Source organism: Methanomassiliicoccus sp., assembly GCA_012719175.1.
Lineage (GTDB): Archaea > Thermoplasmatota > Thermoplasmata > Methanomassiliicoccales > Methanomassiliicoccaceae > UBA6.
In genome coordinates this window covers 115,344-171,798 of record JAAYAX010000014.1, presented here as the reverse complement: position 1 = coordinate 171,798, position 56,455 = coordinate 115,344, and the positions used below count along the sequence as shown (strand labels likewise).

The window sequence follows — 56,455 nt, the reverse complement described above, 5'->3', positions numbered from 1 at the left end:
ATGAAACCCCTGCCTGTGCTGTCAATAGCCTTAGTGACGGCCTTCCTGTTGTCCGGTCTCGCGGTCTCCTATTCGAGCCAGCCGGTCCGACCCAGCGAGCTTGCCCACTTCACAACGGACGCAGAGATGCGGTATTTCATCACCACTCACGTCGAAGAGCAGGGTTCGGGGCGGCAAGAAGCCATGATTGGGGTGGACACGGCAGCATCTAGCTCCTATTCACGGACGAACGTGCAGGTCGATGGTGTCGATGAGAGCGACCTGGTCAAGACCGACGGGAGGACACTGTTCGTGGCAGAACAGAACAAGGTGCATCTGATGGCCACCCAGCCTTCCTTATCGAACATCTCCAAGGTCGAGATCGGAAGCGGCGCCAATGTTAGCGTTCAGGGCCTCTACCTCTACGAGGATCGCCTGGTGGTCATATATTCCGTATATGAGTACTCGACCGCCCCTTCAGGCAGCTCATCTCCGGGAGTGGATATCCTCTCATCACATCAGTTTTACACCTACTATTCCTCTCGAACATGTATCCAGATCTACGATGTGAGCGATCCCTCCAACCCCACCAAGGTGTTATCAGGTGGCATCACCGGTCTCCAGATATCCTCCAGGATGGTGGGCAGCGTCGTATATCTTCTTACTGAGCAGAGCGTGTGGTCTGGAGATAGCATTGCCGTACCGCAGGTCCTGAACGATAGCGGCGCTGAGGTCGTGGCATCGACCTCCGTCTGTTATGATCCTGCTTGCCCATCTGTGTCCTCTTTTGTGAATGTTCTGGCCTTAGACGTTGGCGACGGGAGCAGGGCTAACCTCACGGCCCTGGCAAGTCCCTCCTCGATGTGCTACATGTCCCTCACCTCCCTGTACCTCACCATGCCAAGGTGGGAGGGTTCTTCCTCCAGCCTGTTCACTGCTGCACAGGGCTCGCTCACCACCACGGTCTATCGGATCGCGGTCGACGGGACCCGGATGACCCTCGCCGCCCAGGGGTCCGTTGAGGGAGGGCCTCTCAACCAGTTCGCCCTGGACGAGAGGGACGGGAGGCTGCGCATGGCCACCACCACCTCTGACGGGGAGACCGACAATCAGGTCCACATCCTGGATATGGACCTCAAGGAGATAGGCTCCCTCGAAGGTATCGCTCCGGGAGAGAGCATCTATTCCTCCCGCTACCTAGGCGACCGACTTTATCTGGTGACATTCAAGCAGGTCGACCCGCTATTCGTTATCGACCTGGCAGATGACGACCCTATGGTGCTTGGTGAGCTGAAGGTACCGGGGGCTTCGACCTACCTGCAGATGGTGGAATTCGGCCTATTAGGCATAGGCTTCGAGAACGGTTCGGCGAAAGTCTCCCTGTACAACGTAAGCGACCCCGGGCACTTGGTGGAGGTGGATACCTATCTGGTCGAGGGCTGCTCCTACTCAGCTGCGCAATACGACCACCGGGCGGTGCTCTACGATCCCGTCAGAAAGTTCCTGGTCATCCCCGTGACCTTCTACACCAGCACCGGAGGGGTAGAGTACTGGACCTACCAGCGGCCTTGGTCTGTAGGATTGGTCCTGGAGATCGGCGAGAGCGGGATAGATCAAGTGGGGGCGATAACCCACAAAGATGCTACGGTCACCCGCTCCCTGTACATAAACGATGTCCTTTACACGATCTCCGATACCACGGTCAAGGCCAACTCTCTCCCGTCCCTTACCTCTCTAAGTTCTCTATCTTATAGCGAGGGGCAGGATTACTATGTCGGGTACGCCACGAGGATGGCATGAGGCACCAGGGTTCAAGGCCCCGGAAGTCCATTCCCTCCAGGGTAATGCGATGAAGGTGGAGCTAGACCGGCGCTCCCTGTTCGCCCTAGCCTCCGATACTCGGCTGGAGATATTGAAAGCGCTGGAGACCAACCGCAGGACCGTTTCCCAACTAGCTGATCTGCTGGGCATAGACAAGGCCGCGGTCCATCGCCACCTCAAGAAGCTCGAGGAGGGTGGCTTCGTCTCACGGACCGAGGACCACGGCTTCATATACTATGCCTTGACCTGGAAGTCCCGCGATATACTCAATCCTAATGACCGCACGAAGATAGTGATCCTGATATCTTCGAGCTTGGTGTGCTTGTTGGCGATGATCGTCGTTATTTATCTTGCGGCCTTCTCAGGTCCTTCCACCCAATGGAGCGAGGCCTATCAGGACTCCTCATACGACCCCTCAAGCGGGGAGGGCATGAGGGCCCCGCCGATGGTATCTCTGGATGCGGTCACCATGGCAGCCATTGCCCTTCTGGCCCTCGCGGCGACGGCCTTGGTAGGAGGCGCGGTTTCCGTCTGGAGGCGTCCCTTCCAGCGCGGAGGTGAAGGGAACGACGAGGACATGGTTAGAGGAGTAGGGCGGCAAGAGGATGTGTGAACCAGGGCGAGATAATGCCCACGGTTCTCTGGATTTTTGTCTTAAAAATCCCTGGACCGCTTCATCATGATCACGCTCCAGCTGAGAAGTTTCCGTGATAAATGGGGGATAACACCTAGGTAAGCAGAATGATGGGTCCCGGTGTACTTTCATGCGGAGGAATCATAAGGGCGCTACGGTGCATACCACTTGAATAGGGTCTCGAGTCGGGCCCTGTCACTCAGGTGCTATCATGTTCTGGGAAGGACGAGATTACGAGCTAAGAGATGTGGGCGGTAACAAGGTGGCCATGCTCTTCCCGGTGGGGACCCCTCGTTCTGTGGTAGAGAATGAGAGGGACACCATCCTGCTGATGAGGCAATATGGAATGGAAACGCCCTTCGTTCACGATATTGAGGAGATCGACGGAAGGCTGGGGCTGGTGCTCGATACGGTGTTGGGTCCGACGTACACTAAGTGGATAATCGACAACCCCACCTGGCACCACAGACTTGCGCTCTTCTTCGCCTACACGCAGCACGAGATCTATATGCACAAGATCCATGAGCTCCCCTCTATCAAGGACCAACTAAACGAGCTGATATCCGACCGGGAGGATCTGGACGATGGCGGGAAGGAGAACTTGCGGAAAAGGCTGGCGCGGATGCCAGGTGGAGATTGGACCTGTCATATGGCGTACATGCCGTACAACATCCTGGTGTCCATCGACGGCCCCATAATATTCAGGTGGGGAGGAGCGGTGCGCGGGGACTATCTGGCGGATGTAGCCATGACCTCACTGCTCTTCGAGAGCTGGAACCCTCCGGCAGAGGAGAATACGGAGGTGGATAAGTTCAGGGAGAAGTTCCACACCGAGTACGTGGCGGAGATGGTCAAGATAACCGGCCGCATGGACGAGGAACTGGATGCGTGGCGGGACCTTCTCAGGGATATCATGAGAGGGCCAGGGAACAGACCTCCGGAGCGGACCGTTCTTCCCAGTGGATCGCTATAAGGCGCCATGGGAGCAAAATGTTCTGGAGGCGCCCCTTCCAGCACCTTGCTCTGACCCACCATCTATCCATGATCGAGGTGGATCTCCAAACGTCTAAATACCCATTTTAAGATTAGCGGCCGATCACCCTCGATGCATACGTCCGCTATACATCAAAATCCGATCGTTGCGATGGGTTCCGCGGTCCCCCCAGGGACCTCCTTTAAAGGTGTTCTGATATGAACCAGATGACCATGGACCTGCTGACCAAGATCTGTGACAAGTGCGGTGGAAGATGCTGCTATTACGCAAAACCGCCCTTGACCGAGGAACGGATCTCCATCCTTTTGGAGAACGGTATGACGTTCGATGACATCCTGTTCCGTGAGCATCGCATGCTGGACTGCAAGTCCACAGGCTTCTGTATCGGTTACAAGGATGGACGCTGCCGTATCCAGCAGGTAAAACCGGAGACATGTGTGGCCGGCCCCTTCACCTTCGACATATGCAACGGGAAACTGGAGATATATCTCAAGAAGGAGCGCATCTGCGATCTGGTAGCGTTCCTCAAGAGCAACCGTGCGGTCTACGACGAGCAGCTCGAACTGGCCGTTCAGAACATCCTGCAGCTTATCAGATCCCTGCCCCCAGAGGAGCTGGAGAGCGTGTGCAGGGTGGAAGGGCCGGAGACCGTAAAGGTCGCGGAATACCCTCTTGACGAGGTGTTATCCAACGACCGTCGGAACGGAACATGAGTACTCGGTGAACACCACCGATCTGCGCCCCCTTCCCATTGTCGACAACATCATCCAGGGTATGCACGGCGAGGTCGTCAAAGAGTTCAGCTTCGAGGCTATGAACATCAGCAAGGAGCTGCAGAGGCATGTCATTGAATTCGTTCCCTCCGCCCCTCAAACAAGTATAGCAGCTTGGAGAATGCGCTCTACGATGGAATGATGCGTTTTAATAATGCCATGGGGCACAGCAACTGCCTTCTGGGTCTGGGCACGCGCTCCCCGTTGACATTAGACCAGACGGCGGTGTGGGGTCCTGAGGACAAGGTGATATACGATGCATACGACAGCGTCTTCGGCCTGAGGCAGCACGGCTGGTTGAACATTCAGGCCTTGCAGGTCAATGTCCATTACAGGAGCAAGGAGAGGATGGTCCGTATGTTCGACAGTCTCCGCGCACTCATCCCGTTCCTGGTCGCGGTCACCGCATCCTCTCTGTCCGTGGAGGGCCGTTTCACTGGCACCATGGACAACCGCCAGCTGTTCTACAGGGAGAACCAATCCTGGGTTCCTTAGGTATGTAACGGCCTAGTCCCTGAGCGCCTGGAAAACTGGAAGGACCACGAGGACATCCTTGAGTCAGTATACAAGGACCTACGGGCGGTGGTGGGAGAGGAACTATGCCACGAGGGGGTAGACTCTCGAGGGGTCATCATACATCGTCACCGTGAATGCCTGGAGCTCAAGGTGGTGGACGAGCAGGAGTGCCTGCGCTCGGACATGGCGCTGACGGCCTTCGTCCTCACCCATCTGCGTGCTGACCTAAGTTTGGAGAAGGACCATTACGTGCTATATGAGATGACCGAAGAGGCGATCCATCGCGGTACTGAGTCCTGCCGGGCGGAGCTTCGGCATCTCCTCGCCAAGTCCGAGGCTAGTGCCACCGCCGAGGAGCTGCACCACTTGCCTCTGATCGAGGGGCGAATGGAGGGTGGAAGCGTGGCGGAGCTTATGTGCCGTATGGTGAAACAAGGCAGTAGCATCAAGGAGGTGGCCGTGGAAATGTCACGCCGCCTTTACGACAACGTTCCCTTATGATCTTCACTGGGCCCCTTCTCCCCCTTTGAGCAAATGGAGCTACTGGGCTCCAGGCGGATGTTCACGTTCTCGATCTCCTCGTGCTGGGATCTGATGTGGCCTTCAAGGACGTGGGCTAGCTCGTGTGCCCTGGCCACGCTCATCTGGGGATCGAACTGGCAGCACAGGAACACCCTAAGGCCGTTCTTGGTGGCATGCACATGCAGGTCCCTGCAGGCCACCACTTCTGGGAATTGGGAAGCAAGCTTGCTAAGGGTCTTCTCCACGATCTCCTGCTTAATATCCGAGACCTCTCCTTGGCAGGCCGGGCATCCCACGGGCTCGATGTGGGAGGCCACCAGATGTATGCCCGGATCGAGAGCCCTGATCTTGTCCTCGAGCTTCTTGGCCAGTTCATCGGCCTCCATGACCGTGAGATCGCCGTCGAGCTCTATGTGCAGCTCCACCACGCGCCCGGAGTGACCTTCGGTGAAGGCGATGTTGTGCACGCTCTTTATCTCGGCCATGGTGGATGCTTCTGCCCTTATGCGATCCTCCAAGGTGGCATCCTCCAGGCAGATGGGCTCAGCGTGCAGGATGACGTCCGAGTCAGGTATCACCGTCCGGATCCGCTCCTCGGCCATGTCAGTAAGGCGGTGCCCCTGTTCCAGGGTGATGAACTGGTCGATGCGTACCGTGGCCTCCACAAAAGTTCGGGGCCCTGATTCCCGGACCCGGACCCGCTCCACCCTGTGTATGCCGTGGACGGCCATGATCTCCTGGGTGACCATTTCCGAGATGCCTATGGGCGCCCCGTCCAGTAAGGTGCGCACGGATTTTTTGAACAAGCGGTAGCCAATGAAGACGGTGACCGCAGCAACACCCAGCGCAGCATAGGAGTCGAAGTCGTGCAAACCGCCCATGCTCAGCAGGATACCGATGATGACGACCACCGAGGAGATGAGATCGGTCGAGAAGTGTATGCCGTCCGCCTCCAGGGCCTGGCTCTTGTACTTTTTCGCCGTTCTCAGGAGGGCTCGGGACCGCGTGAAGTCCACGACCACCGACAGCAGCATGACGGCCAGAGCCGACCAGCCCAGGTGTAGGACGGGAGCACCGAACGCCAGCCTGTTAATGGCCTCGTAGACGATCCAGGCAGCGGTGATGAACAGGAGGACCACCTCCCCCAAGCTCGATAAGGACTCCACCTTCTCATGGCCGTACATGTAGTCCTCGTCCGGAGGACGCGCTGCGGCCTTCACCGCGAACAAGGTCATCCCCGCGGCGATAAGATCGATGCCAGAATGGAGGGCCTCAGATAATATGCCCAGGCTATTAGTATAAACGCCCACTGTGAGCTTGGTCGTCGTTAGGAGCACTGCAGCGATAACGGAAAATAATGCCACGCGCTCCTTGACGTTCATTTTTATCTCCACAGGGCACGATTTGGAAGCGATAAAAGGCTTTTCATCGTTCGCATAGAAATGGGCATGGGATGGAAAAGTATTCCAGAATAATCAAGGAAATTGTTTTTGACGCGGGGGCTGGGATGCGATAGTCCCAGGGGCTTAGGCCCCCAGCGCACCCGCGCCTTCTTTCGTGATGTATTACCAGACCTGGACCTTGGACGCACCCTTCCTGGTGAGCAGCATAACAGCCACACCGAACCATATCAGGAACGCAGCGGCGAGGGCAGGCAGATTGTTGGGCCAAGCCACGTTGACCAGCCACAGGGTACCTACCAGAACTAGCAGGCTTCCCCAGAACATGGTATACGCGGGATCGGTCCCCCATTTTATTCCGCCAGCGCTCGACCGGGAACCGCGCAGCTCTCCAAATGCCCCCATTGCCAGACCGTAGAATCCGACCTCAATGAGGGTGACCGGAATTATCAGCAAAAAGCTATCAGTCATATAGTAGGCGACGATGATAGCGAACCCTACCGCGATGGTAACAAACCCCACGGTTTGACCGCTAAGGCCTACGCTTGTTTTCCCATCCTGAGACATAATTATTGAATGTTGGTCCTTGCTTATAAAAGTTGTCAGATAAATGTCAGACATTGATTTAGCCAGGTCACGGACGGACCTGTGCTCCGCACCTCTTACAATACCTGGAATCATGGTCCTGGCTCAGTCCGCAGTTGCTGCATCGGAGGCTGGATTCGAGCCCGGCAGGGGGAGACTTTCCCTCCATATTATCCAGATAATTCCATAAAGATAAAATTAGCGTTGTAGCGTCCCGTTCATAGTCGAGATAGGATACTGCTCCCACGGCCACCGCCAAAGGCAGGTATATGATGGCCCCCAACAACCCCACTGCTGCTTCAGGGTCCCCCAGCGTTGCGGAGATGTCCGAGGTCACGATGGACCCATCTCCCTTGGGATTGACCCATATGTCCACGACCCTCCGCAGACCCAGCTTTTGGAAGTACTGCTCCCCATGCACTTGCTGCGGATTGACATCATAGATCTGGAACTGGGCTTGACGAAGGAAGGTGCGTACCCCGTTCAAGGCACTATCCGTGGTCAGGTGTGGATAGCTCCTTGTATCCCGCTTTGAGAACAAATGCTGCAGAGGCACAATATAGGATTGGCAGTCAAGAGTTATTTAATGATCCGAAGGATGGAAGGGGCGTTCTTTTCCGCCTAAACCAGGTAAGGAAGTTGTTGAGCGAGCGGTGGGGCTTGGAACAATCCAGATCGATATGGTTCCACGATGAATTCGGTCTGGTCCCTCATTTGTTTAAATATCACCTGCTGGTCAATAGTTCCAGGGATGGGATGAAATGGAAGAGCCATAAGGCCATTGCTCGGGTCATATCTCATGAGATGGGGCTCCCTTATGACCTGGAAAAAGCATTATGCGAAGGTTCCGTGGACCCGGACAGAAGACCTGACACCCTCCTCCGCATCAGTAGGGACGGGAGAGGCCATGTGATCCGCGCCCCACATCATCATCCGCATACCGGGACGGTGATGGGCCATGCCTGGATGGCCCGGAGGGCCTACCTCCAGGGTAACCACTACTGGGCAGTGAGATCACTGGGTAGAGCCCTCCACTACGTTCAGGACAAGAGTGTGCACACCGGCTTCATGTTCTGGGCCCACGACTCCCGGGAGGAGGCCATCGCCAAGATCGATCCCCCCTTGAAGGCAGTGGTCATGGGAATGGACATGGCCATAAGCAGCCCTGATTTCGTAAGGAAGTGCATAGTCAAGGTCCGGCCTCGGAGGAACGCAAGTGACGCCATGTACCAGGCCACACTGTACTCTTCAGCCATCTTTGCATCGGTCTTCACCTCACCTGGGACCACGGAAAAGTCCCTCAACGCCTACCGCAGGGCTTTGCGCCGTCGCAGGCTGAAGTGGGCATTCGCCGCGGGCATGCTCGCGTTCTCCGCTCTCGCCGCCTTTATGCTCGATTCTCCCATGGCGTTAGTGCCGGGGGCGGTCATGGCGGCTGCGATCTTAGCGATCGATCCTCATTATCGGCGGCTCAAGGGAGAGGCGGAGTGGTTCGGCTTACGATGAATAGTTCAATAGCTCAGCTGACGGATACCCACGCATGGACCTCTCACGGGTCCGGGATGTGAAGCAGGGAACGGCCGGGGAAGGCCCGGTCATCTACTGGATGAGCCGAGACCAGCGGTGCAGGGACAACCATGCTCTGGCTTTCGCCCAGGCAGAGGCCCTTCGGATGCATCGTCCACTGGCGGTGGCGTTCGCTCTGTCGCCTTCCTTCCTGGGAGCCACCCTCCGACAATACGGGTTCATGCTGCGCGGCTTGGAGGAGGTGGAGCAGGACCTCTCAGCCCTGGACATCCCGTTCCATCTCCTGACCGAGGGGCCCAGGTCGTTGATCTCTTTCCTCCGAGAACTACGTCCAGCCTTGGTGGTCGAGGACTTCGATCCCCTGAGGATCAAGAAGGAATGGAAGCATACTGTGCGGGCGTCGACCGCGTGCCCGCACCGGGAGGTCGATGCTCACAACATAGTTCCATGCTGGGTGGCCTCTCCCAAACAGGAGTGGGCGGCACGAACGCTGCGCCCTAAGCTGGCACGGCTCATCGGCATGTTTCTACCTGACCTTCCTCAGGTCATCCCTCATCCATATCCCGGTAAGGAGGCGCCAGCTTGGGATGTGAGCTCGATCTTAGGATCTCTGGACATCGATCGTGGGGTGAGAGAGACAGATGTGAGGCCCGGGCGTAAAGCGGGGGAGATGACGCTCCGAGCGTTCATCGACCATAGACTGGAGCACTATCCTGAGGATCGTAACGACCCCCTTCGGTATGGACAGTCCGGCCTCTCTCCTTATCTGCACTTCGGAAACATCTCCCCTCAGCGGGTAGCACTGGAGGTGCAAGGGTCCAGCTCCTCTACGGATGCCAAGGAGACCTTTCTGGAAGAGTTGGTAGTCAGGAGGGAGCTCAGCGATAACTTCTGCTTCTATAACCCGGAGTATGATCGTTACGAGGGCCTTCCCGAGTGGTCACGCCGCACTCTGGAGAAACATGCTATGGATCCCCGTGAGGACCTTTATTCCCTCCAGGAGCTGGAGGCAGGGGAGACCACGGACGACCTCTGGAATGCCATGCAGAATGAATTGGTAACCCAGGGTCGAATGCATGGATACCTCCGTATGTACTGGGCGAAGAAGGTGCTGGAGTGGTCGCCGACACCGAGGCAGGCGATCGAGCGGCTTATACTATTGAACGATAGGTATGAGCTGGACGGACGCGATCCCAACGGATACGTGGGAATACTATGGAGCGTGGGCGGGCTACACGACCGCCCATGGAAGGAGAGGAACATTTTCGGAACCGTCAGGTACATGTCCCGGGCCGGCCTAGGCCGTAAGTTCGATGCCGAGGCCTTTGCGCATAGGAACCTGAGGGCCGGTAACGAGTGATCAACAACAGATTAGGTGAAGCGTCACGGGGAACCTTGACACTTATGACGTACAGAAGATACTCCGAAGAGGGAAAAAGCTCACGTATGTCTACAAGTCACGGTCTTTCATATCAAAATTTCGTAGATAATGCTGCCATATCGTGAGGTCAACAAAGGGGATTTGCCAATACGACCCATTAGTATATGAATCGCCCACCACATTATGCTATGATACTATGTCCGCTCTCGTTAAGGATTATATGACCAGGAAAATCGAGGTGGTGGCGCCGGACGACTCCGTCCTCAGCGCCATAGAGCTAATGGTGGAACACGACCAGGGAAGCGTGATCGTCATCGACGAGAACGACAAGGTCATCGGGATCTTCACAGAGCGGGACGTCCTGAGACACTACTTGACGAATCAGTCCAAGTTCCTCCACCTGAAGGTATCTGAGGTGATGAGCTCTCCTGTCCACACCGTTCCTGAGAGCATGAAGGTATCCGATGCCCTTGGCATTATGAACAAGAAGAACGTGCGCAGATTGCCGGTGGTGGACGCGGATGGCAAGATGATCGGCTTTGTTTCTTGGAAGGAACTGTTCACCAAGGTGCCCAAGGAACTACTGTAGGCCAATGGCCCAAACCCTTTACCACAAACCCCACCTGTTCATTTAGCCTCTTTTTTTCCAGTTTGAAGCATCGATGGTGCACTGGACCCATGTTATCTTCGCTCATTCATGTGACGAAGTCTAAACGTTCTCCAAGATCATATCTAGATCAAAAAGATGGAAAATAAAAGAGGTTTTGACGTTCAATCTTCGAGGGTGGAAAGATCTCCAAGAGGTTGTCCGAGCTCCTTCGCCTTGAGCACCCGCCTCATGATCTTACCGGAACGGGTCTTGGGGAGGCTGTCCACGAACTCGATCTCCCGCGGGTATGCATAGTATGCGAGCCTCGTCTTGACGAACTTGCTGATGTCCTCCTTGAGCTGTTCCGAAGGCTTGTGCTCCGGCCTCAGAGTGATGAACGCCTTCACGATCTCGCCGCGCAGCTCGTCCGGCTTGCCGATGACACCGGCCTCGGCCACGGCCGGGTGCTCGATCAGAGCGGACTCCACCTCGAACGGCCCCAGCCTCTCGCCGGAGGTCTTGATGACATCGTCCGCACGGCCCAGGAACCAGAAGTACCCGTCCTCATCTCTGTAGGCCTGGTCACCGGCGATATACCATCCCGGGACCCGGAAGTACTCCTTGAACCTGGAGGTGTTCCTCCATATCCCCAGCATCATCGAGGGCCATCCTGGGCGTAATGCCAGGAACCCTTCCTTCTTGGTCGGGACCTCCACTCCGTTCTCGTCCACCACCGCGGCGGTGACCCCGGGGATAGGCCTGCCCATCGATCCCGGCTTTATGGTCATACAGGGGTAATTGCATATGAGCTGGGCGCCGGTCTCGGTCTGCCACCAGGTATCGTGGATGCGGCGTTCCATAACCCTCATGCCCCATCGCACAACCTCAGCGTTCAGAGGCTCGCCGACCGAGCAAACATGGCGAAGCTTGGAGAAGTTGAACTCCTTCACCAGATCGTCGCCTGCCTTCATGAGCATCCTCAGTGCAGTAGGGGCAGTATACCACACCGTGACCCCATATTTTTGCATGATGGTGTACCAGGCCCTCGCGTCGAACCGTCCTTCATAGGAGACAAGGGTCGTTCCCAGGTACCATGGTCCGAATATTCCATACGATGTCCCCGTGACCCATCCTGGGTCGGCCGTGCACCAGTATGTATCTTCCTCTCTCAGGTCAAGGACGTATCGGCATGTGAACCACTGCTGGATCATCGACTTATGGCCGAGCAGAACCCCCTTCGGCTTTCCCGTGGACCCGGAGGTATAGTGTATGATGTAGGGATCAGTAGGAGCCATGTTGACGGCCTGGTAGTCGGGATCGCCGGACTCGATGACATCATCGAACTTTATGGTCTTCTCACCCAGGCCCTCGTTGTCGCCCACGATGATGAACTTCTCCACATCCACCAGGTCGTCCAGTACTGGCTCCAGCCTCTTATACAGGTATGGGGAGGTTACGAAGTACTTGGCACTGCTGTCAAGGCCACGGTCCTTCACGGCCTCCGGACCCAGCGCGGAGAACAGGGGACCGGAGATGCCACCCATCTTGGTGATGCCTATCATGGCGATGTACAGCTCCGAGGTGCGGTCCAGATAAACGAAGATGCGGTCGCCTTTGACCGCCCCCAGCTTCTCCAGCCCAGATGCGAATCGGCCCGTCAGCTCCGATAGCTCCCCGAAGGTGAACTTCCGAACCTCATTGGCAGCGGTGATCGAGTACAGAGCGATCTTGTTCTTCCTCCAGTTCTGGGCGTGCCGGTCGATGGCCTCACGTGCCACATTATAGGCTCCTCCCTTAGACCAGTCGAACTCCTTATCGACCGAGGACCAAGTGAACTCCTTCAGGGCAGCCTCATAATCCTGGAGATTCCCAGCCTGCTTGGGTGGTATCGTTTCCTCCATGCTGTATTCTCCCTAACCTATGGTAATGGTATTATGAATCGATATAAATCATTATCTAATATTTACTTCGACAATCGTAGATGAATTACGCAATATGCGTATAATATTACGATAAATGATGCTGACTATGTCCATTTTGGGAGGTAATCAATTTATAAATTATTTCATATCAAAAAATATGTAGGCGGTCTCCACATCATCGACCTGCGATAACCTCAAGCAGGACCGTTCTCTGGTAACGGATGGCGATAGGGTTTTAAATCAGCTGTGAATTGAATGGGCTGATGGCAGCCAAGACCTTTGCCCAGCGGGTTCTCTCCAGGGCTAGCGGAGAGGCCGCGGAGACGGGAGACATTGTCAACGCCAAGGTCGACCTCGCGATGTCGCACGAGAACTCCGCTCTTGTCCTTAGATCATTCCGCGAGATGGGCGGGCAGAGGATATGGGACCCTCGCAAGGTGGTGATGCTATTTGATCATCGCATACCTGCGAACACCATCAAGACCGCTGAGGGTCACAAGGAGGTCCGAGGCTTTGCCCGCTCCAACTCCCTCCCCTTCTTTTACGATCTCGGGGAAGGCATCTGCCACCAGGTTCTGCCCGAGAAGGGCCATGTTTTGCCCAATATGCTCATCGTGGGTACCGATTCTCACACCACAACATATGGGGCTTTGGGAGCCTTCGCCACCGGCATCGGGGCAACGGAGATGGCCGCCGTATGGGCTACAGGGGAGATCTGGCTTAAGGTACCGGAGACCATGCGCATACATCTTCGGGGGAAGATGCCTCCCCATGTCAGCTCAAAGGACGTGATCCTTCACATAATAGGGGCTCTGGGCGCAGACGGGGCGGATTACAAGTGCGTGGAGTTCGTCGGCGACACCATCAGCCGCATGAGCATATCCTCGCGCATGGTCCTCAGTAACATGAGCATCGAGATGGGGGCCAAGGCCGGGGTGTGCCCGCCTGACCGAAAGACCTACGATTGGCTCTCCCAGCGAACCTTTCAGAACTGGGAGCCAACGTTCTGGGACCACAGCTCGGTGGCGGATGAAGAGGTGGAGATGGACGTGGAGGACCTTCAGCCCCAGGTAGCTTGCCCACACCAGGTTGACAACGTCGTCGAGGTGCGCAAGCTCGAGGGCATGAAGATAGACCAGGCGGTGCTGGGCTCCTGCACCAACGGACGACTGGAGGACCTAGCAGCGGCGGAGGCGGTATTGCGCGGGAAGAAGGCCTCAAGAGATGTCCGGCTGATAGTCGTTCCCGCATCCCGGGAGATATATATCGAAGCCTCCCAAAAGGGAATACTGGCCTCTCTGGCCCGGTCTGGGGCGATCATACTGAATCCGGGGTGCGGCCCCTGCCTTGGTGGACACCAGGGACTACTGGCATCAGGGGAGAGGTGCATCTCTACTACTAATCGCAACTTCCGAGGGAGGATGGGGTCCCCTGAGGCCGAGGTCTATCTTGCCTCACCGGAGACTGTGGCCATGAGCTCGCTCAAAGGAGAGATCACCGACCCCAGGAGGGCATAGTTATGATCAGCGGCAAGGTCTGGAAGTACGGCGACCATGTAAACACAGACCTCATCATACCCGGAAGGTACCTGGACAATTATGACCCTGGGCATCTGGCAACACATGCCATGGAGGACCTGGACCCACAGTTCGCCAAAGGGGTGCAGACTGGTGACATCATACTCGCCGGACGCAACTTCGGCTGCGGCTCCTCCCGCGAACAGGCCCCGATAGCCCTACGGTCGGCAGGGGTCAGCGCGGTCATAGCCGGGAGCGTGGCCCGCATCTTCTATCGCAATGCCATAAATGTGGGTCTGCCCATCATAATATGCCCGGAGGCCGGACGAATTCTGAACAACGGGGACATAGCGGAGTTCGACCTGGCAACTGGCCTACTGAGGAACCGGTCCAGGGGTGGAGAGGTGCATTTCACGCCGCTACCTCCGTTCCTCATGGATGTCCTGGGCTCGGGCGGCCTGGTCCCCTACATGAAGAGACGACTGGATCCACGCCAGCGGTGACCTGCCTGAGAGGACTTTCCGATCGGCCAAGTTCTTTCATCTATGACAGGCGATCTAACCACCCCTCCTCGATATGGCTGACCAAATGATGAGACAGGATAAGCCGATGATGGCGTTAAGGAAGCCAAGGACTAGGATGACATCGCTCCACCCTAAGGAGATGAGGGACATTCCAGCGCTCCCTAAAAGCACGCTCGAGCAGGAGATGAGGGAGGAAGCCGAGCCTGTGTCCTGGCGCTGCTGTTCCAGCATGAGGTTGGTGCCGGGCGCACGGATTAGGCTGCCGCAGAAGGTCGCTGGGAGCAGGGATATGGCGAAGGCCAAAGGTCCTGCGTTCCCGAAGAGGATCACCGCGAGACCTGCCATGCCTATGATGATATAGCCGCCTGTGATGATGGGCCTGATATCATAGCGTCGAGAGAGGAAGATGAAGGCCAACGGCGCTAGGATCAGGCCCATGGCGTTCAATGCAAAGTAATAGCTAAAGCCTTGCTCGTCCAGGCCGAAACCCGCCACGTAGATGTATGAGGAGGAGGCGACGAACGCCATGGACGATACGCTGGTGAGCGAGAACAGGGCCAGCATGGTCGTGAAGCGCCCGTTCTTCAACAGGACCCCTAACCTACCCAGTGCGCCGATGACCGTACCCGTGAATCGTGCATGTAAGGTCTCGGTCAAGAATAGCGCGCCGGCCAGGGCCACTGTCCCGATCCCGGCGAGGACCAGGAACACGCCCTGCCAAGTAGTTACCTCAAGGAGCATCGCGCCCAGCACCGGTGCGACCGCGGGCGCGATGAGCACCATGGACTGAACTGTAGCCAGCACCACTATTCGGCGTCTCCCATCGAAAATATCCTTAACCATGGCTGTAGCAACGGCGGTCACCGCCCCGCTCCCCATGGCCTGGAAGATTCTGAATATTATCAGCTCAGTGATGCTACCTGAGAAGGAGCACAGGAAGCTGGCCATTATGTAGATGGCAAGGCCGATCAGCAGGACTGGCCGCCGGCCATACTTATCGCTTAGAGGACCCCAGAACAGAAGTCCCAGACCATAGAAGATGAAGAAAATTATGAGGGTGAGGTTCAAAACGCCCTCTGTGACCTGGTACTGCTCCATCATGCTGGGCAGGGCCGGAAGATAAAGGTCGGTCGATAGGGGGATGAACGCGCTCAGTAGGGCGATGAACGCTATCAGGGTTCTTTCCCCAAAATGTTTCTGGGGGAACGAGGTAGTGGTCGGATCTATATTCGATCTCGTGATGAGCAACTCCGTGCATAGCTCTCGGTATTACTTTCGCACGAAGGTAAGGCCGGAACAATTTGGAGGATGAACTCATACATATTAGTTTCGAGAGCAAAAGTTCATGGATCCCGTGCTGCATCGAAGGGAAAAAGCACAACTCCCCCGCTCTCCATTTTCCGGTTTCCCCGCTAGTAAAGGTTAAGACTACCTTTTGTCATCGGCGTACCACTAAATCCCTTAGTCACACCCACAACGTTCGGTTTAGGTGATGTAAAAAAAATGGAATGAGGAGCATGGCAATACACGATCTGGACGTCGATTTTCTGATTAGCGAAAGGTTTATAAGCGGACTGTTATTATCATGCCACTCCCACGTGGTGCTATTATGAAGTACACTAGATTTGAGAAGGCGCGTATCATCGGTGCGAGGTCGCTTCAGGTGTCACTGGGCGCGCCGGTCCTTATCGACATACCCGAGGGAATGATCGACCCGGTGGAGATTGCTAGGCTCGAATACGATAGGGATGTCCTTCCTATCACTGTAAGAAGAGAAAAATGAGGTTTTCAGATGAGCGATGAGATCAAGACCGAGCTTCTGGTGCCTGAGGACGTATACCTCACCTCCGGAGTCCATATTGGTACCCAACAGAAAAGCGCTGACATGAAGAAGTTCATCTTCAAGGTCAGATCAGACGGATTATATGTCATGGATGTGAAGCAGACCGATGCCCGTATCCGGGCAGTGGCCAAGTTCATGGCCCGGTTCCAGCCCGATCGCATCCTGATATCCTCGGCGAGGCAGTACGGCCAAAAGCCGGCCAAGATCATGGCTAAGACTCTCGGCACCAAGGTCTTCGCTGGCAGGTTCGTACCGGGAACTATGACCAACCCTATCCTTCCTGAGTACATCGAGCCCGAAGTGTTGCTTGTCACAGACCCTGCAGCAGACCAGCAGGCGATCGCCGAGGCCATGAATATCGGGGTCCCCATAGTCGCCCTGTGCGATGCCAACAATGAGACCAGAAATGTCGATCTGGTGATCCCTACCAACAATAAAGGCCGCCGGGCTCTTGCCTGTGTCTACTGGCTTCTGACCAGGGAGATACTCAAAGAGAAGGGCATAATCAAGTCCTATGAGGAGTTCAAGCTCACCATGGACGACTTTGAGGCCTCCCTCTAAACCCCATTTTCTCGCTCCCCTCGGGACGAGAATTCAATATCTTTTTAATTTTCTAAAAAACGTTAGTCTGCACCACAACAATCTCCAATAATAAGAAATAGTCATGGTTGCCCAAACCTCTAGCGCTATGAGAGCACCTGCTGTAGCGGGAAAGTTTTATCCTCAGTCAGAGAAGCAGACGTTGGACGAGATAGGCAAGCTCTTCGAGACGTCCTATGGAAAAATACCGGAGCTAAATGGAGAAGGGAAGAGGAGCATAGTAGGTGCGGTGGTCCCCCACGCAGGATATGTGTATTCAGGCCCCGTGGCCGTGTTCACCTACGCCGCCTTGGCAGAGGATGGTTTTCCCGAGACCTTCATCATCATCGGCCCGAACCATCACGCATTGGGCGCCCCTGTAGCGGTGACCTCGGAGGATTTCCAAACACCCTTGGGCAGGATGCAGATCGACCTTGAAATCGTGGACAGGATGAAGAGCGTGGTGGTCGATGATCCGATGGCCCACCGCTATGAGCACTCCATCGAGGTCCAGATCCCCTTCATCCAATACTTCAGCGAGGAGGTCAAGATAGTGCCCATTGCCATGGCCGCTCAGGACTATGAGACCGCAAAAGAGGTAGCGGAAGAGCTGAAGCATGCCATTGGGAGCAAGGATGTTGTGATACTCGCATCCACGGACTTCTCTCACTATGTTCCCGCATCCGAGGCCCGGAGGATGGACCAGGCGGTCATCGATAAGATCCTTGCAATGGACGCTGAGGGCGTCTATGATACAGTGATTCGAAAGGATGTGTCTATGTGTGGTTACGGCCCGGTCATGGTGACGATGCTCGCATGCGGGGCTGAGAGAGCATCACTCCTCAATTACGGCAACTCCGGAGATGTCACGCCCATGCGTGATGTGGTCGGTTACGCCTCGTTGATACTCACGCGTTGATAAAAAATAAAAAAATAAAGGGCTCAGATGCGTTTCATCTTCCCTATCGTAGGCTCGTAGATTAAGCCCTTATCGAGGAGGGAGTTGTTGATCTCCTCCAGCTCCACCTCTCCTATTCCTGCCTTGGCAGCCTCCTTGATGAGATCTGCCAGAGGGGCACCCTTCTTGTTAGTATCGAGCTTGTCAATGAGCTTGAGGACGAGCTCCTCCTTATCACCATCATCTTCCTCGTACTCGATCTCCTCGGGACCGGAACTAGGGGCATCGGTCAGTATGGTGAGCTCTCCAGCCCGATCGGGCAGTAGCTGTTCCACGGCCTCCAAGACCATTCCGCGGTACCTGTTGAGGTCGACCTGACCGTAATGTGCTAAGGCCCGCACCACGCCATCAGCCAGGGCATGGCTATACCCCAGGTTGACCAAGGCCTCAATGGTCGGAGATTCCATCTGAAGCGCCTCCTCCACGCACTCGATGCGTTCCAGGGTGGACCGGGCCGCGTCCAGGACCCAATTGTCCTTGACGCTCTCCTCCACGGCTACGATCTTCTCGGGTCGTATGGATACGAAGAACTTACCCTCCTCAGGCGAATAAGTGCGGCTCTTACCTACCACTGCTACATAGGCAGGTGGTTCCAGTTTCGAAAGCACCAGCGTGGCCTCAGGATTGTACTTCCCAGCGTAGATGTAGTACTTGCTCATCCCATCCGAGAGCAGCGCACGCCAGTATGGCTCCTGTTCGGTGCCATTGTTCTGCAGGTCGGTGATAAGTCCTACGATGAAGATGCGGTTGACCATAGCCCCCAGTGGAGTTATGACATACGAAGGGGCCTTCTCGCCCTCTCCCTTTATCTCCAGAGTCGATGAGTTGTACTCCAAGGCGAACACCCTCCAGGCAACTTCCCTGGTTATCATAGGTTCACCTCTATCTTGCTCAGCAGGACCTCAGCTTCGGTCTTTACGTCCTGAAACACGATCTTAGCCTCAGATACGTTCATGGACAGTCCGTAATCATCAGATATGACATTTCCTCTCAGCTCCACGGGCTTGGCCAGTAGCAACTCCTCGAAACGCCGTCCGACGAACTCGGGGTCCATGGTCTCACGGGCCTCGTCCAGTGCTTCCTTCAAGGTCACCCCGGTGAGGCCTTCGGTAACATCCTTCTTCATCACCGCGGTCATGGCTGATGATCCGTCATCCACCACCAATTTGATTCTCAGGTCCGGCACCTGATGCACCTTTCCATGCACCTGGCACACTCCCTTTTGCACTACACGGTTACATTCTGGGCAGCGGAAGATGAGCCCCGTGCCTTTCTTTATGTCCACGACCGTTCCGTGCACTACCACATCGGCAGCCCCTCCGGAGCGTTCCAGCTCTGCGATGGTCTTCTTCGAGGCTTGCGATAGCTCTTGTTGGCTGGGGAACTTTACCTTGGGCCGGGAGACCTGCGCTTTCTCACCAAAGCTCAACCGAGGGATGCCTTTCCAGCCCTTCACATAGGCATTGGTGATGGTGACCACCTCACCCTCCTTAAGGTCAAAATCATGCCAGGCAGTGAACTCGACCTTGCCGGTCTCGTCAGCCATTATCCCGGTGTACATCGCCTTCTTGCCTGTGGGGGTCTCCACTTCCCTGCTCTTTATGCTAAGGATGCAGGCCGTTAAGGTCACATTGTTCATGTTCTCCCTCAGCTCCGAGACCTTGGCCACTAGAGGAGCGGAATATCCTCCCCCGACCTCCGGCACGGCCATTCCCTCCGGCACTTTCACCTCGTCCTGCGGTCTTAGCTCCACCACTACACGGTTGCCGAGGTGCACCTCAGGTTGTCCGTTCCACTCCTTTGTGTAAGCATAACGGATCAGGTAGTTCTCCCCCGCCTTCAGGTCGGCCTTGGATACATCCCACACCGTGAACTTCACAGTGCCGCCGTTCTCATCGGCCATTATGCCGCTTAGAATGGTCTTGGGCGAACCGCTGACCGTGACCTCCCTGGTGGACGAGGACATTACCCTTACCAAAAGGTCCACACTTTGCTCGCTTAGACCGAGCTGGGAGAGCAGTTTCCTCTCCCCCTTGGTCAAAGAATTGGGGTCTCCCCCGTATTTGCGAACGATATGCCTCTTGGAGGCCTCCAAGGACATCCTGTAGACGTTCAGGTAGTTGTCCAGGTCCTTCTCTATATCCTGCTCCTTAACCTTCCCTTCCAGCACCCTGGCAATCTCCTTCACATGGGGTGCGATCTCTTCTTTGTTCATCATTTCCATACCTCGATTGATGAAGTCACGTTATCCTATCTTTCTGAGTATTAAATGCATTGTTATGAGGTGACCGAAAGTGCCTCCCAAAGATGGTAATGCCAGGGCTCAAGGGAGCCCTGCAGGAGTGACGAAAACAGAATATAAATTGTTGATGAAGGGATTTGCAGGGTAACCGATGCTTACTCTGTGAAAGTTTCGCCTTTCTCAAAGTTCTCCTTAAGGGCGTTGATCAGAACTTCCCGGTTATGGCGAAGGTGGCTCTCATACCAGGCTTTTACAACGACGGCCATCTTGTCATGGACCATATCGATCTCGACATCACTGAGTGCAGCATCATAGATAACGAACTGGCCGAACACGCGTTTCCATCCCGCATATTTGTAATAGTGCTCGCCCTCGCAGTATTCGAATATCATGCGCATGCGAACAACACCGTTGTCGTTGTAATACCATACCTTGAGAGAATCACCCATCCGGCCCTGCTCTTGGGTCCTGTCGATGAGCTGAATATTGCGGATCTCCTCAGGCCGAAATTCATTCTTGAAGTCCCATTTTTCCTGAGTGTCGTCCTGCTGAGCATACACGCTCCTTTGTGGCTCCATGGTCAGGAACACTCTCTGCTTATCGAACCGTTCCTTGATCCTATCAAAGTCACAGATCAAGGTCTTGTTCAAAGCGCCCATCTGGGTCTGCAGCTCCGCCGCGTCCTTCATGATTTCTTGGGTTTGTTTCTCCAACTCGGCATCCAACTGCTTCATCCAGTCGTCCTTCTCACCACTCGTTTTCGGCGCCATCAGTTTCCCTGTCAGGAGTAATCAACGATTTGGTTTAAATATATTGCCCAGTTGGAAAATAGTCTGGATAATGAGAGATTTGGCCGGTCGAACCCCTTTTGGAGCCTACTTTCATCCTTCTTCCACTAACCCCTAAGATGAACAAGTCCGTCTGTATCGGGAACTTAGCCATAACAAAAGATGGGCTGGTCAGTCCACGCTCGCTTTCACCCTTTTAGCTCAAGACCGGCACATTCTATCCTGCTTGTACCGCCTGCCCGGTCATAACGAGATAATTTACCACAAGAACATATAAACCAACTCTCGCCATGAGCATGACCGTGGACATTTTCTCAGGGTTCATGGAATTTTTAAGCGGTTTATCGACGGACCCCGTCATCTACGGCATCGTTTTCTTCATATACGCAGTGATGGCCACCGTTTTCCTGCCAATTCCGGTAGAGGCAGGACTTTTCTTCAGCCCTGAAACCTCCATTTTCATTAAAGGTCTGATCCTAGGTTCTGGAAAGGCAGTAGGCTCCATCATCGTGTTCACGCTAGGTGATAAGATCAACAACGGGTTGACGAGCCTGATGTCCCGGAGCGGGTTCACGCGCAAGTTCATGGAACTGATGCAGCGCTTCGTGGCCCGGACCAGGTACTACGGCCTTTATGCGATCCTGAGCATCCCACTAATGGTCGACACAATACCGTTATACCTCTTCTCTCTGTTCAACCAGAAGGGATTGATGAGTCTTAGGTACTTCGTTCTAACCAATTTCCTTGCCGGCATAACTCGGGCCACCATAGTCTATCTCATCTTTGAACAATTGGGCATCAAGCTTATCTAAATCCGTCCGACCTGCCAATCGGTCGTAGGAAAAGTTTATCAGAAAGGTTCGAAATGCTTTGTTATGGTCCCAAGGAAAAGGATCAATGAGATCGTCAAAGACTATGATCCTGAGGATATTACCATCGCTACGTTGTGTTCTCATACTTCTCTTCAGTTGTTCAACGGCGCCAAGAAGGAAGGGTTCAAGACCCTGGGGTTGGCGGTCAACCAGAAGACCAGGTTCTACGATGCCTTTCCACTGTCAAAGCCTGATGAGTTCATGAGGTTCGACAGCTACGATGATTTCGTGGACAGGGCGTCAGAGTTGACCGATCGCAACGTTATCATCATTCCTCATGGATCTTTCGTGGAGTACATGGGGACCAAGAGGTTCGAGGCCATGGAGGTCCCCACTTTTGGGAACCGTTCCGTTCTGCGCTGGGAGGAGGACCGTGATATCCAACGCTCTTGGCTCGAATCCGCGGGCATCCAGATGCCAAAGCGTATAGCTGATGCCAAGGACATCAAGGAACCGGTCCTTGTCAAATATAATGGAGCTAAGGGAGGGCGCGGGTTCTTCATCGCCAAGGACTACATGGAGTTCAAGATGGGCATCGATCTTAGCCAGGAGTCATACACCATACAGGAGTACGTGCTCGGGACCAGGTACTACCTTCACTACTTCTACTCTCCCATCCGAAAGTCTGGATATAAGGTGGGAGAAGGCTCATTGGAGCTACTCTCTATGGACCGCAGGGATGAGAGCAACATCGACGAGCTCTACAAGCTTGGCTCCACTGAGGAGCTGAAGAAACATGGTATGTTCCCCTCTCTAGTGGTAACCGGCAACATCCCCATCGTCATACGGGAGAGCCTGCTGTCACAGGTCCTGGAGATGGGAGAGAGCGTCATCCAGAAGAGCTATGAGCTGTTCGGTGGACTCATAGGGCCGTTCTGTTTGGAGACTATCGTCACGGACAAGTTGGAGTTCAAGGTGTTCGAGATTTCCTGCCGGATAGTCGCGGGCACCAATCCCTTCATCTCCGGCTCCCCTTACTCGGACATGGTACAGCCGGGCATGAGCACAGGGCAAAGGGTCGCCAAGGAGATTAAGGACGCAAGGGACATGAACATGCTTGAATATGTCCTGTCGTGAAGCTAATAATCGTTCTAGCTGAAGCTGAGATCGAGCTTGTTCCTACCGTTGAGGAGATAAAGGACGAAGAGCTAGAGGCCGTGCAGTCCATGCACTCGATTCCCGTTCTAGATGCATATTTCCACCATGACCTGATAAAAAAGTTACCCGAATACACTAGGAGGGGACGTGGGGACATCGTGCATAATTGTCTGTCTCTATGTCAGAATTCCATACCTAATAGGAAGAACATTCTCAGGGTCTACGTTCATACTCGTGAGGACAAGGTCATCACCATAGAGCCAGGAACTGAAATTTCCCCTAATTACATCAAGTTCCTTAACGACATGGGGGCCTTGCTGAAAGGCGGGACGGTCCCTGGATACGGCCTGTCGAACAAGACCATAAAGGAACTGGTCAACGAACTGGGGGCGGATCTGGTCATCGCCATGCACCCTCAGGGGGAGGAACGGCCGCTCAAAGGATTGTTCGAGTCCCGATCCTCAGGAACGGTCCTTGCCATCGTGGGAGCGTTCCCGGAAGGGGATTTTAAAAGCCCTGTGGTAAAGGTGGCCGAGATGAGCATATCCTTGGGACCAAGGCTCATGAGGGCCCCAGAGGTCATTTCGGAGATACTCCAATCGACGCCGAAGGTGCCCACGGAGAAGAAGTAAAGAAAGGATTTGAAAAGGGCCGAAGCCCTCTTTGAACGAATAGCAACGGATCACCAGCCGCGTTCCTGCAGCCTTTGGTCCGCAGGGATGGTGGAGATCTCCACGCCCTTCATGGCCCCGCCCAGTTCCTTGGATACGTTGGCGATAACGGCAGGATCGTCGAAGTGGGTGACCGCTTCCACAATGGCCTTGGCCCGTCTCGCGGGATCATCGGACTTGAAGATGCCTGAGCCGACGAAAACGCCGTCCGATCCCAGCTGCATCATCAAGGCTGCGTCTGCGGGGGTCGCGATCCCTCCGGCGGCGAAATTAATGACAGGCAGACGTTGCAGCTTGGCCACCTCCTCCACGAGGTAGAATGGTGCCTGGATCTCCCGGGCTACGGTCCGAAGCTCCGATTCCTCCTTACCCTTAAGCTCCCTGACCTTTCCCATGATGGCTCTCTGGTGGCGGACCGCCTCTATGACATTACCGGTGCCCGCTTCGCCTTTGGTCCTGATCATGGCCGCCCCTTCGTCAATGCGCCTCAAGGCCTCCCCTAGGTCTCGTGCGCCGCACACGAAGGGCACTGTAAAGCTCTTCTTGGTCACATGGTAAAAGGGATCGGCAGGTGTAAGCACCTCGGACTCATCAATCATGTCCACGCCCAAGGACTCTAGGACCTGGGCCTCCACGAAATGACCGATCCTGCACTTGGCCATGACCGGGATGGTGACCGAATCGATTATCTTCTCGATCATCGCAGGGTCCGACATCCTCGCAACCCCGCCCTGGGCCCTAATGTCTGCCGGAACCCGTTCCAGGGCCATGACCGCGACCGCACCCGCCTCTTCCGCTATCAGGGCCTGCTCAGCGTTGGTGACGTCCATGACCACCCCTCCCTGTTGCATCTTCGCAAAACCTCTTTTAACAAGGTCGGTTCCGTAGCGTAGCTTGGACATATCCAACTCGAAAGGCATTTTTGTTCACCGACATTCGTTAATCCTGACACATATATGAAAATTTCCCGACCAGGTTCGATACTCGTCTTCCGCTGGAGCTACTGCGGAATGCGTTGCGTTTCGAAGCGAGACCATGCGCTCGTGACGCCAAGTATAAATCGAAGACCTCAATATCCCTGCTCCGATGCTTTCAAGGCGCCTCAGCAACGTGCCCGAATCCGGTACCGTAAAGATCGCCAATATCGTTAGCAGGCTTAAGCAGGAGGGCGCGGACGTGGTCTCCTTCTCCATGGGTGAACCTGATTTCCCAACTCCCGAGAACATCAACGAGGCGTGCATCAGCTCCATCCACGATCACTTCACACACTACACTCCATCGGCAGGCATCCCCGAGCTGCGAAAAGCCGTGGCGGAGAGGACGCGTAAGGAGAACGGCATACCCTGTACCGAGGCCAACGTCATAATCACTCCCACCAAGCAAGCGATATTCCTATCGATGCTCGCCATGCTCGATGACGGTGATGAGGTCATATTGCCCGACCCAACTTGGGGGACGTATGACGCATGCGTCCGTCTGGCAGGCGGGATACCTCGCTATGTGCCCCTGGAAGCGGAGAGCGATTACCGAATGACCCCGGAGAAGGTGGTCGAGTGCATCGGTCCCCGTACTAAGATGGTACTCCTGAACTCCCCGGCGAACCCGACCGGCTCCGTGCTCACGTTCGACGATATCAAGGGAATTGCTGACCTGGCCAAGGACCACGACCTGCGGGTGCTGAGCGATGAGGTCTATTGGAAGGTAATCTTCGGAGAGAAGCACCACTCCATCGCCTCACTCGACGGCATGTTCGAGAGGACCATCACCGTCAACGGCCTGTCCAAGACCTATGCCATGACTGGCTGGAGACTAGGCTGGGCCATTGCTCCCCTGGAATATATAAAGGGATTGAACACTCTGCAGACCCACTCCCTCACCTGCGTTACATCATTCGTGCAGAAGGCGGGCGTGGAGGCACTTAAAGGTCCTCAGGATTCAGTGGAAATGATGGTCGATGAGTTCCGGGCTCGTAAGGACCTAATAATGTCCCTGATCAGGGACATACCGTCATTGCATTGTCCCGAGCCGAAGGGAGCTTTCTATCTATTCCCCTCGTACGATCACAAGATGAGCTCCGAAGATATGGCCGCCTATCTTCTGGACAAGGCCCATGTCGCGGTCACGCCCGGCGCTGCATTCGGTCCCTCGGGGGAAGGACACTTCAGGATATCATACGCCTGCTCTCGCGAGGACATAACGAAGGGCATGACCAGGATAAAAGAGGCCCTCGCAAAGCTATGACGGGATACGTTCGAGAGCGCTGCGGTTAGGAGCCCTGGACCCATCATCTGTCCTTGGGAGGTATCATGTCAGGTATCCCATCTACAATGGGATATTCAGCCTTGCACTGGGGGCATTTGAGCGACCCTTCGACCACATCTTCATCATCCCTCTTTTCTACAGTCAGGTCAAGTGGGTGGCTTTTGCACACAGGGCATGCGAGAATATCCACAAGGGTCGATCTCATGAGCGACAACAACAAGGAATGGCCATTATATCTCCTTTCCTAAAGAAGAGATGAAAGAAAGGATCGTATGCCTATCCACATGGCATCCTGGCTTGCTTGACCGGCCCCTGTAAAAAAAGGGATCGGGCGCCTTCAATGGATGAAGGGCACTACTTCTTCTTTGCTTTCTTCCCCTTCTTACTGGGCTTTGCCTTTGGAGCAGGCTTCTCCTCTTCCTCTTCCTCCTCCTCTTCCTCATCCTCGTCCTCCATGGTGTGGCATTCGCACTCCTCATCATCGCACTCCATGGGTTCCAGGAAGTCGATTAGAAAATTGTTCATCTCCGATAGCATGATCCGGGCCTTCTCCACCTCGCCCTCGTCGAGCAGCTCCAGCACTATCTCCAGGTCCTCCTGCATGGCGCCAAGGTCGTCATCTAGATCATCAAGCATCGCGTAGAGGTAGTCGAGTTTGTCAACCATGCCTTCTCGATAGTCGCATCGTGGCAATGAATGTTCCGCTGAGACGGGGCCTCCTTTTCAATAAACATATAAATGCTACATGTTATCACCGCTCACTCCGCACCGGGATGTACTCCCGGTCCATTGCATCAGGAACGGGCTGTTCCAGGGCGGTCTGGTCTCGATCCTAGAAGTTGACCGCCCGTAAGGTGAGGACCGATGGTCGTTTGGGAACCCCGCATCGAGAACATGCCACAAGAGGAGCTGGAGGCGCTCCAGTATCGTTCGATGAAGACCCTGGTGTACAGACTTTACTCTTTCTCGGAATTCTACCACGCAAGGATGAGAGCGGCCAACGTCCATCCTGATGACATCAGGAGTATGAAGGACGTCACCAAATTACCGTTCATGAGCAAGAAGGACCTTCGCGAAGGCTACCCCGATAAGTGTTTCGCGGTCCCCCGAAAGGAGGTGGTAAGATACCACGTTTCCTCGGGTACGACAGGGAAGCCGACCATCGTCGGCTATACCAAGAACGACATCGAGAACTGGACCAACTCTCTGGCACGTTCCCTTACGTCCATCGGTCTAGGCCCTCACGACGTCATTCAGGTGAGTAACACCTACGGGCTGTTCACCGGGGGCATCGGCTTCCACTATGCTGCAGAGCGGATCGGAGCGGCGGTGGTGCCGGCCTCAACCGGAAATACCGAACGGCAGATAGAGCTCATTCAGGACCTGGGGGTGACTGCCATGGCCGCCACCCCTTCGTACATGCTTCACTTGGGGGAGGTGGCGGAGAAGATGGGCATATCGATCAAGAACGACACCAATCTGAGGGTCGGCCTCTTGGGAGCTGAGCCCTGGTCCATCAAGATGCGGGACCGTATCGAGGACTGGCTTGGCGTAAAAGGTTACAATTGCTACGGTACCTCGGAGCTTTCCGGCCCCATGTTCTCTGAGTGCTCAGAGCGGGACGGCATCCACATCTGGGGCGATATGACCTATATCGAGGTAATCGATCCCGAGACCGGGGAACATGTGGCTCCCGGGGAGAAGGGCGAGATGGTCCTCACGATGCTACAGAAGGAGGCCCTGCCCATCATCCGGTTCCGTATCGGCGACATTACATCGATCGATCCCGAGCCCTGCCCCTGCGGACGCACCCATCCACGTATTAAGCGCATATTTGGCAGGGTCGATGATATGCTCATCGTCCGCGGCATAAACGTGTTCCCTTCACAGGTTCAGCACACCCTGATGAGCATCCCTGAGGTAGGTGAGCACTTCCAGATCGTTGTGGAACGCAAGGGAACACTGGACACCATGCTGGTCAAGGTAGAGATTAAGAAGGAGGCTTTCACCGACAACATCGTTAAGCTGATGGAGATCCGAGAGAGGATCGCCCATCGGCTCAAGAACAGCTTGAACGTCGGTGCTACCGTGGAATTGGTGGAGCCGGGCACCCTACCTAGATACGAGGGCAAGTCCAAGTTCGTAGTGGATAAGAGGGAGATATGATGAGCGAGAGGTACCACATCAAACAACTCTCTATTTTCGCGGAGAATCGCCCTGGCCGCCTGGCCTCCGTGGCCAAAGCGATCAAGGAGGAAGGCATCAACATTTATGCGTTCTCCATAGCCGAGGGCGCAGGTTACGGTGTCATTCGCATGCTGGTGGACCAGACCGAGAAAGCCTTCTCCAAGCTGCATGGACTGGGTTACACTGTCCGATACACCGATGTCCTGGCGTTGGAGATGGAGGACCGGCCGGGAGGCCTGTACGATGCCATCACCATCCTAGGCGAGGCAGGGATCAATATAGAGTACTCCTACGCCTACTCAGGCCGCAAGTGCGCTGTACTGATCATCCGTGTGGAGGATATCGATGTGACCATAGAGAAGCTCCTGGCCTCAGGGACGCGCTTGCTGGAGATGTCCCAGTTCACTTGATGCCAGTGAGAGAAATGCTAGCATGCACCGTTCTAGCATGGCACACTTAAAATAGTTGTATTGTAATTCATTTAAGCCGGAGGAAAGGGGGACTAACTGTAGGTGTTAGTATGGACCATATCCGCTGGTGATTGAGGGAGGAAAAAACAATGTGGGGCATTGACGACCCTTGGATATTGGCCGGGTATGGATTGGCTATCGGATTCACTATAGCATGTGTTCTTTATGGTTGGTGGAAGAGGAACGAGGTAGAAGAGGGATAGAATGGTAGATACTACCACGTTCTGGATATTCGCGATTATTTATATTGCCATCACCCTTGTTCTTGGCTACCTTGGATATAAGAAAACAAGAGCCTCCGAAGACTTCATGCTGGCCGGACGGCACATACACCCCTGGATCATCGGATTGTCCTATGGGGCCACGTTCATATCCACTTCGGCGATAGTAGGTTTCGGAGGCATCTCTGCCCAGTACGGCATGGGCCTGATCTGGTTGGCCATGCTCAATATCTCTGTCGGGGTGCTGTTGGCCTTCGCCCTCTTCGGCAAGAGAACGAGGACCTTGGGAAAGAAGCTTAAGGCCGTGACTTTCCCCGATCTCATGGGAAAGAGGTTCAAATCCTCGTTCATGCAGTACGCCGCTGCGATCGTTATTCTAGTATCGATGCCACTCTACGCGGCTGCCGTTCTGATAGGGGGCTCCAGGTTCGTAGAGACCACTCTCGGGGTGGACTTCAACCTCGCACTGCTGGCCTTCACGTTGATAACCGCCATATATGTTATCGCAGGGGGCCTCATAGCGGTCATGTACACCGATGCCATGCAGGGCATCATCATGCTCGTGGGCATGGTCGTCCTTCTCTTTCTCACGTTCTCCCTGCTGGGGGACCCCACCACTGCTTTCACTAAGCTCAGTGATCTTTCTCCGCAGATACCAACGGCCCTGTCGAGCAAGGGTATGTTCAGCTGGACGGCGATGCCTACCTTCGGATCGGAGATATGGTACGTCCTGGTGACCACCATCATCATGGGAGTGGGGATAGGCGTCCTGGCTCAGCCACAGCTGGTGGTCCGCTTCATGACCGCCAAGGACAACAAGGCCCTCAACCGGGCGGTCCCCATCGGGGGTCTCTTCATCCTGCTCACCACGGGCATAGTCTACACGGTAGGTCCGCTGACGAACGTGTACTTCTTCGAGAGCCTTGGTAAGATCTCCATAGCTGCCGCCAATGGCAATGTGGACAACATCATGCCGCTGTTCATCAGCTCCGCCATGCCTGACCTGTTCGTAGTAATATTCATGCTGGTGCTATTGGCAGCGGCCATGTCCACCTTGAGCGCCATCTTTCACACTATGGGGACTACCGCAGGCTTCGACCTGTGGTCCCATATAAAGCGTGTGAGGACCAAAGCAACGGAGCTGCCTTCACCGTCTTTGAAGGCCAACAAGTGGGGAACGCTCATCATGATCGTGCTGAGCGTGGGACTGGCCTTCATAATGCCAGGAAGCATAATCGCCCGGGCTACTGCTATGTTCATGGGTCTGTGCGCTTGCGCATTCCTTCCCGCCTTCATCCATGGCCTGTTCAGCAAGAACCCCTCAGCCCTGGCAGCGAAGCTGTCCATGGGGCTGGGCGCCGCTTCTTGGTTCATTTGGACGGCATTCGTCCACCTGAAGGAGTCGCAGGCCCTAGGAATCAGCAAGTTCCTCTTTGGGCAAGATGCGATACTGGGGGCTCCGTGGACCGTGATCGATCCCCTGGTCATTGCCCTGCCCATATCCGTCGCCGCCCTGGCAATAGGCTGGGCATGGGATGCGCATAGGATAAAGGATGAGATGGGGGCCAACGGCCGAATCGGCGTGCAGGAGTAGACTCGATCTGATGAACCAAAGGGAGGGGTGAATGGGGAATCGCCCCTCCAACATTCTTTCAACAACCCCATAGTTGTTAGGGAACGTCGACTCTGAGAATTAGTCATTAGAAGCGAAGGACCGTTGCATGTCTGGATAATCCCGATGGACGAATCTGAGCACATAAGTATTAAGTTGGATGAGCGTTTCCTATAGGACCAACCGGGAACGGGGCCTGGTGACATGCTCGCACTTCAATCTTATGATTGGCTCCATCCCCCTACCGGTCCTTCCATCATCCAAAGGGTCATCCATACCCTTTAGAGTATGACCTTCTCTTAATTTTTCGAGCAGCAGGGTTAATTGCTGCAGAATGACAGAGCTCTTTTCTAGACACTATGAGAAAAAAATGCAGAACCTAGGAAGGAATATCATATAGCTCGATACATTATGATTCGGCGACAATATGGAGTTCCTTGTATTGATGACCCTGAGCGAGAGAGGCATGGGCAAGACAGACGAGGAGAACAAGGAGATACTCGAGAATAAGATCTTGCCCAGCATCGACATGCTCATCTCCATGGAAGAGGAGGGCATGCTGAGCGGAGGCTTCTTCGGTGGCCAACGGTCGGCCGCGTTCGTCATGAGCGTGGAGGATGAAGAGACCCTCGACGACACCGTCTCCCAGCTTCCATGCTCCGATATCTTTGACATTGAAACGGTCCCTATGGAGTCACTGAAACAAGCACGCGAAAGAGATCTGGAGGTCCTGAAGACCCTGAGCGGTCGGCTCTAGTGCCATCTCCATGCCACAGAGGTCATGAGAACGGATGGCGGTCATGGAACTCTGACTGCATTGATTGGACTTTCTTCAAGGTCATCGTAAGGTTTATATTCATATTTCCATGATACCGGAAATCAACATGCCAGGCCCTAACAATCTACCCAGAATGGATTTTTGTCACCCATCCCGGATAGGCCACGTGCTAGGCATGGAGACGACCGCGAGCGGATCGGGATATGGACGTGGAGGACGGTCTCAGACGTCCCCCCCTCTCCTGGCCTGAGCGGTCCTGGAAGCTATTCCGGGGGATGTCTTTGAATCATACACTGTTCACCGTAGGTCCGGTCGAGGTCCGTAAGGAGGTCCTCGAATCCATGACCAGGCCGATGATAACCCATCGGAGCAAGGAATATGAGAGGCTCCAGGCGAGCGTAGTGGAAAAGCTCCATAAGACCCTGGACACCGACATGAACATCATGCTGTCCCCTGCATCGGCATCCGGGCTGCTGGAAGCGTGCGTACGCAATGGTGTGAAGAGCAAGATGTTGGGCATCTCCAACGGCTCCTTCGGTGATCGCTGGCAAGGGATAGGCACGGAGAACGGCAAGGATGTCAAGAAGATCAATGGGGATTGGGGGAAGGCCATTAAGCCGGCCCACCTGGAAGGTCAGCTCAGCGATGATATCGAGGCCGTGACCCTGGTAGCCAATGAGAGCTCCACCGGGGTGCTCAACCCTGTGAAAGACATTGTCGAAACCGTTCGCCAGAAGCACGACCCCTTGATGTTCGTAGATGGGGTCACCGCAATATATGGCTCTGATCTCAGGATAAAGGATCTGGACCTTGATGCTCTCGTTTTCGGGACCCAGAAGGCCTTGGCACTACCACCGGGTCTGGCTGTCATATGCTGCTCGGACCGATTGCTGGAAAAAGCTAAGTCGGTACCGAGCAGGGGCTACTACTTCGATCTTTTACAGATGAAGAAGATGGCCGACAAGAACTACTCCCTCACCACTCCCCCCGTATCTCTGATGTACGCTCTCGATTTCCAGTTGGATAGGATCCTTAAGGAAGGGATGGCGGCCAGGTACCGCCGCCATCAGGAGATGGCGGACGAGGTTCATAAATGGGCAATGTCCCATCATGGTCTGTACGCGGAACCTGGTTACATGTCCCATACCATCACAGTGCTGAACCGTGGCGACATCGACTTCAGCAAGCTGAACAAGGGCTTGAAGGAGCGCGGATGCGAAATATCTAATGGCTATGGCAACATAAAGGAAACTACGTTCCGGATAGGCCACATGGGGGACCTTACCGTAGCGGAGATACGCGAGCTACTGAAGAAAATGGACGAGGTCCTGGAGGCGATGAAATGATCAAATTGTTGGTCACTGACGAGCTCTCGAAGGAAGGCTTGGAGATGCTCAAGAGCGGCGGCCAGGTCCAGGTGGACATCAGGCCGGGAATTGCCCACGATGAACTCATCAAAATAATTGGCGAATATGATGCTATCATCATCCGGTCCGGCACAAAGGTGGATGCTGCGGTGATAGAGGCCGGCAAGAACCTCAAGGTCGTGGGCAGGGCCGGTGTAGGCATCGATAACGTGGATGTCAAGGCCGCCACCCGAAAGGGGATATTGGTCATGAACACTCCCGCGGCCAACATCATCTCGGCTGCCGAGCATACCATGGCTCTGATGATGAGCCTGGCCCGTAATATCGTATGGGCCGACGCCTCCCTGAAGAAAGGTGAGTGGAAGCGTTCCAAGTTCACCGGATTCGAGCTGAACGGAAAGACCCTTGGTATCGTGGGCATAGGCAGGGTAGGCGGGGAGGTGGCCAAGCGTGCTAAGTCCTTCCAGATGAAGCTGGTGGGCTTCGATCCCTACATCCCACCCGAGGTGGCCGTTAAGCTCGGGGTTAGGCTCATGCCCCTTGAGCAGGTTATAGAGGAGTCGGACATTATCACCATCCACGCGGCCCTCACTCCCAGCACCCATCACCTGATCAGCAAGGAGCTGATCGCAAAGATGAAGCCCAATGCCATAATCCTCAACGTCGCCCGTGGGGAACTGATCGACGAGGACGCCCTCTTCGAGGCCCTCCGTGACAAGAGGATCGCCGGCGCTGCTCTGGACGTGTTCTCCAAGGAACCACCTACGGGATCCAACCTGCTCACCCTGGACAACATCGTGGTCACTCCGCACCTCGGGGCATCCACCAAGGAGGCCCAGGAGAAGGTGTCCGCGGAGATGGCCGAGCATGTGAAGATGTTCCTTGTGGACAAGCGCATCTCCAACGCCGTCAACGCACCGGTGCGGGGTATGGACCCCAAGGTGGTGCCGTTCATCTCCGTCGCAGAGCGCCTAGGAGCGTTCGCTGTGCAGCTTACTGATGCCCCCGTGGCCAAACTGCAGGTCACAGTCTACGGCGACCTGGCCTCGGTGGACTCAAAGATGCTGACCGTTTCCGCCCTCATGGGCGTACTTTCTAACTTATCCGGGGAACAGCCCAACATAATCAACGCCGAGATAATCGCCAAGGAGAAGGGGGTCCAGGTCGTGGAGTCCAAGGTCGAGGAGTCCGACCGCTACGTCAATATGATCTCCATCTCCCTGCAATCCAACGGGGTCAGGAGAGAGGTGCGCGGTACTGCCTTCCCGGGGTCCGAGCCACGGCTTCTGGGGATAGACAACTACGATCTTGACATGCCCCTCGAGGGTGATTTTTTGATGTCCGTCCATGCTGATGTGCCGGGCATCATCGGTCGCATAGGCACTACACTGGGGAGCCGTGACATAAACATCGCTCGAATGGGTCTGGGGCGGGATGAAAAGGGAGGAAGGGCTCTCATGCTGGTATCGGTGGACAATCCCGTCACCGAGGACACTGTGAAGGAGCTAGCCGCGATCAAGGGCTTCGAGGAGGTCCGCTTCATCAAGCTCAGCGATATCGGTAACAGGGATTATCTCCAGATCTGAAAACCTCTTCTCAATCAACCATTTTTTCTTTAACGCTCCTGACCTTTCTCGTCATCTCATCGGTGTGTGCATCACGGTCGTCAAGACGGATCACGGTCGTCACCCTCTTGGACATCGATCGGACCCTCAGGTGGCACTGGGCGATGGTATCCATGACCTTGTGGAAGTCCCCCTCCAGGATCGTGCCCATGGGCGTGAGCTGATATTTTAGACCGCTTTTCTCGACGATCTTGATACACTCAGCCACATATGCGCTCAAGGACTCCCCTACCCCGATCGGTACGACGCTGAACTCTGCAATCATGATGGTATCACTATTGGTATTGAGACCCTCCGTATTTTTATACTGCTCGCTCAGAAAGAACAGTAAGGCCTATGCAAGGTAAAGCGCAAGAACAGAAGAGGGAAATATCGTTCTCACAAACGATAAATATCTCTCAAACTGTTTATATGACCGCTACCAAAGCATCGGTACTCTAGAAGATAACAGTTTAGCCAGATATCCTTTGGAAGGTTTAACGATGATGAAAAGTGAAAAGTTGGCCCACGATACCACTCTGACCTTGGATGAGCTTACCCTTGCCATACGAAATGGGATAGATAAGGAGGGCATGCCGGACGATCAGGCCAAGCAGATGGCTCAGCATATTCTCAACTTCTTTGGTTACAGCGAGAGAATCATCGATAACATTCTGGAACCTGAGGACAGGGATGCATTCTACATGCTAGAGGATACTGGAATCCTCACCACGGAGAGAGAGGAGACTACGCTCTACGATGGAAGGGAGTGGAGGATCCACTACTGGCTTTTCCGAAAGGAGCGCATATTTGAGCTTATCGACGACAGTGGCTCCCTGGAAGGGGATGTGACCGGTCAGCTGTCCATATACGACGAACTGGGCGAGGATGCCTGGCAGAGGAGCAGGGTGGACTGAACTCCCCCAACTTGTTTTTCGCTCCCCTTACCGAAAGAAACATATCCTCCATTCAGGGGTGAGTGCCTGAATGGACCTGTTCCCTTATACCCCAAGGCCTCACCAGATGGAATTGGTCAACGCCATATCCACCTGCGTCCGCTCTCGGGGGCATCTTGTTGTGGAGTCTGGAACGGGAACGGGCAAGACCATCTGCGCCCTCTCGGGCACCCTCCAAGCCGCACTGGAACAGGATAAGAAGGTCATATACCTCACCCGAACGAACTCCCAGCAACGGCAGGTCATGCTGGAGCTGAGGAAGATCAACAGGTCCCGCCCAGTCTTGGGCGTCGGCCTTCAGGGGAGGCAGAGCACTTGCCCGCTGATACAGAGAGACCCTGACCTCCGGAGCGGCAATCCCGAAGAGCTGTCGAAACTGTGCGCGGAACGGAAGGCGAGGTCACGGGCGGGTAAGAGTGGTGGATGCAGGTTCTATGAGGCTGTCCTGTCCACAAACTTCGCCGATGTGGAGCATTACTTCAGAGAAGAGCTACCTACGGTGGAGGAGTTCATCACCTATTGTGACGGCTCAGGCCTTTGTCCTCATGAGCTCATCAAGGACCTCCTGCCCAAGGCTAGCGTGGTGACCGCCCCATATGCTTTCTTCTTCATGCCTTTCATCAGGCACAATCTCCTCGACTGGATGAACATCCCCATATCAGATGCGGTGGTCATTGTGGACGAGGCCCATAACCTGCTCGAGTATGCCCGGGAGATACGCTCGGTCTCGCTATCATCTCGGCTCCTGGATCTGGCGGCCAAGGAGGCAAATGAGCAGGGGGACCCCGAGATCGCTGAAGGAATAAGCACACTAGATTTGGTGGATGCATGCCGCAGGAGGCTGCGGGAGGCCTTGGAGGAGTTCCTGATAGAGGATGATGGTCTGATCCCCCCAATCTTTCTGGAGGAGGGCCTGATGAGCACCTTCACTGCCACCACCAAAGGGCTTCTCAACATGACCAGGTCCTTGTTGGCGTACGGGGAGACGATACGGGAGGAAAAACGCAAGAGCGGACGGCTCCCACGCTCCTACATGCACTCCCTAGGGAGCTTCCTTCAGTTCTGGCTTGATCTGGACGAGGAGTGCTACGTGAAGTTGGTAGTGGGTGGGGAAAACCCCGCATTCGAGGCCTACTGCATGGACCCGGGGCTGGCCTGCAGGGCCTTAATGGAGTGTCATGCATCGGTCCACATGTCAGGGACGCTGCGCCCCCTGAACGAGTACCGGGACTCCACCGGCCTACCGAAGGGTACGCCCTTGATGACCTTCCCTTCCCCCTTCCCTCCCGAGAACCGTAAGGTGTTCTATCTGGAGGACGTCACCTCCAGGTACGAGGACATAGTTAAGGACGAGGAGATAATTGAACGCATGGAGGGCCATACTGTCTCTCTGTGCAACGTACTGGACCGGAACACGGTGGTCTTCTTTCCCTCTTATGCCCTCATGGACCGCTTCCTGGACGATGGCCTCCTGTCCCGTATACACAGGACAGTGTACACGGAGCGGCGGGGAATGGGCCAGAGCGATCTGATGGAGGAGGTCAGCCGCTTTAAGAGCTCCCCTGAAGGCGCGGTGCTACTAGCAGTAATGGGTGGAAGGGTGAGCGAAGGGATCGATTTCCCCGACAAGGAGCTGGAGGTCGCCATCATCGCGGGCATACCCTATCCCAAGCCAACTGCCAAGCAACGGGCTTTGCTTCACTATTACGAGGTAAGGTTCGGACGGGGTTGGGAGTACACAGTGAAAGCTCCTGTGACCAGGAAGTTGCTACAGGCGATAGGCCGGCTCATACGCACGGAGACCGACATGGGGGTAGCCGTCATCCTTGACCGGAGGGCCAACCAGTTCTCCGACCGCCTGGAGGTCGAAACCTCCTCCACCGTGGTCAACGACGTTCTGAACTTCTTCGTTCGAAGGAAGATGGGTTGAAAGGGAAATAACAAAATTTTTCCACTGGGGGCATACCATGGTCCCAATGCTCCCGGTAGGTCAAGCAAAACGCTCAGCTGCCAGGACGACCCCATAGCTCAACAATAGATGGATTTGCCAGCAGTAGTTGAAAATCGATCTTAGGCACCAGTAATCCTCGTCGGTCTCTGCCTCTTTCTCATAATGTTTTGTATGAACATCCTTCTAACCCCCATCCCTTCAATGGCATCTCTAGCGAAGGGTCGCCACGTCAGCATAGACCTCCGGAGGATGGGCAATGCTAATCTACGGGATGGTCATTCCTGCCTCATGGACCTCCTCATGGTCGCCATCAGCGGCATATTCCTTTTCCTGCCCGCACTGCTCCCTAACTCCGCTGCGGTGCTGTTCGGTGGGGGCACCCCGGTCGACTTCGGCCGGACATGGAGGGGGAAGCGGATCCTGGGGGACGGCAAGACCTGGACCGGATTGATCGGAGGGGTCTCCGCGGGTACGTCTCTAGGGCTGCTACTGGCCATCTTGACAACGGCCCTGGACGCTTCGGAAAGCTGGAGGTGGGGTCTTGGGCTCATGCCCATTGGAGTGGTGTTCTCACTCTCTTTGGGGTCTCTACTGGGAGATATGGCAGGGGCTTTTATCAAACGCCGCCTGGGAATGGTGAGGGGACAGAAGGCCGCGGGGCTGGACCAGTACGATTTCGTCATCGGGGCGTTGGGGTTGACCGCGCTTACCTATCCTGGATGGCTATGGGCTCATTATCTTGATGGCGAGGCCGTGATAGCGCTCATAGCTTTGCTGGTGTTCGTCCCCCTCCTCCACCGCAGCGTCAATATAATAGGTTTCAAGCTCGGTAAGAAGAAGGAGCCGTGGTGATAATGCAGGCTAGAGTCAAGGAGGTACTGGTCAGATGCAAGGCCCTGATGTACGGAGAGTTCACGCTCGCATCAGGCAAGAAAAGTCCGTACTATATCGATATCAAGAGGGCCAGCACTGACCCCGATGTGTTGGAGACCATCGCCGACGAGATGGCGAGGGAGATCCAACAGAGGGGCCTGAGGTTCGACAAGATCGCAGGGGTGGTGCTGGGCTCCATTCCGCTGGCCGTGGCCCTCTCGCTCAGGACCAAGGTCCCCTATATCATGGTGCGCAGGGAGAAGAAGGACCATGGGACCCAGAAGAAGGTCGAAGGCTCTCTGGAGCAGGGGGAGAAGGTTTTGATGGTGGAGGACGTGATAACCTCCGCTGGCTCGGTAATCGAGGCCATCGGTATCGTCCGGGCCGCGGGAGGCGTGGTGGAGGACGTGCTGTGCGTGGTGAACAGGCAGGAGGGCGGTGAGGCCAAGCTATGGGATATCGAGGTAAGGCTCAGCTCACTGGTCACCGCTGAAGAGATCCTGAGGCGATGAAACCGGAGAACGACTGCCGGAGATGCCGGCTGTGCGAGGGGCGCGCCCGACTGGTGATGCCCGATGGGGACCCTGGTTCACCCCTAGCGTTGGTAGGAGAGGCTCCGGGGGCTAAGGAGGACGAGCAGGGAAGGCCGTTCGTGGGGAGGTCTGGTAAGCTTCTGGACCGACTCCTGGAAGAGGAAGGCCTGTCCCGGTCTATGGTGTACATCACCAATACCGTGAAGTGCCGCCCCCCTGGCAACCGTCCCCCCACCCCGGAGGAGATGGAAGCGTGCTTCCCCTTTCTGGAGGATGAGCTGGCCGATCGCACGGTCATCATAACCCTGGGCCGCTCCGCGGCTCGTGACCTTCTGGGGCGGGATGTGAAGATGAAGGATGAGGTCAACCAGCCTCAGGAGATAACGGTCAGAGGCAGCAGGAAGGTGCTGATACCCGCATACCACCCCGCAGCCAGCATATATAACGCCAAGGTCAAGGACAGTCTTAGGGAGACCTTCAGGATCGCAAGGACCTGTCTCGAGGGCCGAGGAATCTTTTTGTCCACAGGAACTTGAAGTTGTTCCAGCCGTCCTTCCAGGATGATAGCTTGACCTCCCCCACCCTGCGGCGGTAGACTATCATGACCTCTCGGGAACGGAGCTTCCTGAAAGCCTCGATCTTGATCTCCTCGGAGAACGGCATCCCGTCCGCCTCCACATTGATCTTCTTCAACGCCTCCCTACGGAACACCCACATCCCGCTCTGGGAGTCCCTGATGATGCGTCCGAAAAGGAGGCGGGTGGTGAACGACAGTGCCAAGTTCCCTATCTTGTGCATGTTGCTCATCGCTCCCTCTTCCATGTGACCGAAGCGGTCGGTGGTTATGAACTCCAGATCATCCTTGTCCAGCATCTCCATCAGAGGTACAATGCTCTCGGTGGGATATGTGCAGTCACCATCAAGAGTGGCGATGACCTCTCCCTGAGCCTTCTCGAAGCCGGTCTTGTAGGCCCTGCCGTACCCCTTCCGCGGCTCCTCGACCACCACGGCCCCCATCTCCCTGGCGATGTCCCTGGTGCGGTCGGTGGACCTGCCGTCCACTACCATGATCTCATAATCAAAGCCCTTGTCCCGGAGGCTAAAGCTGACGTCATCGATCACTTGACCGATGCATTCCTCCTCATTAAGGGTGGGGATTATTACGCTCAATCTCAAGATAGACCCAGTGCGCATAAGGCAGTGCTCATTAATAATGGCCAGGGTCTGGGCGTTACCATCATACAGCGACCGGTTCCATACTTTTCTTTCCGTACGGGCCCTTGTCGGAGAAGACCTTGAATCCAACATAGCCCATCAGTGCTACCGCCAAACGCACAAGGGCCCAGAAGGTCATCTTCTGCTTGAACATGCGTAGGGGATCGTAACGGTCCCACAGGCTACCATGCTTGAGGGTGAGCTGCTTCCTCCCCGCCCCGTTCCAGAACGCCTGGTGGAAGAAACCGTAGACGGTGGACTTGGTCCTGCGATAGACGATGGCCTCAGGGTTCCAGGTTATGGAGTACCCAGCATCGATGGACCTGTAGTTGAGGTCGATATCCTCAGCGGTGATGAACCAGGTATCGAACCCGCCAACTATCTTCAGGACCTCTCTACGGAAGGCCATGTTCGCCGAGGGATAGGAGACATCAAATCCTTTATGGTACAGCTCCACTCGGTCAAGGTCCTCCCAGGCCTTCAGCCCTATCATGATGGAGCGTCCTGCGACGATGTCCGCGCCCTCGGAGAAGCTCCTTCGCAGCTCCTTGATCCAGTTAGGGTTGGCGAGATCGTCCCCGCCGGTGAACGCAATGACATCCCCGGTGGCCTGAGATATGCCGAAGTTGGTGCTCTCCCCCCTGGTCCCCGGGTGCACGTAGAGCTTTATGAATGGATACTTCTTCACGAACCTGTTCACCACATCACGGGTCCGGTCCTTAGAGTCAGCATCGACCACGATTATCTCTAAAGGCTGCTCCTGGATCACCAGGCTGTCAAGCAGATCGGCGATGTACCTTTCCTCGTTCATTATGTTAAGGACCACACTGACCAACATGATGGACCTGATGTATATCGCCCAGGCATAAAAAGAACTGGGACGTAGTACTGGAGCATGATAACTATGGGGAAATGCCCTGCGACACGCCTCAGAGGTCCACGCGGCAACCTTTGCTCATGGAGGCCAGGGCACCTGTCGCCACGGAGATGTTGGTCAGGGCGTTCCAGCCGTCGGAGTCCGGGCGGCTCGAGGTCTCCACAGCATGCATGAAGGAGGCCAGTTCTCTCTTCAACGGCTCCTCCTTGCGAACCAGGACGTGATGAGTGTCCAGTTCCATCGGTATCTGGGACATGTTGGCGAGGTCCACCCCCATCAAGTTGGCCGTCGAGAACCTCAGGCTCTGGTCCATGTAGTCCATCTGGGCCAGGCCGTTAGAGCAGGTGAGAGTGACGTTGCGGACCTTCATGGGGGTGAGCCAGTTTACCTCCACCATCCCCGTGGCCCCGCCCTCCAGTTCCAGAAGTATGACCGCATGGTCCTCGAAACGGTCATTGGCCAGCTTCCCACCTAGGGCGTAGACCGACTCTATGTTCTTAGCTGAAAGGTGCCGGATGACATCGATATCGTGGATGGCAAGGTCCATCACCACCCCTACGTCTCTAATCCGAGATGGGAATGAGGAGACCCTCCTGGAGGCGATGGAGACCACGCTACCGAAGCGCCCCGACGCCAGCGAGTTTTTGGTCGCCTCGACGACAGGATTAAAACGCTCCACGAACCCTGAGGCCAAGGCCACTCCCTTAGACTCGGCCATCTCGCACAGTACCCTGGCCTTATCCACATCGCCGGTGAAGGGCTTCTCCACCAGCACGGACCTGCCCATCTCTATGGCCTGCCTCGCCGTGTCGTAGTGGGTCGTGGTGGGCGTACAGATGCTCAACGCGTCAACATTCTCCAACAAGGAGGTGACGTCAGAGTAGGCAGTGGTGTCCAGCTTTTTGGAGATCCTCTGGGCGGACTCGGCAAAGGCATCGTATACGCCCTCCAAGCAATCCATCTCAGAATAGATCCTTGCATGGTTCTGTCCCATCGATCCAACGCCGATAACGCCCATCCTCAGCATGTTCCGGACAGTGCGGTTATTGTTTCTTAAGCTTTTGTCAAATAGGGGCGCAACCTGAGACCAGGTACCTATCCCCGGTTAGCCTTCGTCTCCCGCGAGTTCTTGAGACAACCCAGGTCGATCTCATTGATAGAGGTCCGTTGGAGCAACAGTCTTATTGTCCATCGAAATTTCGACAACTTTATCCGTCTCGAGGGGCAGCCTCCGCGAGAGGTGAGGGATCGTTAAACATATTTATGCCCACCCAACCTTAGGTTTTCCTTGAGGTATCAGTGGGCCTAGTAGGTCCAAAATGCATTCTGGTTCCTTCAAAATTATGGCCATACCAAAAAATATAAAAGACTGTTAGTTTTGAACTAGCCAAGGACAGTGGAACGAATCAAGGGACAAAATCATATCCCTGAGCGAATATGTTATGAGGGGTCGTTGGTGGGCGCATCGCCGCTTGCGTATGATGTTAGATAGATTTGCACGAGTTGGTTTGTTATGACGGATAAATTGCAGTCATTGTTGTCGAAGAGGGGGCCAATAAGGAAGATCGGTGTTATCGGAATGGGGTATGTGGGAATTCCTGCCGCGGCACTATTCGCCGATGTTCAAAAATTTGATCTTGTGTTGGGATTTCAACGAGCATCCAGTTCCTCTGGATATAAGATCGACATGCTGAACAGGGGAGAATGTCCCCTGAAGGGCAACGAGCCGGGATTGGAGGAGCTGTTATCAAAGGTTGTGAAGGCTGGGAAGTTCAAGTGCACCTCTGACTTTTCCAAGATCTCCGAGATGGACGCGGTGGCTCTTGCCATCCAGACTCCTTTTGCGAACCCCAAGGACCTCGAACCCGATTTTGGGGCTTTGAACGAGGGCATACGTAATGCAGGAAAATATCTGCAGCCGGGAATGCTGGTGGTCCTCGAATCGACCATCACTCCGGGCACCACTGACGGTATGGCTCGTCAGATCCTGGAAGAAGAGTCCGGGCTCGTCGCGGGCGAGGACTTTGCACTGGCGCATGCTCCCGAGAGGGTCATGGTAGGACGTCTACTGAAGAACATCCAGGAACATGATCGGATCGTTGGGGGTATCGATGATTCAAGCACTAAGCGTGCTGTCGAACTTTATGCCCCTGTACTGACGAAAGGAAAGATCATTAAGATGACGGCCACCGCAGCCGAGGTTACAAAAACCGCTGAGAACACATTCAGGGACCTCCAGATCGCAGCCGTAAATCAGCTGGCACTTTACTGCGAAGCCATGGGCGTGAACGTGTATGATGTGAGGGCAGGCATCGATAGCTTGAAGGGAGAAGGGATCACCCGTGCCATTCTATGGCCCGGAGCTGGCGTAGGCGGCCACTGCTTGACAAAGGACACGTACCACCTGGAACGTGGCGTGAAGGTCCGTGGCAGCAATCTAGATTATCCTGAGGGTTCGGAATCGATCTACGTTCTTGCCAGAAAGGTCAATGATTTCATGCCGAGGCATATGTTCAACCTGACGGTGAGCGCGCTGGACCGCATTGGCAAGCGCCCAGAGGGGGCGAACGTGGCCATGCTGGGCTGGGCTTTCATCAATGATTCGGACGATGCCAGAAATCCGCCCTCGGAGACCTATCGGGACCTGCTGCTGGAAGCAGGGGCCAAGGTTACTGTTCACGATCCCCACGTGCTTAGTTACCCGGAAGTGGAGTTATATAGGGACATAGATGAGGTTGTAAAAGGGGCGGACTGCATCGCAGTGATGACCGCCCACTCTAACTATTTCGATCTCGATCCCGCGAAGATGAAGAAGCTGACCGGTCAGAAAAACCCCATCATCATCGATGGCCGCAATGTGGTAGCACCCGACAAATACATCGATCTGGGTTTCGTATACAAGGGGATCGGGAGAGGGGACAAGAACAGCCATGACATTAGGGTCTGAACAGACCCCTCCCCAATTTTTTCTCCCAGGTATATCTCATTCATGTGATGTATGACCTGCTAAACCCAAAACATGGACCTTTTCAAGGTGGCTCGGGTAGCTGTCTCGCTCATCGTGTCAATGTCTCACATTTTTATTTTCTGGTGAAGTCGATCACACATTGCGGGGGGAGGCCATGCTAGTGAGAGGTGTATGTAGATCGAAATTGGGTCAAGCATCCCTCTTTTCGCAGTCGTTTCGATACCAACCTCTTCCTTGATCGTTATAGTGTTAGGCTCGCTAGGAGGTCATTGATCCGAAAACCAGCTAGCGTCATCTCCGATTACCCAGTAGCAAATATTTATGGCCAAGGAGCGACTTTGATTTTCAGATGAAGCTCTTGGCCAAGTATCACTCGATCGTCGATTGTGAGATCGGGGAGGGGACAGTGGTACGCGACTACGTCAACCTTTATGGTTGCAGGATAGGTCGCGACTGCAAGATAGCAGCTTATGTCGAGATCCAGCGCAACGTTTCCATCGGGGACCGCTGCAAGATAGAGGCTTTCGCCTTCATTCCCACTGGAGTCACTATCGAGGACGAGGTATTCGTCGGTCCTCGTGTGACCTTCACCAATGACCTATACCCCAAGGCCGTGGGGGACTGGGACATCGTGCCCACTACCATCAAGAAGGGCGCCTCCATCGGCGCCGGGGCCGTGATCGTTTGCGGGGTGACCATCGGAGAGAACGCCCTAGTGGGCGCCGGGGCGGTCGTGACCCGCGACGTTCCCCCGGGGGCCTTGGTGGTAGGAAACCCTGCACATCAGATCGAGAGGAAGTGAGCTCATGAACAAGATCCCAACATCACGGCCAGCCGTGACAGAAGAGATGATCCAGGCCATGTCCGACGCCCTCCGCAACGAGCGCATGGTGCTCGGCGAGAGCGTTTTCAAGTTCGAAGACGAGTTCGCAAGATTCATCGGTACGGATCACGCCATATCCGTATCGTCCGGGACCGACGCCCTGATACTATCCCTTCTGGCCCTTAATGTTCGAGGCAGGGAGGTCGTCACTACTCCCTTATCCTTCATCGCCACCGCAAATGCCGTGGTGCATGCCGGCGCGACCCCGGTGTTCGCCGACTCCTCATCGCAGGACTATAACCTGGACCCTCGGGAGATAAGAGTGGACAAGGGAACGGCGGCGGTCATGCCTGTGCACCTCTTCGGATATCCATCCCAGATGGACGAGATCCGTGAGAACGTGGGTGAGAACGTCAAGATCGTCGAGGACGCCTGCCAGGCCCACGGCGCGATCTATAAGGGCAAGAAAGTGGGTGCCATCGGGGACGTAGGCTGTTTCTCCTTCTACCCCACCAAGAACATGACCGTGGGCGGCGACGGAGGAATGGTCACAACCAACGACAAGAGATTGGCTGACGACATCCGGAAGCTGCGGGACTGCGGGCGGACATCCCGGTACATACACGATGTGTTCGGCTTCACCTCCCGCCTCAACACCGCCAACGCCGCCGTAGGACGAGTCCAGCTGAGGCACCTCAACGAGTGGAACGAGAGGAGAAGGGACATAGCCCGCCGTTACACAGAGAAGCTAAAGGACGTGGAGGAGGTCCGACTGCCCCCGATGGGAGGCCGGGACATCACGCCGGTGTTCCATCTGTTCGTGGTGCAGACGGACGACCGGGACGAGCTTGCTAAGCATCTCCTCGCAGATGGGATAGAGACCGGTGTCCACTACCCCGTTCCCATACACCTGCAGCCCGTATACCGTGACGCTTTCGGGTTCAGCCAAGGCTCGTACCCGGAGAGCGAAAGACAATCCGGTAGGTTGCTATCCCTGCCTATATTCCCTGCCATGACCGATGAGGAAGTGGACCGGGTCTGCCAAAGCATCATCGAGCACTACGGAGGAAAGGGATGAGACGCTTCGACGTAGCCGTTCTGGGGGTCGGCTACTGGGGAAAGAAGATCGTCGATGAGTACACCAACATACCAGGGGTACGGGTGAAGGCCGTATCCGACCAGATGGATGCGAACCTGGAATTCTGCCGCGACCGGTACGGAGTCCAGGGCCTCTACCACGATTACCAGGAGGTCCTGAAGGACGAGGACGTGGTAGCGGTCAACATCTGCCTTCCCAACGGCCTTCACTATCAGGCCTGCAAGGATGCCCTGGAGGCGGGAAAGCATGTCCTGGTGGAGAAGCCCCTCACCCTATCGTCCCAGGAGGGACAGGCACTTGTGGACCTTGCCAGCGAATCTAACTTGACCCTGTCGGTCGGCCATATCTACCGCTTCAACAACGCCTTGCTGGAGATGCGGAGACTGATATCCCAGAAGTTTTTCGGAAGGCCATACCTCATGAACTTTGTATGGATGAACCTGGAGCAGCCCTTCGCGGACCGGGATGTGATAGTTGACCTCGCGCCCCACTTCTTTGACATGGTCAACTTCATCTTCGATGACTGGCCAGAGAAGATAACCTGCACTGGAAGACCCTATCGACGAAAGGGGCTGGAGGAAGCGGCGTACATATCATGTGAGATGCCTTCGGGGGTTATCGCTCACGCCACCCTCAACTGGCTCGCTCCACGCAAGGTCCGGCAGATAGAGATAATCGGGGAGAACCGCTCCGCCCTCATCGATGCCGTGGCCCAGGACGTCACCATCTACGAGAGCGGGTACACGTACAAGCTGGGCATCGAGCGAAACAATACCATCCGGACGGAGCTGGTGCACTTCCTGCAGTCGATTGGGGACCCCTTCGCGGAGACGAGAAACTCCGGAGTGATCGGGGTGAAGACCGTGGTGATGCTGGAGAAGAGTCTGGAAGCCCTACGTGAGGGCAGGACAGTCGCCACGAACGTTTGAGCGGAGGGAAAATGGGCCGCTCCGTGCTAATGCTGGTCACCAATGAGTACCGGCCCGATCCCCGGGTCCACAAGGAGGCCAGGGCCCTTCTTCAGGGCGGTTATGACATGGTGGTGGCAGCATGGGACCGCACCTGGGCCCGCCCCCTCCGGGAGGACATGGAAGGGGTCCATGTCCATCGGCTCCGCACTCGAAAGGTAGGAGGGCAGATCGCCCTGGCCCTGAACTATCCCTTATTCTTGCTGCGTGCTCTCGGGGAGGCGAGGCGTAGCAAGCCTGATGTGATACACGCCCACGACCTGGATACCTTGCCTATCGGCCTGCTGATCTCCCGCCTCAGAAGAGTTCCCCTGGTGTTCGATGCCCATGAGCGTTATGCGGAGATGATAGCCCTCGACGTGCCAAGAACGGTCTCCCGGGCGGTGCAGAGGTTCGAGGACATGCTGGTCCCCAAGGCCGACCTGGTGGTCACCATAAACGAGGTCATGGCGGAGGGGCTCCGGAAGCACTCTCAGGAGGATGTCCTGGTGGTCATGAACGTCATCGAGCTACCTCCTCTCTCGAAGATGAGGGTACATGAGGATCAAGGCCCCATCGTGCTCTTCAACCCCGTCACCTTCGAACCCATGCGCTACCTTGAGGAGAGCATGGACGCCGCCTCCAAGATACCTGGTTGCATCCTCAGGATCGCCGGCTCCGGTCGCCTGAAGGGTGCAGTGGAGAGAGCTTCTGAGATGTTCCCGAACGTGGAATACCTGGGGTACCTTCCGTTCACTGAACTTCTCGAGGAGTACACGAAGGCCGACGTGGTGCTGATACTGGCCGATCCTGCCAATGAGAACTACCGCACTGGTATTGCCAACAAGATGGGGGAGGGGATGGCGTTCGGCCTCCCCGTTCTGGCATCCCGAGGGACCCTCACCGGGGACATCGTGGAGGCCAACGGATGCGGCATGACCTTCGACTGGAGCGAGGACAACTTCAGGGCGGCCATAGAGGTACTGAGGGATCATAACGCGAGGATGGACATGGGACGCAAGGGCCGCGCGGCCGCGGAGAGGGAGTACAACTGGGGAGTCATGGGCCAGAGGCTGCTGCGGGCTTACGAACGATTACTGTCATCCCAGCGGCGTTCGGCTCCCTAGGACGGCCCCGATCTCCAGCACTCGCGGCGAAGACTTTATGAAACGAGGGGAGTTCTTATCCTGGGCCTCATCCAGTGAGCTAGGTCCGTGGATGCCGAGCCCCGAAGGCCTGATATCATGCCCCAACTCGCACTTAAGGAAATTCTGGATGCGCTCGGATGTGAGCACAAGGTCGTGGGAGGTAGGGAACCGGTCGTGGAGAGAGCGCTCCCTATCGATGCCGCAGACCATCTCTCCATAACGTTCTGCAATAAGCAAGGGGACAGGGGAAGATCGCTGCTCTGTCAGACCAAGGCTGGCATCGTCATAACACTGAAGGAGCATGAGGATGTGTGGCGGCACCGGGAGGACAGAACCCTGATACTGGTCGATGATCCCCGGCTGGCATTCTCCCGCGTCCTGCAGAGGTACTTCGTCAAGAAGAGACCTGCAGGGGTGCACAGGACCGCTGTGATCGGTGACAACACCAGCATATCCCTCGACGCTTACGTTGGCCCCTTCTGCACCATCGGTAACGACGTGATCATAGGTGAAGGAAGCCAACTGCTGGGGTCAGTGACCGTCTACGACCATGTCCGGATCGGGCGTGGCGTCACCGTCCACGCCGGTGCGGTCATAGGGACCGACGGTTTCGGCTATAATCGTGGTCCCGAGGGGAGGGTGGAGAAGTTCCCTCAGATCGGAGGGGTGACCATAGGGGATGATGTGGAGATAGGCAGCAACACCTGCATCGCCCGGGGCGCCCTGGTCGATACCGCCATCGGTCGCGGGACCAAGATCGATAACCTGGTGCACATCGCCCATAACGTGCAGGTGGGGGAGGACTGCCTGATAATCGCCCATACCCAGATCGCGGGCAGCGTTAAGATAGGGGACCGTTGCTGGCTGGCTCCATCATGCACCATCAACACCGGCGTTAGCATCGGGGACGACGCCAAGGTGGCACTGGGCTCGGTGGTGGTCCGGGACGTGGAGGCCGGGACGTTCGTGGCCGGCAATCCCGCCCGCCCCACCATCAGGAAGCTGTAGGCCTGGGAGGAGGGAATGCACGACCGTGTGTTAGATGGAGGCAGGGTACCGTGAACGTCCTGGGGATCGGGGTGGATATCGTGGAGGTTTCCAGGTTCCGGGGGCTGCGACCGGACAGTGAAGTGGTGTCTTACTTCCTGAGCGATGAGGAGGCCGCGGAGATCTTCCGGCGAAAGGAACCCGCCCCTGCACTGGCGGGCCGCTTTGCCGCGAAGGAGGCGATAATCAAGGCAGTGAGGTCGGCAAGACCGGGGTGCAATATTTTTTTCCGGGACATCGATGTAAGAGGTGATGACCAGGGAGCGCCCCGTGCTCTCATTTCCAGTGAGCATGCTGGCAATTTCCAAATATTATTAAGTATCTCCCACGGCCAGGAGCAGGCCATCGCGTTCGCCATGATGGTCCAGAGGGATGATGCCGATGAACGAAGACCAAATCAAGACTTTGAGAGCGATCTTCCGCGAGGAGCTTAGCATTTCTGAAGAGGAACTGGTCGACTCGACCGCGTACAACGAACTGGAGGCGTGGGACTCGTTGACCCATCTCAAGATAGTCTCCCGCATCGAGGAGGCCTTCTCCATCGAGCTGGAGGTCGATGACATCATAGGCATGGAGAACTTCGGAAAAGCAAAGGCCATCGTCGGCAGGTACATAGTATCACCTTCCTGATGTGAGAGCAGATGAACTTCGTCGAGTTCCTGTTCGCCAGCTCTCGAGAGAGCGAGGGATGCTTCATCACTGGAGCGAAGGAGAGATTGAGCTACCGCGAGCTGTACGAGCGCGTTGAAAGGACGTCCAAATGGATATCCTGGCGCTACGGCTCTGGAAAGGAGTTCCTCCTACTGGCGGACAACAGCGTTTTCTTCGTGGTCTCATACCTTTCCTTGATGAGGAGCGGGAACATACCTCTGCTAGTGGAGACCAGGGTCGGCAAGGAGGAGCTGGCCGCCCTGATGTCATCCTGCCGTCCGGTGGGTGCGTTCATGCAGCAGCGTCTTTCCACCAAGGCCGTTTCCGGTATCCCTACCCTAACCGAGGCCGATCTGCCCGAGGAAGACGTGGAGGACCTCCGTCCCCACGTTAGAAGTGATGATCTGGCGACAGTGGTCTTCACCTCCGGGAGCACCGGCACCAAGAAGGGGGTGATGATCACCCACGGCAATCTAATAGCCAACACCACCTCCATCATCCAATACCTAGAGCTGACCTCGCGGGACCGCATGATGGTGGTCCTGCCGTTCTACTACTGCTATGGAGCATCCCTTCTCCATACTCACCTGCGGGTCGGGGGGAGCCTAACCATCAGCAACAGCATCTTCCTGGGAGCGATACTGGATGAGATCGAGAAGTATCAGTGCACTGGCCTCGCAGGTGTTCCCAGCACCTATCAGATCCTTATAAACCGCTCCGACCTGCTGCAGCGCAGGTTCTCCAGCCTGCGTTACATGACACAGGCCGGTGGTAAGCTGGAGCCGAGGTACATCCAGATGATCGTCGACTCTCTTCCCGAGGTCAGGTTCTTCGTCATGTATGGAGCCACCGAGGCCACTGCCAGGATGTCCTATCTCCCCCCGGAGATGATCCGGGCGAGGATGGCATCCATCGGGAAAGGGATCCCCGGGGTGCATCTGGAGGTCCTGGGGGAGGACGGTCGGCCGGTGATGCCGGGGGAGACCGGAGAGATCGTAGCCGCCGGCGATAACATAATGAAGGGGTATTATGGGGACGATGAGGGGACAGTGGCGGTGCTGAAGGACGGGAGATACCACACCGGAGACCTGGCGACCGTGGACGAGGACGGCTACATCTACGTCGTGGGGCGTTCTAAGGACATAATCAAGTGCGCAGGCTACCGCGTATCACCCTACGAGATAGAGAACCTCATCGCATCCATGGAGGGCGTGGACACGGTGGCCGTGGTCAGCACGCCCGACGAGATACTGGGCGAGGCCATTGTGGCGGTGGTGCGCTGCAGGGACGGGTCTGAGGAGGAGGCGGTGAGAACGACGATCCAAAGGGAATGCCGGAGGTCGCTCCCTTCCTACAAGAACCCAAGCTATGTGGTATTTCTCGAAGAGATGCCCCTGAACTCCTCCAACAAGATCGACAAGGTGAGGCTGAGGCAGATGCTGGTGGAGGGTGAGCGAGATGTCCGATGAGGTGGGACTGGAAGAGCTCCTGACGATGCCCCCCTACTCCCTGGATGAGCAGGAGAGGGAGGAACTGCTTCTGCCTCTGATACGGCAAGGGGCCCGGAAGGCGTGCTCCAACCCACATATCCGCTCGATGTACACCAAGCTGGGCCTAGAGCCAGAGGGGATGATGGGGCTGGAAGAGGTACCTGCGGTCCCTGTCCGCATGTTCAAGAGCTTCGACCTATCCACAGTGGACAGGTCGGAGGTGACCAGGGTGCTCCGTTCTAGTGGAACCACCTCCCAGCATGCTAGCGTGGTACCCCTGAACAAGATCACCGCTTCCAACCAGACCAAGGCGCTTAGGAGAATCCTGGGCGCGTATCTTGGGGACAAGAGAAGAGTGATGCTGGTAATAGACCACCCGGGGGTGAACAGCCCCACCCGCGAGCTCACCGCTAGGGGGGCAGGGGTCCGGGGTCTGTCGATATTTGCCAAGGACATCGTTTATCTTCTTAGGGAGGAGGAGGGCAGGCTGGTCCTGGACGAGCAGGCACTGGAAAAGGCGCGGCGCCTGGCCGAGACCCAGGAGGTGTACGTCTTCGGTTTCACCTTCATCATATGGTCGGTGTTCTGCAAGGAAATGGAGGAGCGGCAGCACCAGCTGGAACTTCCTCGGGCAGTGGTGTTCCATGGAGGGGGGTGGAAGAAGCTGAAGGACCAGAAGATCAGCAGGGAGGTGTTCTCCCAGAGGCTGGCCGGGCTTCTCGGCTGCCCCCCGACCGAAGTAAGGGACTTCTACGGAATGGCAGAGCAGACCGGGGTCATCTTCGTAGATTGCGAGATTGGCCACAAGCACGTGCCGGTCTTCGGCCATGTCATCATGCGTGATGTCCGGACGATGGAGGAATGCCGTGTGGGGGAGCGGGGTCTGATCGAGGTGATGAGCGTTCTGGGCGACAGCTACTACAGTCAGGCCGTGCTCACGGAGGACGTCGGCCGGCTGCTGGGCATCGATGACTGCCCCTGCGGACGGAAGGGACGGTACTTCGTGGTGGAAGGTAGGGCGGAACAGGCCGAAGCACGAGGCTGCGGGGATACCTTCAGGGAGCGGTGAGAGGTTGGCCAAGTGCTTCCTTCTGGACGGCGAGGCTGTGGACCATGAGATCTCGGACCTGGGCCCGGTGGTGGCCCTTCTGGATCGCAGGAGGGAGGAGCTTCGCGCGCTCTCCATGGACGACATCATCGCCCTGCTCGCTCACCTGGGTAAGCAGCTCATCAAGGACCCGGAACTCAGCCGCATGGGCGGGGCCACATACATCAGCCTATGGCTGAGAGCGGATAACCTGGAGAGGTTGTGCGAGCTCAACTACGGGGACCGGCACCGGGTCGACCGGTTCATCGGTGTTCTGCCAGGAACGGAGATGAGGTGCCAGCCTAGGGGGACCTCATGCCACTGGCTTCCCAACAACGTCCCCGTGATGTCATTCTTCTCCCTCATGCTGGCCGTGCTCTCCAAGAATTCCTCGATACTCAAAGTGTCAGACATCAATCGACCGGTCCTCACCGCCGTTCTGGAGAAACTGAAGAGCATAGATATCGAGGTACAGGGCCGGAGGGTCATGGGAGCGACCTTAGTTCGTTCGGTGTGCATGCTCTCCTTTGATTCCAGCAGCGCCGCGGACAACACAATGCTGTCCCTGGCCGCGGACGTCAAGGTTGCTTGGGGGAGCGGGGAAGCGGTCCGCGCGGTCGCTGCCCTGCCGCAGAAGGAGACGTGCGACACTATCATATTCGGGCCGAAGTACTCTATGGCGGTCTTCGACCAGGCATTCCTGGCAGGGGATAGTTCGGAGGAGGCGCTGAAGAAGTTGGCGCAGGACGCGGTCCTCTTCGATCAGACCGCCTGCTCCTCACCCCAGGTGATCATATTGGAACGGGGTGCGGTCTCCGCCCGTAGGCTCGCGGAGGAACTGGCCACAGGCTTCGAGGCCCTGCCTGTAAAGCTTAGACACACCCAGATGGCGGAGAGGCAGTGCCTGGAGGTCATCAGTGCCCGCGGTACCTACCTGCTGTCCGAGGACCGTGACGTCATCATGCCCCGGGACCTGGGATGGACCATACTGCTTGACCAGGAGGAGGGCCTGCCAGAGCCGGTGCAGGGCAGGTGCGTGTTCGTGCGCGAGGTGAGCGATCTCAACGATGTGATCGCACACATAACTAGGAAGGTCCAGACCATCGCCCTGTGCATCCATGACCGGGATAGGGCGAGGGCGTTCGCGGACAGGGCATCGGCAGCGGGGGTGGACCGCTTCGTGATGCCCGGGGAGATGCACGATTTCACCCTCCCCTGGGATGGCCTCATGCCGCTGAACAGAATGGTCCGATGGATCACCATCAGGAGGAGATCTGAAGATGATGAATGACAAGGTCGTGCTGGTAACTGGAGCTAGCCGGGGGATAGGGAGTGCGATCGCCCGTGCAGCGGCGGAGGAGGGAGCGGCCGTGGTTATCAACTACAACCACAGCGAAACTGAGGCTCAAGGTCTGGCCGAGGAGCTGCGGTCGCGGGGACTGAAGGCTGAGACCTTCAAGGCCGACGTTTCCGTAGAGGCTGAAGTACAAGCCCTGTTCCGATTCTTGCGCGAGAGGTTCGGTCGACTGGACGTGCTCGTCAATAACGCGGGTATCGTGGGCAACAATCTGCTTCTTATGACATCCACCGAGGAACTGGATCGCATCATAGCGGTCAATTGCCGGGGCTCCTTCTTGTGCCTCCGTGCGGCCGCCAAGATAATGATGAAGCAGAGGTCAGGCCGCATCATCAACCTGGCGTCCATAGTGGGCAGGAGAGGGAACAGGGGCCAGGCAGCCTATTCGGCCAGCAAGGCCTTCGTTATCGGAATGACCCTCTCCGCGGCCAAGGAGCTGGGCGAATCAGGCGTTTGTGTCAACGCCATCGCCCCGGGTTTCATCGACACGGACATGACGCGGGGCCTTAAGGAAGAGGTGCGTCAGAAGCTCATTGTCGACACTCCCCTGAAACGTGCTGGCACGGCCGATGAGGTGGCCTCGGTGGCCCTCTTCTTGATGTCCGATAGGTCCTCCTTCATCAATGGTCAGGTGTATGGCGTTGATGGCGGCCAGATCATGTAGGCGGTTGTCTCACGGTTTCTGGATGATCATAATCTCCAGCGAATGACCTCGAAGGCCTCGGCATACTTCTCGCCGCATTGGACCCCGTGCATGCGGGCCGTGCCAAAGATGAACTCCCTGTCGAAGTACCCACGGGAACGCAGCATCTGCGATCTGTATTCCTGGAGGGCCTCCCATTTTTTCTGCAGATGGCCTTCATCGAGGGAGATGAAGAGCTGGCTGTCGAACCTGACGTTGTTCCACGGTAGCTCATAGGAGATTATGCTGGAGGTGGTCTTGAAGGCCCTTATCATCTCGTTGGCGACGACCTGATGGTCCTGATGGTAATCGTGCAGGGAGGGCCCGATGACGATGTCAGGTTCGTATTCTGAGCGCACCTTCACGAGGTGGTCGAGCACATCCTGCCGATACTCGCTCATGTGCCGGACCCGGAACCCCAGTATCTCCCTGTCATTTGGCTTCAGTCCATAACGGTCGATGACCTTCTCGAACTCCCTGGCCAGAGTATCCTTGGGCAGATCAGCGGGAAGGGAGTCCTCAGCGACCGAGAACGCGATCCACAACACCTCATGCCCCTGCTCTATGAACTTGGCCACGCTACCTCCGCAGCCGAGCTCAACATCATCGGTATGAGGGGATAACAGGAGTATCTTGGACATCGTCCGTGGACAGAAGTGGGCTAGGTCATATCGTTTGCTATCATATCCTCACTGTCCAGGACCATCCCCCATGGGAAATGTAGGCACATTAAGCCTTCTTGAAGAAGAAAAAGCACTTTCGGACCACCGATAGAAAGGGCTATGTCCGACGAAGTGTTAAGTATGCCAAGACCATCCCTTGTTGAACGTGCTGGCTATATGCAGGCCGGTCCTCTGATCACACGTCATGGCGGAAAATGAAAACAACGAAAAGGATCACCCAGAGGCCCATTTTTAATAACGTGGCAACAATTATTATATATGGACGATTCCCATTTGTTTTCTATTGTCCGACAATCGTCGGACCGGTTCGATGGGATGCGCGAGTAGGGACCATGCCAGGATTGGCTCCTTCTTCCGCCTCCGTATGCGGGGGTTGAAGGCCAGATGTACCTTAAACAGATTGAGCTAGAGAACTTCAAGTCTTTCGGTAAGAAGCTTTCAGTGCCCCTGCTGGAAGGCTATACTGCGGTCACAGGTCCCAACGGTTCTGGCAAATCCAACATCTCTGACGCTATTCTATTCGTGCTCGGTCCCAAGAGCTCCCGTGCTATTCGCGCTGGAAGGCTTACTGACCTCATATTCAATGGAGGGAACAATAAGCAGCCGGCCAACTATTGCAAGGTCTCGCTGGTGTTCGACAACAAGGACCGCATGATCCCCATCGATGATGACCTTGTCCGCCTCACTCGCCTTATCAAGCTCTCCTCTGAGGGGGACGGATACAGCTCATATTTCTACGTTAATGACAGAAAGTCATCCCTGTCCGAGTTCGATATGCTCCTGTCCAACGCCCGCATCAGCGCGGACGGATACAACTTCGTGCAGCAGGGGGACGTAACCAGGATGGTAACGATGTCCAACCTCGAGAGAAGGCGCGTCCTCGAGGACATATCTGGGATATCCAAGTTCGATGAGGAGATCCTCAAGGCCCAGCGGGAGAGGGACGAGACCGACGCCAACATAGACCGCATATCCATCATACTCTCCGAGCTTCAGCGGCAGATAGACCAGCTAGAGCAGGAGAGGGAGGTGGCGATGACCTATCTGCGAACCAAGGAGACCCTTGTACGCTCCAAGGCCCAGCTGGCGCACCGGCAGCGGGAGGCAGCGGAAGCGGACATCTCCAGCACGCAGCGGCAGATTGGCAACATCGAGGCCGAGATACGCAAGCTGCGGGACCGCAAGGTCCAGATCGCAGAGAGAGTGAAGCAGCTGGATGAGTCCATGGTGGCAGTGGACAAGGAACTGGACGCCAAGGGCGGTAAGGAGTTCCGCGATCTCAAGGAGAAGATCGATGCCATAAGGATCTTGGTGGCGCGGTCGGACGATCGCGTTGCCAACGCTGACGCGACCATGGTGGACCTGAAGGAGCAGCAGGTGGCACTTAAGGAGGACAATGATACAACATCCTCTGAGGTGCGGTCGATGATCTCCCAGTATGATGAGAAGGCCAAACTTCTGGGGAGGAAGGTCGCTGACCTCGTCAAGTGCAAGGAGGCCCTTGCTGATGTACAGGGTCAGATAAGTGCATGCGACACCGAGCTGGCAGAACTGGAGAAGGACATTGCCAGCAAGGAGAAGGACGTTCGCGACCGTGAGGGGGTGCTGAACCGCCAGGGAATGGAGAGGGAGCGCCTGGAGGGGCGGGTCCAACGAATGGAGGCCGACCTCTCTGCCGTGGATGAGGACATCAAGGCCCAGGAGTTCGGGGTAACGGACCTGGAGTGGAGGATCAGGGAGATCAAGGACCAGGACCGGGGATCGGGGAAGGAGCTCAAGGGCCTGCAAGAGGAGTATCTGCAGAAGAGGAACGCCGAGTCCCGGATATCACG

At 55.9% G+C, this 56,455-nt stretch carries 59 protein-coding genes (1 of these 59 running past the window's edge); 43 read left to right on the top strand and 16 right to left on the bottom strand.

The features are described 5' to 3' along the window. The 7 genes from GXX95_11235 (at position 1) to GXX95_11205 (ending at position 5,218) form a co-directional block, all read left to right on the top strand. Positions 1 to 1,779, top strand: coding sequence for a hypothetical protein (locus GXX95_11235; GenBank protein NLT38709.1), 1,779 nt, complete (start codon positions 1 to 3; stop codon positions 1,777 to 1,779). Positions 1,780 to 1,828: 49 nt separating this feature from the next. Then, complete coding sequence (locus tag GXX95_11230; protein ID NLT38708.1) at positions 1,829 to 2,413, top strand: winged helix-turn-helix transcriptional regulator; 585 nt, start codon at positions 1,829 to 1,831, stop codon at positions 2,411 to 2,413. Positions 2,414 to 2,645: 232 nt separating this feature from the next. Continuing rightward, a complete protein-coding gene (locus GXX95_11225; GenBank protein ID NLT38707.1) occupies positions 2,646 to 3,407 on the top strand; it encodes a hypothetical protein in 762 nt (253 codons plus the stop codon). A gap of 218 nt (positions 3,408 to 3,625) precedes the next feature. Beyond that, positions 3,626 to 4,141 (top strand): YkgJ family cysteine cluster protein, encoded by a 516-nt coding sequence (locus tag GXX95_11220; GenBank protein NLT38706.1) that lies wholly within the window; start codon positions 3,626 to 3,628, stop codon positions 4,139 to 4,141. A gap of 7 nt (positions 4,142 to 4,148) precedes the next feature. Next, positions 4,149 to 4,343, top strand: coding sequence for a hypothetical protein (locus GXX95_11215; protein NLT38705.1), 195 nt, complete (start codon positions 4,149 to 4,151; stop codon positions 4,341 to 4,343). Beyond that, the gene (locus GXX95_11210; protein NLT38704.1) at positions 4,340 to 4,696 is read left to right on the top strand and encodes a hypothetical protein; all 357 of its coding nucleotides are present in this window, start codon (positions 4,340 to 4,342) and stop codon (positions 4,694 to 4,696) included. The genes GXX95_11215 and GXX95_11210 overlap by 4 nt, the downstream gene beginning before the upstream one ends. Positions 4,697 to 4,786: 90 nt before the next feature. Next, positions 4,787 to 5,218, top strand: a complete 432-nt coding sequence (locus GXX95_11205; GenBank protein ID NLT38703.1) for a hypothetical protein — start codon at positions 4,787 to 4,789, stop codon at positions 5,216 to 5,218. Here the strand turns inward: GXX95_11205 and GXX95_11200 are convergent. The 3 genes from GXX95_11200 to GXX95_11190 form a co-directional block, all read right to left on the bottom strand. Then, positions 5,197 to 6,621: a cation-efflux pump gene (locus tag GXX95_11200; GenBank protein ID NLT38702.1), complete on the bottom strand. Its 1,425-nt coding sequence runs from the start codon at positions 6,619 to 6,621 to the stop codon at positions 5,197 to 5,199. The genes GXX95_11205 and GXX95_11200 overlap by 22 nt on opposite strands. Before the next feature lie 183 nt (positions 6,622 to 6,804). Continuing rightward, a complete protein-coding gene (locus GXX95_11195) occupies positions 6,805 to 7,161 on the bottom strand; it encodes a hypothetical protein (protein ID NLT38701.1) in 357 nt (118 codons plus the stop codon). A gap of 112 nt (positions 7,162 to 7,273) precedes the next feature. Continuing rightward, positions 7,274 to 7,711 (bottom strand): zinc ribbon domain-containing protein, encoded by a 438-nt coding sequence (locus GXX95_11190; protein ID NLT38700.1) that lies wholly within the window; start codon positions 7,709 to 7,711, stop codon positions 7,274 to 7,276. A 269-nt stretch (positions 7,712 to 7,980) separates the two neighbouring features. Here GXX95_11190 and GXX95_11185 point away from each other — a divergent pair, with 269 nt between their 5' ends. The 3 genes from GXX95_11185 to GXX95_11175 all read left to right on the top strand — a co-directional run bounded on the left by GXX95_11185 (position 7,981) and on the right by GXX95_11175 (position 10,721). Further along, positions 7,981 to 8,730 (top strand): hypothetical protein, encoded by a 750-nt coding sequence (locus GXX95_11185; GenBank protein ID NLT38699.1) that lies wholly within the window; start codon positions 7,981 to 7,983, stop codon positions 8,728 to 8,730. A 34-nt stretch (positions 8,731 to 8,764) separates the two neighbouring features. Continuing rightward, positions 8,765 to 10,111 carry a deoxyribodipyrimidine photo-lyase gene (locus tag GXX95_11180; protein ID NLT38698.1) on the top strand — a complete coding sequence of 449 codons (1,347 nt, stop codon included), beginning with the start codon at positions 8,765 to 8,767 and terminating at the stop codon, positions 10,109 to 10,111. A 241-nt stretch (positions 10,112 to 10,352) separates the two neighbouring features. Then, complete coding sequence (locus GXX95_11175) at positions 10,353 to 10,721, top strand: CBS domain-containing protein (protein NLT38697.1); 369 nt, start codon at positions 10,353 to 10,355, stop codon at positions 10,719 to 10,721. A 182-nt stretch (positions 10,722 to 10,903) separates the two neighbouring features. Here the strand turns inward: GXX95_11175 and acsA are convergent, their stop codons facing one another. Beyond that, positions 10,904 to 12,622, bottom strand: a complete 1,719-nt coding sequence (gene acsA / locus GXX95_11170) for an acetate--CoA ligase (GenBank protein ID NLT38696.1) — start codon at positions 12,620 to 12,622, stop codon at positions 10,904 to 10,906. A gap of 284 nt (positions 12,623 to 12,906) precedes the next feature. Between acsA and GXX95_11165 the strand changes: the two genes are divergently transcribed. Both GXX95_11165 and GXX95_11160 read left to right on the top strand, forming a co-directional pair. Beyond that, a complete protein-coding gene (locus tag GXX95_11165; protein ID NLT38695.1) occupies positions 12,907 to 14,160 on the top strand; it encodes a 3-isopropylmalate dehydratase large subunit in 1,254 nt (417 codons plus the stop codon). A gap of 2 nt (positions 14,161 to 14,162) precedes the next feature. Continuing rightward, positions 14,163 to 14,663 carry a 3-isopropylmalate dehydratase small subunit gene (locus GXX95_11160; protein ID NLT38694.1) on the top strand — a complete coding sequence of 167 codons (501 nt, stop codon included), beginning with the start codon at positions 14,163 to 14,165 and terminating at the stop codon, positions 14,661 to 14,663. A 54-nt stretch (positions 14,664 to 14,717) separates the two neighbouring features. On the opposite strand, the gene GXX95_11155 is transcribed toward GXX95_11160, so the two are convergent. Then, positions 14,718 to 15,926 carry a multidrug effflux MFS transporter gene (locus GXX95_11155; GenBank protein NLT38693.1) on the bottom strand — a complete coding sequence of 403 codons (1,209 nt, stop codon included), beginning with the start codon at positions 15,924 to 15,926 and terminating at the stop codon, positions 14,718 to 14,720. 364 nt (positions 15,927 to 16,290) lie between these two features. On the opposite strand from GXX95_11155, the gene GXX95_11150 reads away from it, so the two are divergent. The 3 genes from GXX95_11150 (at position 16,291) to GXX95_11140 (ending at position 18,025) form a co-directional block, all read left to right on the top strand. Next, a complete protein-coding gene (locus GXX95_11150) occupies positions 16,291 to 16,467 on the top strand; it encodes a DNA-directed RNA polymerase subunit K (protein NLT38692.1) in 177 nt (58 codons plus the stop codon). Between the two features lie 9 nt (positions 16,468 to 16,476). After that, positions 16,477 to 17,088 carry a 30S ribosomal protein S2 gene (locus tag GXX95_11145; GenBank protein ID NLT38691.1) on the top strand — a complete coding sequence of 204 codons (612 nt, stop codon included), beginning with the start codon at positions 16,477 to 16,479 and terminating at the stop codon, positions 17,086 to 17,088. A gap of 127 nt (positions 17,089 to 17,215) precedes the next feature. Beyond that, on the top strand, positions 17,216 to 18,025 hold the full coding sequence (locus GXX95_11140) for an MEMO1 family protein (GenBank protein NLT38690.1): 810 nt from the start codon (positions 17,216 to 17,218) through the stop codon (positions 18,023 to 18,025). A gap of 23 nt (positions 18,026 to 18,048) precedes the next feature. On the opposite strand, the gene GXX95_11135 is transcribed toward GXX95_11140, so the two are convergent. The 3 genes from GXX95_11135 to GXX95_11125 all read right to left on the bottom strand — a co-directional run bounded on the left by GXX95_11135 (position 18,049) and on the right by GXX95_11125 (position 21,076). Further along, a complete protein-coding gene (locus GXX95_11135) occupies positions 18,049 to 18,936 on the bottom strand; it encodes a glycerol dehydrogenase (GenBank protein NLT38689.1) in 888 nt (295 codons plus the stop codon). After that, complete coding sequence (locus tag GXX95_11130; GenBank protein NLT38688.1) at positions 18,933 to 20,282, bottom strand: hypothetical protein; 1,350 nt, start codon at positions 20,280 to 20,282, stop codon at positions 18,933 to 18,935. Before GXX95_11130 ends, GXX95_11135 begins: the two co-directional genes overlap by 4 nt. A gap of 179 nt (positions 20,283 to 20,461) precedes the next feature. Next, positions 20,462 to 21,076, bottom strand: a complete 615-nt coding sequence (locus GXX95_11125) for a hypothetical protein (GenBank protein ID NLT38687.1) — start codon at positions 21,074 to 21,076, stop codon at positions 20,462 to 20,464. A 314-nt stretch (positions 21,077 to 21,390) separates the two neighbouring features. Between GXX95_11125 and GXX95_11120 the strand changes: the two genes are divergently transcribed. From GXX95_11120 to GXX95_11110, 3 genes are all read left to right on the top strand, one after another. Continuing rightward, positions 21,391 to 21,906 carry a hypothetical protein gene (locus GXX95_11120; protein ID NLT38686.1) on the top strand — a complete coding sequence of 172 codons (516 nt, stop codon included), beginning with the start codon at positions 21,391 to 21,393 and terminating at the stop codon, positions 21,904 to 21,906. Positions 21,907 to 21,969: 63 nt separating this feature from the next. After that, positions 21,970 to 23,043, top strand: a complete 1,074-nt coding sequence (locus GXX95_11115) for a formate--phosphoribosylaminoimidazolecarboxamide ligase (protein ID NLT38685.1) — start codon at positions 21,970 to 21,972, stop codon at positions 23,041 to 23,043. After that, positions 23,040 to 23,696 carry a hypothetical protein gene (locus GXX95_11110; protein NLT38684.1) on the top strand — a complete coding sequence of 219 codons (657 nt, stop codon included), beginning with the start codon at positions 23,040 to 23,042 and terminating at the stop codon, positions 23,694 to 23,696. The genes GXX95_11115 and GXX95_11110 overlap by 4 nt, the downstream gene beginning before the upstream one ends. 50 nt (positions 23,697 to 23,746) lie before the next feature. Here GXX95_11110 and pdxS read toward each other — a convergent pair whose 3' ends face one another. After that, the gene (gene pdxS / locus GXX95_11105; GenBank protein NLT38683.1) at positions 23,747 to 24,655 is read right to left on the bottom strand and encodes a pyridoxal 5'-phosphate synthase lyase subunit PdxS; all 909 of its coding nucleotides are present in this window, start codon (positions 24,653 to 24,655) and stop codon (positions 23,747 to 23,749) included. A 166-nt stretch (positions 24,656 to 24,821) separates the two neighbouring features. Between pdxS and GXX95_11100 the strand changes: the two genes are divergently transcribed. After that, entirely contained in the window at positions 24,822 to 25,976 is a 1,155-nt protein-coding gene (locus GXX95_11100) for a pyridoxal phosphate-dependent aminotransferase (GenBank protein ID NLT38682.1), read from the top strand. A 43-nt stretch (positions 25,977 to 26,019) separates the two neighbouring features. On the opposite strand, the gene GXX95_11095 is transcribed toward GXX95_11100, so the two are convergent. Both GXX95_11095 and GXX95_11090 read right to left on the bottom strand, forming a co-directional pair. Further along, positions 26,020 to 26,202, bottom strand: a complete 183-nt coding sequence (locus GXX95_11095; GenBank protein ID NLT38681.1) for a Trm112 family protein — start codon at positions 26,200 to 26,202, stop codon at positions 26,020 to 26,022. A gap of 149 nt (positions 26,203 to 26,351) precedes the next feature. Then, the gene (locus GXX95_11090; protein NLT38680.1) at positions 26,352 to 26,663 is read right to left on the bottom strand and encodes a hypothetical protein; all 312 of its coding nucleotides are present in this window, start codon (positions 26,661 to 26,663) and stop codon (positions 26,352 to 26,354) included. Positions 26,664 to 26,861: 198 nt separating this feature from the next. On the opposite strand from GXX95_11090, the gene GXX95_11085 reads away from it, so the two are divergent. The 6 genes from GXX95_11085 to GXX95_11060 all read left to right on the top strand — a co-directional run bounded on the left by GXX95_11085 (position 26,862) and on the right by GXX95_11060 (position 34,218). Continuing rightward, positions 26,862 to 28,163: a phenylacetate--CoA ligase gene (locus tag GXX95_11085; protein NLT38679.1), complete on the top strand. Its 1,302-nt coding sequence runs from the start codon at positions 26,862 to 26,864 to the stop codon at positions 28,161 to 28,163. Continuing rightward, positions 28,160 to 28,594, top strand: coding sequence for an acetolactate synthase (locus GXX95_11080; GenBank protein NLT38678.1), 435 nt, complete (start codon positions 28,160 to 28,162; stop codon positions 28,592 to 28,594). The genes GXX95_11085 and GXX95_11080 overlap by 4 nt, the downstream gene beginning before the upstream one ends. A gap of 264 nt (positions 28,595 to 28,858) precedes the next feature. After that, a complete protein-coding gene (locus GXX95_11075; protein NLT38677.1) occupies positions 28,859 to 30,469 on the top strand; it encodes a sodium:solute symporter family protein in 1,611 nt (536 codons plus the stop codon). A 460-nt stretch (positions 30,470 to 30,929) separates the two neighbouring features. Beyond that, positions 30,930 to 31,244 carry a hypothetical protein gene (locus GXX95_11070; protein NLT38676.1) on the top strand — a complete coding sequence of 105 codons (315 nt, stop codon included), beginning with the start codon at positions 30,930 to 30,932 and terminating at the stop codon, positions 31,242 to 31,244. Positions 31,245 to 31,540: 296 nt separating this feature from the next. Further along, the gene (locus GXX95_11065; GenBank protein NLT38675.1) at positions 31,541 to 32,611 is read left to right on the top strand and encodes an alanine--glyoxylate aminotransferase family protein; all 1,071 of its coding nucleotides are present in this window, start codon (positions 31,541 to 31,543) and stop codon (positions 32,609 to 32,611) included. Beyond that, the gene (locus GXX95_11060) at positions 32,608 to 34,218 is read left to right on the top strand and encodes a phosphoglycerate dehydrogenase (protein NLT38674.1); all 1,611 of its coding nucleotides are present in this window, start codon (positions 32,608 to 32,610) and stop codon (positions 34,216 to 34,218) included. The genes GXX95_11065 and GXX95_11060 overlap by 4 nt, the downstream gene beginning before the upstream one ends. Positions 34,219 to 34,228: 10 nt before the next feature. Here the strand turns inward: GXX95_11060 and GXX95_11055 are convergent, their stop codons facing one another. Beyond that, on the bottom strand, positions 34,229 to 34,525 hold the full coding sequence (locus GXX95_11055; GenBank protein NLT38673.1) for an MTH1187 family thiamine-binding protein: 297 nt from the start codon (positions 34,523 to 34,525) through the stop codon (positions 34,229 to 34,231). 214 nt (positions 34,526 to 34,739) lie between these two features. Here GXX95_11055 and GXX95_11050 point away from each other — a divergent pair, with 214 nt between their 5' ends. The 5 genes from GXX95_11050 (at position 34,740) to GXX95_11030 (ending at position 39,085) form a co-directional block, all read left to right on the top strand. After that, positions 34,740 to 35,153 carry a hypothetical protein gene (locus GXX95_11050; GenBank protein ID NLT38672.1) on the top strand — a complete coding sequence of 138 codons (414 nt, stop codon included), beginning with the start codon at positions 34,740 to 34,742 and terminating at the stop codon, positions 35,151 to 35,153. Positions 35,154 to 35,259: 106 nt separating this feature from the next. After that, positions 35,260 to 37,122 (top strand): ATP-dependent DNA helicase, encoded by a 1,863-nt coding sequence (locus GXX95_11045; protein NLT38671.1) that lies wholly within the window; start codon positions 35,260 to 35,262, stop codon positions 37,120 to 37,122. A 309-nt stretch (positions 37,123 to 37,431) separates the two neighbouring features. Then, the gene (locus tag GXX95_11040; protein NLT38670.1) at positions 37,432 to 37,995 is read left to right on the top strand and encodes a CDP-2,3-bis-(O-geranylgeranyl)-sn-glycerol synthase; all 564 of its coding nucleotides are present in this window, start codon (positions 37,432 to 37,434) and stop codon (positions 37,993 to 37,995) included. Between the two features lie 2 nt (positions 37,996 to 37,997). Beyond that, positions 37,998 to 38,528 (top strand): orotate phosphoribosyltransferase, encoded by a 531-nt coding sequence (locus GXX95_11035; protein NLT38669.1) that lies wholly within the window; start codon positions 37,998 to 38,000, stop codon positions 38,526 to 38,528. Then, complete coding sequence (locus GXX95_11030; protein ID NLT38668.1) at positions 38,525 to 39,085, top strand: uracil-DNA glycosylase; 561 nt, start codon at positions 38,525 to 38,527, stop codon at positions 39,083 to 39,085. Before GXX95_11035 ends, GXX95_11030 begins: the two co-directional genes overlap by 4 nt. Here the strand turns inward: GXX95_11030 and GXX95_11025 are convergent. From GXX95_11025 to GXX95_11015, 3 genes are all read right to left on the bottom strand, one after another. Then, on the bottom strand, positions 39,027 to 39,725 hold the full coding sequence (locus GXX95_11025) for a glycosyltransferase family 2 protein (protein ID NLT38667.1): 699 nt from the start codon (positions 39,723 to 39,725) through the stop codon (positions 39,027 to 39,029). The genes GXX95_11030 and GXX95_11025 overlap by 59 nt on opposite strands. Before the next feature lie 61 nt (positions 39,726 to 39,786). Further along, positions 39,787 to 40,602 carry a glycosyltransferase gene (locus tag GXX95_11020; GenBank protein ID NLT38666.1) on the bottom strand — a complete coding sequence of 272 codons (816 nt, stop codon included), beginning with the start codon at positions 40,600 to 40,602 and terminating at the stop codon, positions 39,787 to 39,789. A 91-nt stretch (positions 40,603 to 40,693) separates the two neighbouring features. Beyond that, complete coding sequence (locus GXX95_11015) at positions 40,694 to 41,635, bottom strand: Gfo/Idh/MocA family oxidoreductase (protein NLT38665.1); 942 nt, start codon at positions 41,633 to 41,635, stop codon at positions 40,694 to 40,696. A 519-nt stretch (positions 41,636 to 42,154) separates the two neighbouring features. Here GXX95_11015 and GXX95_11010 point away from each other — a divergent pair. The 12 genes from GXX95_11010 to GXX95_10955 all read left to right on the top strand — a co-directional run bounded on the left by GXX95_11010 (position 42,155) and on the right by GXX95_10955 (position 53,922). After that, positions 42,155 to 43,588: a nucleotide sugar dehydrogenase gene (locus GXX95_11010; protein NLT38664.1), complete on the top strand. Its 1,434-nt coding sequence runs from the start codon at positions 42,155 to 42,157 to the stop codon at positions 43,586 to 43,588. A gap of 370 nt (positions 43,589 to 43,958) precedes the next feature. Then, positions 43,959 to 44,411, top strand: a complete 453-nt coding sequence (locus GXX95_11005; protein ID NLT38663.1) for an N-acetyltransferase — start codon at positions 43,959 to 43,961, stop codon at positions 44,409 to 44,411. A gap of 4 nt (positions 44,412 to 44,415) precedes the next feature. Then, positions 44,416 to 45,510: a DegT/DnrJ/EryC1/StrS family aminotransferase gene (locus GXX95_11000; GenBank protein NLT38662.1), complete on the top strand. Its 1,095-nt coding sequence runs from the start codon at positions 44,416 to 44,418 to the stop codon at positions 45,508 to 45,510. Beyond that, complete coding sequence (locus GXX95_10995) at positions 45,507 to 46,460, top strand: Gfo/Idh/MocA family oxidoreductase (GenBank protein ID NLT38661.1); 954 nt, start codon at positions 45,507 to 45,509, stop codon at positions 46,458 to 46,460. The genes GXX95_11000 and GXX95_10995 overlap by 4 nt, the downstream gene beginning before the upstream one ends. An 11-nt stretch (positions 46,461 to 46,471) precedes the next feature. Continuing rightward, the gene (locus GXX95_10990; protein NLT38660.1) at positions 46,472 to 47,605 is read left to right on the top strand and encodes a glycosyltransferase family 4 protein; all 1,134 of its coding nucleotides are present in this window, start codon (positions 46,472 to 46,474) and stop codon (positions 47,603 to 47,605) included. 117 nt (positions 47,606 to 47,722) lie between these two features. After that, the gene (locus GXX95_10985) at positions 47,723 to 48,634 is read left to right on the top strand and encodes a UDP-3-O-(3-hydroxymyristoyl)glucosamine N-acyltransferase (GenBank protein NLT38659.1); all 912 of its coding nucleotides are present in this window, start codon (positions 47,723 to 47,725) and stop codon (positions 48,632 to 48,634) included. Between the two features lie 50 nt (positions 48,635 to 48,684). Continuing rightward, on the top strand, positions 48,685 to 49,107 hold the full coding sequence (locus GXX95_10980) for a holo-ACP synthase (protein NLT38658.1): 423 nt from the start codon (positions 48,685 to 48,687) through the stop codon (positions 49,105 to 49,107). Beyond that, the gene (locus tag GXX95_10975; GenBank protein ID NLT38657.1) at positions 49,055 to 49,303 is read left to right on the top strand and encodes an acyl carrier protein; all 249 of its coding nucleotides are present in this window, start codon (positions 49,055 to 49,057) and stop codon (positions 49,301 to 49,303) included. Before GXX95_10980 ends, GXX95_10975 begins: the two co-directional genes overlap by 53 nt. An 11-nt stretch (positions 49,304 to 49,314) precedes the next feature. Beyond that, positions 49,315 to 50,793: an acyl--CoA ligase gene (locus GXX95_10970; GenBank protein ID NLT38656.1), complete on the top strand. Its 1,479-nt coding sequence runs from the start codon at positions 49,315 to 49,317 to the stop codon at positions 50,791 to 50,793. Further along, a complete protein-coding gene (locus GXX95_10965) occupies positions 50,783 to 51,883 on the top strand; it encodes an acyl-protein synthetase (protein NLT38655.1) in 1,101 nt (366 codons plus the stop codon). The genes GXX95_10970 and GXX95_10965 overlap by 11 nt, the downstream gene beginning before the upstream one ends. Continuing rightward, positions 51,783 to 53,192, top strand: a complete 1,410-nt coding sequence (locus GXX95_10960; GenBank protein NLT38654.1) for an acyl-CoA reductase — start codon at positions 51,783 to 51,785, stop codon at positions 53,190 to 53,192. Before GXX95_10965 ends, GXX95_10960 begins: the two co-directional genes overlap by 101 nt. After that, complete coding sequence (locus tag GXX95_10955; protein ID NLT38653.1) at positions 53,176 to 53,922, top strand: 3-oxoacyl-ACP reductase FabG; 747 nt, start codon at positions 53,176 to 53,178, stop codon at positions 53,920 to 53,922. The genes GXX95_10960 and GXX95_10955 overlap by 17 nt, the downstream gene beginning before the upstream one ends. A 26-nt stretch (positions 53,923 to 53,948) precedes the next feature. Here the strand turns inward: GXX95_10955 and GXX95_10950 are convergent, their stop codons facing one another. Next, positions 53,949 to 54,581: a PIG-L family deacetylase gene (locus GXX95_10950; GenBank protein NLT38652.1), complete on the bottom strand. Its 633-nt coding sequence runs from the start codon at positions 54,579 to 54,581 to the stop codon at positions 53,949 to 53,951. A gap of 426 nt (positions 54,582 to 55,007) precedes the next feature. Here GXX95_10950 and smc point away from each other — a divergent pair, with 426 nt between their 5' ends. Next, positions 55,008 to 56,455 carry the 5' portion of a chromosome segregation protein SMC gene (gene smc, locus GXX95_10945; GenBank protein NLT38651.1) on the top strand. It continues 2,158 nt past the right edge of the window, so 1,448 of the gene's 3,606 nt are visible here — the first part of the coding sequence; its start codon is at positions 55,008 to 55,010; its stop codon lies beyond the right edge, outside the window.

What these genes read in the sequence shown, in the direction of transcription:
- GXX95_11235 (NLT38709.1), top strand. Translation starts at nt 1, where the DNA reads ATGAAACCCCTGCCTGTGCTGTCAATAGCCTTAGTGACGGCCTTCCTG.
- GXX95_11230 (NLT38708.1), top strand. Translation starts at nt 1,829, where the DNA reads ATGAAGGTGGAGCTAGACCGGCGCTCCCTGTTCGCCCTAGCCTCCGAT.
- GXX95_11225 (NLT38707.1), top strand. Translation starts at nt 2,646, where the DNA reads ATGTTCTGGGAAGGACGAGATTACGAGCTAAGAGATGTGGGCGGTAAC.
- GXX95_11220 (NLT38706.1), top strand. Translation starts at nt 3,626, where the DNA reads ATGAACCAGATGACCATGGACCTGCTGACCAAGATCTGTGACAAGTGC.
- GXX95_11210 (NLT38704.1), top strand. Translation starts at nt 4,340, where the DNA reads ATGATGCGTTTTAATAATGCCATGGGGCACAGCAACTGCCTTCTGGGT.
- GXX95_11200 (NLT38702.1), bottom strand. Translation starts at nt 6,621, where the DNA reads ATGAACGTCAAGGAGCGCGTGGCATTATTTTCCGTTATCGCTGCAGTG.
- GXX95_11185 (NLT38699.1), top strand. Translation starts at nt 7,981, where the DNA reads ATGAAATGGAAGAGCCATAAGGCCATTGCTCGGGTCATATCTCATGAG.
- GXX95_11180 (NLT38698.1), top strand. Translation starts at nt 8,765, where the DNA reads ATGGACCTCTCACGGGTCCGGGATGTGAAGCAGGGAACGGCCGGGGAA.
- GXX95_11175 (NLT38697.1), top strand. Translation starts at nt 10,353, where the DNA reads ATGACCAGGAAAATCGAGGTGGTGGCGCCGGACGACTCCGTCCTCAGC.
- acsA (NLT38696.1), bottom strand. Translation starts at nt 12,622, where the DNA reads ATGGAGGAAACGATACCACCCAAGCAGGCTGGGAATCTCCAGGATTAT.
- GXX95_11165 (NLT38695.1), top strand. Translation starts at nt 12,907, where the DNA reads ATGGCAGCCAAGACCTTTGCCCAGCGGGTTCTCTCCAGGGCTAGCGGA.
- GXX95_11160 (NLT38694.1), top strand. Translation starts at nt 14,163, where the DNA reads ATGATCAGCGGCAAGGTCTGGAAGTACGGCGACCATGTAAACACAGAC.
- GXX95_11145 (NLT38691.1), top strand. Translation starts at nt 16,477, where the DNA reads ATGAGCGATGAGATCAAGACCGAGCTTCTGGTGCCTGAGGACGTATAC.
- GXX95_11140 (NLT38690.1), top strand. Translation starts at nt 17,216, where the DNA reads ATGAGAGCACCTGCTGTAGCGGGAAAGTTTTATCCTCAGTCAGAGAAG.
- GXX95_11135 (NLT38689.1), bottom strand. Translation starts at nt 18,936, where the DNA reads ATGATAACCAGGGAAGTTGCCTGGAGGGTGTTCGCCTTGGAGTACAAC.
- GXX95_11130 (NLT38688.1), bottom strand. Translation starts at nt 20,282, where the DNA reads ATGATGAACAAAGAAGAGATCGCACCCCATGTGAAGGAGATTGCCAGG.
- GXX95_11125 (NLT38687.1), bottom strand. Translation starts at nt 21,076, where the DNA reads ATGGCGCCGAAAACGAGTGGTGAGAAGGACGACTGGATGAAGCAGTTG.
- GXX95_11120 (NLT38686.1), top strand. Translation starts at nt 21,391, where the DNA reads ATGACCGTGGACATTTTCTCAGGGTTCATGGAATTTTTAAGCGGTTTA.
- GXX95_11115 (NLT38685.1), top strand. Translation starts at nt 21,970, where the DNA reads ATGGTCCCAAGGAAAAGGATCAATGAGATCGTCAAAGACTATGATCCT.
- pdxS (NLT38683.1), bottom strand. Translation starts at nt 24,655, where the DNA reads ATGCCTTTCGAGTTGGATATGTCCAAGCTACGCTACGGAACCGACCTT.
- GXX95_11100 (NLT38682.1), top strand. Translation starts at nt 24,822, where the DNA reads ATGCTTTCAAGGCGCCTCAGCAACGTGCCCGAATCCGGTACCGTAAAG.
- GXX95_11095 (NLT38681.1), bottom strand. Translation starts at nt 26,202, where the DNA reads ATGAGATCGACCCTTGTGGATATTCTCGCATGCCCTGTGTGCAAAAGC.
- GXX95_11090 (NLT38680.1), bottom strand. Translation starts at nt 26,663, where the DNA reads ATGGTTGACAAACTCGACTACCTCTACGCGATGCTTGATGATCTAGAT.
- GXX95_11085 (NLT38679.1), top strand. Translation starts at nt 26,862, where the DNA reads ATGGTCGTTTGGGAACCCCGCATCGAGAACATGCCACAAGAGGAGCTG.
- GXX95_11080 (NLT38678.1), top strand. Translation starts at nt 28,160, where the DNA reads ATGATGAGCGAGAGGTACCACATCAAACAACTCTCTATTTTCGCGGAG.
- GXX95_11075 (NLT38677.1), top strand. Translation starts at nt 28,859, where the DNA reads ATGGTAGATACTACCACGTTCTGGATATTCGCGATTATTTATATTGCC.
- GXX95_11065 (NLT38675.1), top strand. Translation starts at nt 31,541, where the DNA reads ATGTCTTTGAATCATACACTGTTCACCGTAGGTCCGGTCGAGGTCCGT.
- GXX95_11060 (NLT38674.1), top strand. Translation starts at nt 32,608, where the DNA reads ATGATCAAATTGTTGGTCACTGACGAGCTCTCGAAGGAAGGCTTGGAG.
- GXX95_11050 (NLT38672.1), top strand. Translation starts at nt 34,740, where the DNA reads ATGATGAAAAGTGAAAAGTTGGCCCACGATACCACTCTGACCTTGGAT.
- GXX95_11045 (NLT38671.1), top strand. Translation starts at nt 35,260, where the DNA reads ATGGAATTGGTCAACGCCATATCCACCTGCGTCCGCTCTCGGGGGCAT.
- GXX95_11040 (NLT38670.1), top strand. Translation starts at nt 37,432, where the DNA reads ATGGACCTCCTCATGGTCGCCATCAGCGGCATATTCCTTTTCCTGCCC.
- GXX95_11035 (NLT38669.1), top strand. Translation starts at nt 37,998, where the DNA reads ATGCAGGCTAGAGTCAAGGAGGTACTGGTCAGATGCAAGGCCCTGATG.
- GXX95_11030 (NLT38668.1), top strand. Translation starts at nt 38,525, where the DNA reads ATGAAACCGGAGAACGACTGCCGGAGATGCCGGCTGTGCGAGGGGCGC.
- GXX95_11020 (NLT38666.1), bottom strand. Translation starts at nt 40,602, where the DNA reads ATGTTGGTCAGTGTGGTCCTTAACATAATGAACGAGGAAAGGTACATC.
- GXX95_11015 (NLT38665.1), bottom strand. Translation starts at nt 41,635, where the DNA reads ATGGGACAGAACCATGCAAGGATCTATTCTGAGATGGATTGCTTGGAG.
- GXX95_11010 (NLT38664.1), top strand. Translation starts at nt 42,155, where the DNA reads ATGACGGATAAATTGCAGTCATTGTTGTCGAAGAGGGGGCCAATAAGG.
- GXX95_11005 (NLT38663.1), top strand. Translation starts at nt 43,959, where the DNA reads ATGAAGCTCTTGGCCAAGTATCACTCGATCGTCGATTGTGAGATCGGG.
- GXX95_11000 (NLT38662.1), top strand. Translation starts at nt 44,416, where the DNA reads ATGAACAAGATCCCAACATCACGGCCAGCCGTGACAGAAGAGATGATC.
- GXX95_10995 (NLT38661.1), top strand. Translation starts at nt 45,507, where the DNA reads ATGAGACGCTTCGACGTAGCCGTTCTGGGGGTCGGCTACTGGGGAAAG.
- GXX95_10990 (NLT38660.1), top strand. Translation starts at nt 46,472, where the DNA reads ATGGGCCGCTCCGTGCTAATGCTGGTCACCAATGAGTACCGGCCCGAT.
- GXX95_10985 (NLT38659.1), top strand. Translation starts at nt 47,723, where the DNA reads ATGCCCCAACTCGCACTTAAGGAAATTCTGGATGCGCTCGGATGTGAG.
- GXX95_10975 (NLT38657.1), top strand. Translation starts at nt 49,055, where the DNA reads ATGAACGAAGACCAAATCAAGACTTTGAGAGCGATCTTCCGCGAGGAG.
- GXX95_10970 (NLT38656.1), top strand. Translation starts at nt 49,315, where the DNA reads ATGAACTTCGTCGAGTTCCTGTTCGCCAGCTCTCGAGAGAGCGAGGGA.
- GXX95_10965 (NLT38655.1), top strand. Translation starts at nt 50,783, where the DNA reads ATGTCCGATGAGGTGGGACTGGAAGAGCTCCTGACGATGCCCCCCTAC.
- GXX95_10960 (NLT38654.1), top strand. Translation starts at nt 51,783, where the DNA reads ATGACTGCCCCTGCGGACGGAAGGGACGGTACTTCGTGGTGGAAGGTA.
- GXX95_10950 (NLT38652.1), bottom strand. Translation starts at nt 54,581, where the DNA reads ATGTCCAAGATACTCCTGTTATCCCCTCATACCGATGATGTTGAGCTC.